This is a genomic window from Actinacidiphila sp. bgisy160 (assembly GCF_965342435.1).
Lineage (GTDB): Bacteria > Actinomycetota > Actinomycetes > Streptomycetales > Streptomycetaceae > Actinacidiphila.
Genome location: NZ_CBDRCM010000054.1, coordinates 1 through 53,332 on the forward strand (window position 1 = coordinate 1; position 53,332 = coordinate 53,332).

The 53,332-nt window shown below is 73.7% G+C and carries 49 protein-coding genes; 24 read left to right on the forward strand and 25 right to left on the reverse strand.

Annotation, left to right across the window (positions count from 1 at the left end; genetic code table 11):
- Together ACRWNP_RS30175 and ACRWNP_RS30180 are read right to left on the reverse strand one after the other, a co-directional pair.
- A partial coding sequence (locus ACRWNP_RS30175) for a LuxR C-terminal-related transcriptional regulator (RefSeq protein WP_431966918.1) occupies window positions 1-647 on the reverse strand: 647 nt, incomplete at its 3' end.
- Window positions 648-862: 215 nt separating this feature from the next.
- Complete coding sequence (locus tag ACRWNP_RS30180) at window positions 863-1,513, reverse strand: DUF3000 domain-containing protein (protein WP_431966920.1); 651 nt, start codon at window positions 1,511-1,513, stop codon at window positions 863-865.
- An 89-nt stretch (window positions 1,514-1,602) separates the two neighbouring features.
- On the opposite strand from ACRWNP_RS30180, the gene hemE reads away from it, so the two are divergent.
- Window positions 1,603-2,646, forward strand: a complete 1,044-nt coding sequence (hemE, locus tag ACRWNP_RS30185) for a uroporphyrinogen decarboxylase (protein WP_431966922.1) — start codon at window positions 1,603-1,605, stop codon at window positions 2,644-2,646.
- Window positions 2,647-2,693: 47 nt separating this feature from the next.
- Here the strand turns inward: hemE and ACRWNP_RS30190 are convergent, their stop codons facing one another.
- On the reverse strand, window positions 2,694-3,737 hold the full coding sequence (locus ACRWNP_RS30190; protein WP_431966924.1) for a DUF4349 domain-containing protein: 1,044 nt from the start codon (window positions 3,735-3,737) through the stop codon (window positions 2,694-2,696).
- 127 nt (window positions 3,738-3,864) lie between these two features.
- Here ACRWNP_RS30190 and hemG point away from each other — a divergent pair, with 127 nt between their 5' ends.
- Window positions 3,865-5,310, forward strand: a complete 1,446-nt coding sequence (gene hemG / locus ACRWNP_RS30195; RefSeq protein ID WP_431966926.1) for a protoporphyrinogen oxidase — start codon at window positions 3,865-3,867, stop codon at window positions 5,308-5,310.
- Between the two features lie 4 nt (window positions 5,311-5,314).
- Window positions 5,315-6,046: a hydrogen peroxide-dependent heme synthase gene (hemQ, locus tag ACRWNP_RS30200; protein ID WP_431966928.1), complete on the forward strand. Its 732-nt coding sequence runs from the start codon at window positions 5,315-5,317 to the stop codon at window positions 6,044-6,046.
- 21 nt (window positions 6,047-6,067) lie between these two features.
- On the opposite strand, the gene ACRWNP_RS30205 is transcribed toward hemQ, so the two are convergent.
- The 5 genes from ACRWNP_RS30205 to ACRWNP_RS30225 form a co-directional block, all read right to left on the reverse strand.
- Entirely contained in the window at window positions 6,068-6,817 is a 750-nt protein-coding gene (locus ACRWNP_RS30205; protein WP_431966930.1) for a TIGR04222 domain-containing membrane protein, read from the reverse strand.
- 73 nt (window positions 6,818-6,890) lie between these two features.
- Complete coding sequence (locus tag ACRWNP_RS30210; protein WP_431966932.1) at window positions 6,891-8,033, reverse strand: DUF1996 domain-containing protein; 1,143 nt, start codon at window positions 8,031-8,033, stop codon at window positions 6,891-6,893.
- Window positions 8,034-8,047: 14 nt separating this feature from the next.
- Window positions 8,048-8,785 (reverse strand): DUF4142 domain-containing protein, encoded by a 738-nt coding sequence (locus ACRWNP_RS30215; protein ID WP_431966934.1) that lies wholly within the window; start codon window positions 8,783-8,785, stop codon window positions 8,048-8,050.
- Window positions 8,786-8,947: 162 nt separating this feature from the next.
- Window positions 8,948-10,333 carry a DUF692 domain-containing protein gene (locus ACRWNP_RS30220; RefSeq protein WP_431966936.1) on the reverse strand — a complete coding sequence of 462 codons (1,386 nt, stop codon included), beginning with the start codon at window positions 10,331-10,333 and terminating at the stop codon, window positions 8,948-8,950.
- Window positions 10,334-10,426: 93 nt separating this feature from the next.
- Window positions 10,427-11,107 carry an aminoacyl-tRNA hydrolase gene (locus ACRWNP_RS30225; protein WP_431966938.1) on the reverse strand — a complete coding sequence of 227 codons (681 nt, stop codon included), beginning with the start codon at window positions 11,105-11,107 and terminating at the stop codon, window positions 10,427-10,429.
- Between the two features lie 68 nt (window positions 11,108-11,175).
- On the opposite strand from ACRWNP_RS30225, the gene ACRWNP_RS30230 reads away from it, so the two are divergent.
- Genes ACRWNP_RS30230 through ACRWNP_RS30240 form a run of 3 tightly spaced genes read left to right on the forward strand, consistent with a single transcriptional unit; the run spans window position 11,176 to window position 13,344 of the window.
- Window positions 11,176-11,850: an AIM24 family protein gene (locus ACRWNP_RS30230; RefSeq protein WP_431966940.1), complete on the forward strand. Its 675-nt coding sequence runs from the start codon at window positions 11,176-11,178 to the stop codon at window positions 11,848-11,850.
- A gap of 1 nt (window position 11,851) precedes the next feature.
- Complete coding sequence (locus ACRWNP_RS30235; RefSeq protein WP_431966942.1) at window positions 11,852-12,676, forward strand: ABC transporter ATP-binding protein; 825 nt, start codon at window positions 11,852-11,854, stop codon at window positions 12,674-12,676.
- Window positions 12,673-13,344 (forward strand): ABC transporter, encoded by a 672-nt coding sequence (locus tag ACRWNP_RS30240; RefSeq protein WP_431966944.1) that lies wholly within the window; start codon window positions 12,673-12,675, stop codon window positions 13,342-13,344. The genes ACRWNP_RS30235 and ACRWNP_RS30240 overlap by 4 nt, the downstream gene beginning before the upstream one ends.
- 26 nt (window positions 13,345-13,370) lie before the next feature.
- Here the strand turns inward: ACRWNP_RS30240 and ACRWNP_RS30245 are convergent, their stop codons facing one another.
- From ACRWNP_RS30245 to ACRWNP_RS30270, 6 genes are all read right to left on the reverse strand, one after another.
- The gene (locus ACRWNP_RS30245; protein ID WP_431966946.1) at window positions 13,371-13,994 is read right to left on the reverse strand and encodes a LysE family translocator; all 624 of its coding nucleotides are present in this window, start codon (window positions 13,992-13,994) and stop codon (window positions 13,371-13,373) included.
- Window positions 13,995-13,998: 4 nt separating this feature from the next.
- Window positions 13,999-16,083 (reverse strand): spermidine synthase, encoded by a 2,085-nt coding sequence (locus ACRWNP_RS30250; protein WP_431966948.1) that lies wholly within the window; start codon window positions 16,081-16,083, stop codon window positions 13,999-14,001.
- Between the two features lie 98 nt (window positions 16,084-16,181).
- Window positions 16,182-16,589, reverse strand: a complete 408-nt coding sequence (gene msrB, locus ACRWNP_RS30255; protein WP_431966950.1) for a peptide-methionine (R)-S-oxide reductase MsrB — start codon at window positions 16,587-16,589, stop codon at window positions 16,182-16,184.
- 14 nt (window positions 16,590-16,603) lie between these two features.
- Window positions 16,604-17,995 (reverse strand): UDP-N-acetylmuramate--L-alanine ligase, encoded by a 1,392-nt coding sequence (gene murC, locus ACRWNP_RS30260; RefSeq protein WP_431966952.1) that lies wholly within the window; start codon window positions 17,993-17,995, stop codon window positions 16,604-16,606.
- Window positions 17,996-18,073: 78 nt separating this feature from the next.
- The gene (locus tag ACRWNP_RS30265) at window positions 18,074-18,547 is read right to left on the reverse strand and encodes an indole-3-glycerol phosphate synthase (protein ID WP_431966954.1); all 474 of its coding nucleotides are present in this window, start codon (window positions 18,545-18,547) and stop codon (window positions 18,074-18,076) included.
- 195 nt (window positions 18,548-18,742) lie between these two features.
- A complete protein-coding gene (locus ACRWNP_RS30270) occupies window positions 18,743-19,501 on the reverse strand; it encodes a pyrimidine reductase family protein (protein ID WP_431966956.1) in 759 nt (252 codons plus the stop codon).
- An 87-nt stretch (window positions 19,502-19,588) separates the two neighbouring features.
- On the opposite strand from ACRWNP_RS30270, the gene zapE reads away from it, so the two are divergent.
- From zapE to ACRWNP_RS30285, 3 genes are all read left to right on the forward strand, one after another.
- Window positions 19,589-20,695 carry a cell division protein ZapE gene (zapE, locus tag ACRWNP_RS30275; protein WP_431966958.1) on the forward strand — a complete coding sequence of 369 codons (1,107 nt, stop codon included), beginning with the start codon at window positions 19,589-19,591 and terminating at the stop codon, window positions 20,693-20,695.
- Window positions 20,696-20,803: 108 nt separating this feature from the next.
- Entirely contained in the window at window positions 20,804-22,183 is a 1,380-nt protein-coding gene (locus tag ACRWNP_RS30280; protein ID WP_431966960.1) for an alkaline phosphatase PhoX, read from the forward strand.
- Between the two features lie 64 nt (window positions 22,184-22,247).
- Entirely contained in the window at window positions 22,248-23,126 is an 879-nt protein-coding gene (locus ACRWNP_RS30285) for a PPK2 family polyphosphate kinase (protein ID WP_431966962.1), read from the forward strand.
- A 16-nt stretch (window positions 23,127-23,142) separates the two neighbouring features.
- On the opposite strand, the gene ACRWNP_RS30290 is transcribed toward ACRWNP_RS30285, so the two are convergent.
- Genes ACRWNP_RS30290 through ACRWNP_RS30300 form a run of 3 tightly spaced genes read right to left on the reverse strand, consistent with a single transcriptional unit; the run spans window position 23,143 to window position 25,989 of the window.
- Window positions 23,143-23,280 (reverse strand): hypothetical protein, encoded by a 138-nt coding sequence (locus ACRWNP_RS30290; protein WP_431967014.1) that lies wholly within the window; start codon window positions 23,278-23,280, stop codon window positions 23,143-23,145.
- A 13-nt stretch (window positions 23,281-23,293) separates the two neighbouring features.
- On the reverse strand, window positions 23,294-25,051 hold the full coding sequence (gene treZ, locus ACRWNP_RS30295) for a malto-oligosyltrehalose trehalohydrolase (RefSeq protein ID WP_431966964.1): 1,758 nt from the start codon (window positions 25,049-25,051) through the stop codon (window positions 23,294-23,296).
- 29 nt (window positions 25,052-25,080) lie between these two features.
- Window positions 25,081-25,989, reverse strand: coding sequence for a GNAT family N-acetyltransferase (locus ACRWNP_RS30300; protein WP_431966966.1), 909 nt, complete (start codon window positions 25,987-25,989; stop codon window positions 25,081-25,083).
- 238 nt (window positions 25,990-26,227) lie between these two features.
- Here ACRWNP_RS30300 and ACRWNP_RS30305 point away from each other — a divergent pair, with 238 nt between their 5' ends.
- Window positions 26,228-26,782 (forward strand): FHA domain-containing protein, encoded by a 555-nt coding sequence (locus ACRWNP_RS30305; RefSeq protein WP_431966968.1) that lies wholly within the window; start codon window positions 26,228-26,230, stop codon window positions 26,780-26,782.
- 14 nt (window positions 26,783-26,796) lie between these two features.
- On the opposite strand, the gene ACRWNP_RS30310 is transcribed toward ACRWNP_RS30305, so the two are convergent.
- From ACRWNP_RS30310 to glgX, 3 genes are all read right to left on the reverse strand, one after another.
- Window positions 26,797-27,333: a hypothetical protein gene (locus tag ACRWNP_RS30310; protein ID WP_431966970.1), complete on the reverse strand. Its 537-nt coding sequence runs from the start codon at window positions 27,331-27,333 to the stop codon at window positions 26,797-26,799.
- A 200-nt stretch (window positions 27,334-27,533) separates the two neighbouring features.
- The gene (gene treY, locus ACRWNP_RS30315; RefSeq protein ID WP_431966972.1) at window positions 27,534-29,930 is read right to left on the reverse strand and encodes a malto-oligosyltrehalose synthase; all 2,397 of its coding nucleotides are present in this window, start codon (window positions 29,928-29,930) and stop codon (window positions 27,534-27,536) included.
- 51 nt (window positions 29,931-29,981) lie between these two features.
- Window positions 29,982-32,102, reverse strand: a complete 2,121-nt coding sequence (glgX, locus tag ACRWNP_RS30320; protein ID WP_431966974.1) for a glycogen debranching protein GlgX — start codon at window positions 32,100-32,102, stop codon at window positions 29,982-29,984.
- Between the two features lie 234 nt (window positions 32,103-32,336).
- Here glgX and ACRWNP_RS30325 point away from each other — a divergent pair, with 234 nt between their 5' ends.
- The 4 genes from ACRWNP_RS30325 (at window position 32,337) to ACRWNP_RS30340 (ending at window position 36,796) form a co-directional block, all read left to right on the forward strand.
- Window positions 32,337-33,176 (forward strand): Tat pathway signal sequence domain protein, encoded by an 840-nt coding sequence (locus ACRWNP_RS30325; protein WP_431966976.1) that lies wholly within the window; start codon window positions 32,337-32,339, stop codon window positions 33,174-33,176.
- A 19-nt stretch (window positions 33,177-33,195) separates the two neighbouring features.
- A complete protein-coding gene (locus ACRWNP_RS30330; RefSeq protein WP_431966978.1) occupies window positions 33,196-34,488 on the forward strand; it encodes a copper amine oxidase in 1,293 nt (430 codons plus the stop codon).
- Window positions 34,489-34,613: 125 nt separating this feature from the next.
- Window positions 34,614-35,861, forward strand: coding sequence for an SAV2148 family HEPN domain-containing protein (locus ACRWNP_RS30335; protein ID WP_431966980.1), 1,248 nt, complete (start codon window positions 34,614-34,616; stop codon window positions 35,859-35,861).
- A gap of 221 nt (window positions 35,862-36,082) precedes the next feature.
- Window positions 36,083-36,796 (forward strand): 3'-5' exonuclease, encoded by a 714-nt coding sequence (locus ACRWNP_RS30340; protein ID WP_431966982.1) that lies wholly within the window; start codon window positions 36,083-36,085, stop codon window positions 36,794-36,796.
- Here ACRWNP_RS30340 and ACRWNP_RS30345 read toward each other — a convergent pair.
- Window positions 36,777-38,414 carry a PQQ-binding-like beta-propeller repeat protein gene (locus tag ACRWNP_RS30345; RefSeq protein WP_431966984.1) on the reverse strand — a complete coding sequence of 546 codons (1,638 nt, stop codon included), beginning with the start codon at window positions 38,412-38,414 and terminating at the stop codon, window positions 36,777-36,779. The two genes, ACRWNP_RS30340 and ACRWNP_RS30345, sit on opposite strands and share 20 nt — an antisense overlap.
- A gap of 57 nt (window positions 38,415-38,471) precedes the next feature.
- On the reverse strand, window positions 38,472-39,332 hold the full coding sequence (locus tag ACRWNP_RS30350; RefSeq protein ID WP_431966986.1) for a phosphotransferase enzyme family protein: 861 nt from the start codon (window positions 39,330-39,332) through the stop codon (window positions 38,472-38,474).
- Between the two features lie 33 nt (window positions 39,333-39,365).
- On the opposite strand from ACRWNP_RS30350, the gene ACRWNP_RS30355 reads away from it, so the two are divergent.
- The 3 genes from ACRWNP_RS30355 (at window position 39,366) to ACRWNP_RS30365 (ending at window position 41,152) form a co-directional block, all read left to right on the forward strand.
- Entirely contained in the window at window positions 39,366-39,719 is a 354-nt protein-coding gene (locus tag ACRWNP_RS30355) for a hypothetical protein (protein ID WP_431966988.1), read from the forward strand.
- A 165-nt stretch (window positions 39,720-39,884) separates the two neighbouring features.
- Window positions 39,885-40,784 carry a hypothetical protein gene (locus tag ACRWNP_RS30360; RefSeq protein ID WP_431966990.1) on the forward strand — a complete coding sequence of 300 codons (900 nt, stop codon included), beginning with the start codon at window positions 39,885-39,887 and terminating at the stop codon, window positions 40,782-40,784.
- Window positions 40,785-40,852: 68 nt separating this feature from the next.
- Window positions 40,853-41,152, forward strand: coding sequence for a YciI family protein (locus ACRWNP_RS30365; RefSeq protein ID WP_431966992.1), 300 nt, complete (start codon window positions 40,853-40,855; stop codon window positions 41,150-41,152).
- A gap of 20 nt (window positions 41,153-41,172) precedes the next feature.
- Here the strand turns inward: ACRWNP_RS30365 and ACRWNP_RS30370 are convergent, their stop codons facing one another.
- The 3 genes from ACRWNP_RS30370 to ACRWNP_RS30380 all read right to left on the reverse strand — a co-directional run bounded on the left by ACRWNP_RS30370 (window position 41,173) and on the right by ACRWNP_RS30380 (window position 46,400).
- Window positions 41,173-41,808 carry a CHAT domain-containing protein gene (locus tag ACRWNP_RS30370; protein WP_431967010.1) on the reverse strand — a complete coding sequence of 212 codons (636 nt, stop codon included), beginning with the start codon at window positions 41,806-41,808 and terminating at the stop codon, window positions 41,173-41,175.
- Entirely contained in the window at window positions 41,696-44,839 is a 3,144-nt protein-coding gene (locus tag ACRWNP_RS30375; protein ID WP_431966994.1) for a hypothetical protein, read from the reverse strand. The genes ACRWNP_RS30370 and ACRWNP_RS30375 overlap by 113 nt, the downstream gene beginning before the upstream one ends.
- Before the next feature lie 484 nt (window positions 44,840-45,323).
- The gene (locus ACRWNP_RS30380) at window positions 45,324-46,400 is read right to left on the reverse strand and encodes a carboxylate-amine ligase (protein WP_431966996.1); all 1,077 of its coding nucleotides are present in this window, start codon (window positions 46,398-46,400) and stop codon (window positions 45,324-45,326) included.
- A gap of 714 nt (window positions 46,401-47,114) precedes the next feature.
- Here ACRWNP_RS30380 and ACRWNP_RS30385 point away from each other — a divergent pair.
- The 7 genes from ACRWNP_RS30385 (at window position 47,115) to ACRWNP_RS30415 (ending at window position 53,115) form a co-directional block, all read left to right on the forward strand.
- Window positions 47,115-48,227: an LLM class flavin-dependent oxidoreductase gene (locus ACRWNP_RS30385; RefSeq protein WP_431966998.1), complete on the forward strand. Its 1,113-nt coding sequence runs from the start codon at window positions 47,115-47,117 to the stop codon at window positions 48,225-48,227.
- Complete coding sequence (locus ACRWNP_RS30390; protein WP_431967000.1) at window positions 48,224-48,865, forward strand: FMN reductase; 642 nt, start codon at window positions 48,224-48,226, stop codon at window positions 48,863-48,865. Before ACRWNP_RS30385 ends, ACRWNP_RS30390 begins: the two co-directional genes overlap by 4 nt.
- On the forward strand, window positions 48,865-49,188 hold the full coding sequence (locus ACRWNP_RS30395; protein ID WP_431967012.1) for a GNAT family N-acetyltransferase: 324 nt from the start codon (window positions 48,865-48,867) through the stop codon (window positions 49,186-49,188). Before ACRWNP_RS30390 ends, ACRWNP_RS30395 begins: the two co-directional genes overlap by 1 nt.
- A 143-nt stretch (window positions 49,189-49,331) precedes the next feature.
- Window positions 49,332-50,321 carry a pirin family protein gene (locus ACRWNP_RS30400; protein ID WP_431967002.1) on the forward strand — a complete coding sequence of 330 codons (990 nt, stop codon included), beginning with the start codon at window positions 49,332-49,334 and terminating at the stop codon, window positions 50,319-50,321.
- Window positions 50,318-50,686, forward strand: coding sequence for a tetratricopeptide repeat protein (locus ACRWNP_RS30405; protein ID WP_431967004.1), 369 nt, complete (start codon window positions 50,318-50,320; stop codon window positions 50,684-50,686). The genes ACRWNP_RS30400 and ACRWNP_RS30405 overlap by 4 nt, the downstream gene beginning before the upstream one ends.
- A gap of 136 nt (window positions 50,687-50,822) precedes the next feature.
- Window positions 50,823-51,584 (forward strand): VC0807 family protein, encoded by a 762-nt coding sequence (locus ACRWNP_RS30410; protein WP_431967006.1) that lies wholly within the window; start codon window positions 50,823-50,825, stop codon window positions 51,582-51,584.
- A gap of 121 nt (window positions 51,585-51,705) precedes the next feature.
- Complete coding sequence (locus ACRWNP_RS30415; RefSeq protein WP_431967008.1) at window positions 51,706-53,115, forward strand: carboxylesterase family protein; 1,410 nt, start codon at window positions 51,706-51,708, stop codon at window positions 53,113-53,115.
- Window positions 53,116-53,332 lie beyond the last annotated feature (217 nt).

The window sequence follows — 53,332 nt, forward strand, 5'->3', positions numbered from 1 at the left end:
GTACGCAGCGCTACCGCGACCATGCCCGCGCGGTCACCGGTGCCGAGCTTGCGGGCGATCCGGGCCAGGTGGCTCTTCACGGTCAGCGCCGACAGCCCCATGGAGACGCCGATCGCCTTGTTCGACTGGCCCTCCGCGACCAGCCTGAGGACCTCCACCTCGCGGCCCGACAGTTCGCGGTAGCCGCCGCCGTGGCCCGGCGCGCCCGGTGGGCGGCGCTGCAGCCGCTGGCCTGCCGGGCCGAGGGGCACGGCGCCGGGGCGGCCGGGGATGCCGAGGTTGGTGCGGGTGCCGGTGACGACGTAGCCCTTCACACCGCCCGCGAGGGCGTTGCGCACGGCACCGATGTCATCGGCGGCCGACAGGGCCAGTCCGTTGGGCCAGCCCGCCGCCCGGGTCTCGGCGAGCAGGGTCAGCCCGGAACCGTCGGGGAGGTGGACGTCGGCGACACAGATGTCTCGGGGGGTGCCCACCCGGGGCCTGGCCTCGGCGATGGAGGACGCCTCGATCACATCGCGCACCCCGAGCGCCCACAAGTGGCGTGTGACGGTGGAACGTACGCGGGGATCGGCGACCACCACCATCGCCGTCGGCTTGTTGGGGCGGTAGGCGACCAGGCTTGTGGGGTGCTCGAGAAGAACCGACACCGGGCCTCCTGGGACATTGGCTGGAAGGGTCACAGGTTCCTTCGGCAGCAACTTCGCCCGGCTTTAGAGAATGATCACGACTTGTTTAGTAACAATTCCGGCAATTCGGACGCGCTGTCGACCAGTGTCGATCGAAGGTGTGAAGATCGCGGTCACCGGGTGTCAGACCTGGTTGACGGCGGTAAAGCGAATGGTCAACGCGGACGTGGCCGCCCTCAGCGTGCCTGCTGCGGACCGCGCCGCTTGGGCAGCGGCACCACCGAGGGGCCGCCGCCGGGCGGGGGGCACGAGGGCTCGCCGGGCGCGGGCGGCAGGCCCGCGCAGGCGCACATCAGGTCGCACCAGGCCGCCAGGTGGGTGGCCATGTCCGGTACGCCGCCGCTCACGGCGAGCGGCGTCCACGAGGCGCGGATCTCGATGCGGGTGGAGTCCTCCCGCCCGGCCAGCGCCCCGAAGTGGTGCGAGGAGCTGCGCGAGACCGTGCCGCCCGCCGCGGTGAAGGCCGCGCCGCGGCCCTCCAGGGCGCCGGTCAGCCACGACCAGCTCACCTCGGGCAGCAGCGGGTCCGCCGCGATCTCCGGCTCCAGCTCCGCCCGGACCAGGGTGACCAGCCGGAACGCGCCGTGCCAGCCCTCCTGTCCGTCGGCGTCGTAGAGCAGCACCAGGCGCCCGTCGCCGAGCTCCTCCTCCTCGACGACGACCGCCGCCTCCAGGGCGTACGCGTGCGGCGCCAGGCGCTTGGGCGGGGGCACCGGATCGAGCTCCACCTCGTGCCGTACCCGGGCGCGCAGCAGTGCGTCGACCGCGTGCTGGAACGGGAGGGGGGCGTCGTTCCCGTCAGAGAGGTGCCCATGAGCCGCTGCCATGCCCGGAAGCGTAGGCCGAAGGGGGCCCACAGTGAGGGAGGACGCCCGGTCGGGCGGGTCGCCCACTTGGCGCATGCGAAGATTCGGGGGTGAGTGCGCACCAGCAGACCGCTGCTTCCCCCTTCATCCTGGCGTGCCGGCGCCGGCCCGTGCCGCACACCCCCGTGTGGTTCATGCGTCAGGCCGGGCGCTCCCTTCCCGAGTACCTCAAGGTCCGGGAGGGCATCCCCATGCTCGAGTCGTGCATGCGGCCCGACCTCGTCACCGAGATCACGCTGCAGCCCGTGCGTCGGCACAAGGTCGACGCGGCGATCTACTTCAGCGACATCGTGGTGCCGCTCAAGGCCATCGGGCTCGACCTCGACATCAAGCCGGGCGTCGGCCCCGTCGTCGAGCAGCCCATCCGCACCCGCGAGGACCTGCGGCGCCTGCGGCCGCTCGACCCGGACGACGTCAAGTACGTCACCGAGGCGGTCGGCATGCTCACGGGTGAGCTCGGCGCGACGCCGCTGATCGGCTTCGCGGGCGCGCCCTTCACACTGGCGAGCTACCTCGTCGAGGGCGGCCCGTCGCGCCACCACGAGCGCACCAAGGCCATGATGTACGGCGAGCCCGAGCTGTGGGCGGAGCTCCTGGACCGCCTCGCGGACATCACCTCCACCTTCCTGAAGGTGCAGATCGAGGCCGGCGCCAGCGCGGTGCAGCTCTTCGACTCGTGGGTCGGCGCCCTCGCCCCCGAGGACTACCGGCGCTACGTGATGCCTGCCTCCGTCAAGGTCTTCCGGGCCGTCGCGGACTACGGCGTGCCCCGCATCCACTTCGGCGTCGGCACCGGCGAGCTGCTCGGGCTCATGAGCGAGGCCGGCGCGGACGTGGTCGGCGTCGACTGGCGGGTCCCGCTGGACGAGGCCGCCCGCCGGGTCGGCCCCGGCAAGGCGCTGCAGGGCAACCTGGACCCCGCGGTGCTCTTCGCCCCGCGCGCGGCGGTCGAGAAGAAGACCCGCGAGGTCCTGTACTCGGCCGGAGCCGCCCCCGGCCACATCTTCAACCTGGGCCACGGCGTCCTGCCGAGCACGGACCCCGACGCCCTGACCCGCCTCGTGGACTTCGTCCACACCGAGACGGCCCGGTGACACCGGTGACCCCGCGCCGCCCGGCGCGGGGTCACCGGTGTCCGCCGCTACTCCCGCGGCTGTGCCTCGCCGTCGCCCGCCCGGGCCGGCGCGGGCACGGGCACGGGCAGCGGCTCCGCGGGGCCGGCCATCGGGCGCCGGGCGGGCAGCACACGACGCAGCAGCCGGAAGCCCAGGTAGCCCAGGAGGGCCAGCACCGCGAACGGGGCCACCGCGGCGAGGGCGACGAGGACGGCCCGCAGGGTCACGTAGAAGGCGTGCCAGCCGCTGCCGAAGGCGTCACCCACAGAGGCCCAGAAGCCGTCGTCGTCCTTCTCCGGTGCCTGTTCGACGGCCGGCTCCTGCACCTCCAGAGTGATCGTCGCCATGCCGGTCCGCTCCTTCAGCGAGGCCTGCTGGGCCTCGAGCGACTCCAGGTCGGCCTGGCGGGAGCTGAGTTCGCTCTCCAGGGCGACGATGTCGCTGAGCTTGGTCGCCCGGTCCATCAGCTCCCGCACCCGCGCCACGCTCGCCCGCTGCGTCTTGAGCCGGCTCTCGACGTCCACGACCTGGCCGGTGACGTCCTGGGCGGCCACCTTGCGGTTGCGCAGCGTGCCCAGCTCCGACAGGTCCTTCAGCACGCGGTCGTAGCCGTCCGGCGGCACACGGAGCGTGATGGTGGAGTACTCGCGGCCGTCGTCGTCCAGGCTGGTGCTCTCGTTGCCGACGTAGCCGCCGGTCCCCTCCACGAGCGTGCGGGCCCTGGCCACGGCGCCGGAGACGTTCTTGGCCTCGACCGTCAGCGTCGCCGTGCGCACGATGTACGACTGCGCCAGGGTCGGGGTCCTGCCCGCCCCGGTGCCGGTGCCGGGACCGCTGCCGGAGCTCTTGCCGGTGGCGTTCTTCGCGTCGCCGTCCGCCGTCCGCGCGCCGGGCTGCCCGGCCACGTCGGGGGCCGCGGCGGCGCCTGCCTTGCTGCTGCCCGCCTCGCTGGAACTGCTGTCGCTGCTGCTGTCGGCGCCGCAGCCGGTGAGGGCGAGGGCGGCGGCCAGTGTCAGGGCGCCCAAGGCGGCCGCAAGAGGTCCGCGGGCGGCGGTGGTTGACGTGCTCACAGGGTATCCCCCCGGGTCCGTTGCGTCTGTTGCCGATTCGACGTGAGGGGCACGGGCCGGGTTTCGGGTCCGCGATCCCGAAGAGGTCACGGTTAGGGCTCGTTCCGGCGTCTGAGACAGTGGAGTCATGAGCAATACGCAGCCCCGGGCCGGGCATGTGGTGGTCGTGGGCGGCGGGGTCTCCGGACTCGCCGCGGCACATTTCCTGCTGGAGGGCGGGGCGGCACGGGTGACGGTGCTGGAGTCCTCCGGGCGCCTGGGCGGGAAGCTGTACGCGGACGAGATCGCGGGCGTCCCGGTCGACCTGGGCGCCGAGTCGATCCTGGCGCGCCGCCCCGAGGCGGTCGACCTGGCCCGCGCGGTCGGCCTCGGCGACGACCTGGAGGCGCCCGCCACGACCAGCGCGGGCCTGTGGACGCGTGGCCGGCTGCGCCCCATGCCCAAGGGCGGCGTCATGGGCGTCCCCGGCGACCTCGGCTCGCTCGCCGCCTCCGGCGTGCTGTCGGCGGCGGGGCTCGCGCGGCTGCCGCTCGACCACATCCTGCCCCGCACCAAGGTGGGCGAGGACGTGGCGGTGGGCACGTTCGTCGCCGCCCGGCTGGGCCACGAGGTCGTCGACCGGCTCGTCGACCCGCTGCTCGGCGGGGTGTACGCGGGCAACGCCTACGAGATCTCGCTGCGCGCCGCCATCCCGCAGCTCTACGAGGGTGCGCGCGGCGGCCGCTCCCTCATCGAGGCCGTCCGCGAGAGCCAGCGCAAGGCCACCACCGCGCGGCAGGACGGCCCGGTCTTCGCCGGCATCCGCGGAGGCGTCGGGCGGCTCCCGGTCGCCGTCGCCGAGGCCTGCCGCGCCGCCGGTGCCCGCATCGAGACCGACGCCCCGGTCCGTACGCTGCGCCGCACCCCCGGCGGCTGGGAGATCGCCTTCGACCACGACGGCACCCGCGAGACGCTGGCCGCCGACGCCCTCGTGCTCGCCGTGCCGGCGCCCGCCGCCGCCAGGCTGCTGGCCGCGGAGTCGCCGGGCGCCGCCGCGGAGCTGTCGGCGGTGGAGTACGCGAGCGTCGCCCTGGTCACCATGGCCTTCCGGCGCCGTGAGATCGCCCACACGCTGCCCGGCAGCGGCTTCCTCGTCCCCCCGGTGGACGGGCGCACCATCAAGGCGTCCACGTTCTCCAGCCAGAAGTGGCACTGGAGCGGCGCCGCCGACTCCGACGTGTACGTCCTGCGCACCTCGATCGGCCGGCACGGGCAGGAAGCCGACCTTGCCTGGGACGACACCGACCTCGTCCGCCTGTCCCGCGAGGACCTCGGCGAGGCCGTCGGGCTCACCGCGGCCCCCGTCGCGGCCCGGGTCACCCGCTGGGACGGCGGCCTGCCGCAGTACCCGGTCGGCCACCTGGCGCGGGTGACGCGGCTGCGCGAGCACGTCGCGAAGCTCCCCGGCCTCGAGGTGTGCGGCGCCCTCTACGAGGGCGTGGGCATCCCGGCCTGCGTCGCGAGCGCGCGCGGCGCGGCGACGCGGGTCCTCGGCACCCTGCGGCAGGCCGCGGAAACGGACGGAGGACAATAGCCTCATGACCGACTCACCTGCTTCCGCCGCCCCCGCCAAGGCCCCCAACGCCGGCAAGAAGGCCAAGGACCTCAACGAGGTCATCCGCTACACCCTCTGGTCGGTGTTCCGGCTGCGCGACGTCCTCCCCGACGACCGCACCCGCTACGCGGAGGAGGTGGAGGAGCTCTTCGAGCAGCTCGCCGAGAAGGACGTCATCGTCCGCGGCACGTACGACCTGTCCGGGCTGCGCGCCGACGCGGACGTCATGATCTGGTGGCACTCCGAGACCGCCGACGCCCTCCAGGACGCGTACAACCGCTTCCGCCGCACGGAGCTGGGCCGCCGGCTGGAGCCCGTGTGGTCGAACATGGCCCTGCACCGCCCGGCGGAGTTCAACAAGAGCCACATCCCCGCCTTCCTCGCCGACGAGACGGCCCGCGACTACGTCTCCGTCTACCCCTTCGTGCGCTCCTACGACTGGTACCTCCTTCCCGACGAGGACCGCCGCCGCATGCTTGCCGACCACGGGAAGATGGCGCGGGACTACCCGGACGTGCGGGCGAACACGGTGGCGTCGTTCTCACTGGGCGACTACGAGTGGATCCTGGCGTTCGAGTCCGACGAGCTGTACCGCATCGTGGACCTGATGCGTCATCTGCGGGCTTCCGAGGCGCGTATGCACGTCCGCGAGGAGGTGCCGTTCTACACCGGGCGTCGTAAGCCGGTGGCGGATCTGGTGGCCGGCCTGGCCTGAGTCCCGAGCCCACGCGACGCGTCAGCTCAGGGCCGCGCGGAGGGCGGGGTCCGGGAGGGCGGAGGGGCCCCGGACGGCGAGGGCGGTGAGGAGCTGCCGGCGGTCGTCGGGGGCCGGGCCGTGGGGGACGTCGACGGTGCGCAGCAGCTCACGGCCCGCGGGGGCGGCCCAGCGGGTGTAGGGGTGGATCTCGAAACGCGCGATGGCCAGGCAGCCGAGGGTGACCAGCAGGGGGAGCGCGAACCACGGCAGCAGGGGCCGGCCGGCGGGGCTGAGGGTCGTCGCGGCGACCAGCGTGACCAGGATGAGGACGGAGGCCGCCCGGACCTCGCGGAGACCGGTGGAGACCGACTCCCGGGCCGCCGGGGGTACCGCCAGCCCCGCGTCGGCGAGGCCTCGGGCCAGGGCGCGGACCTCGCCGGAGGTGGCGTGCGCCGCGCGTATCGCGGGGACGGGAGCCTGGCCCTCGGGGCCGGTGGCGGCGATCAGGGAGCGCTCGATGGCATCGCGGCCATCCGGGTCGACGACGGTCGCCCAGCCCGTCCTGGCGAGCAGCAGACGCCGGTCGCGCCCCATCGTGACCATCGCCAGCTCGGTGACCCGGCGCGGCCCGCCGGACAGGAAGGCCATCTCGTAGAGCCCGAGCGCGTGGTCGGCCGCCGCCGCGGCGGCCCCGTCCGGCAGATCGGCCGCGGCGACCGCCGCCCTGCACAGGCGTGCGCAGGAGGCGATCGCCGCGGCCCAGGCCACGAGGAGGAAGAGCATCCACATGGGGGAGTTGTAGCCGACCCCCGCGGGGTTCCGCCCGCGGTTCCCCGAATCGGGTGCCGCGCGGCCTGACGTGTCAGCCGCAGTTGCGGTTGGCGTTGATGCAGCTGACGACCTGGTTCATCAGGCGCGCCGGCATGAAGTTGGCGAAGTCCGCGTGGTCCGTGACCGGCTTGTGCAACTGCTCGGGGAAGCTGTCGAGCGCGAAGTCCGGGCCCTGCGGGACCTTGTAGGTGAGCCGCATCTTCAGCTGCGGTACGGCCTTGAAGCCGGCCTGGCACTGCCCCGCACCGTCGGGGAAGACGATGTGCGTGCGGTGGTTGGCGCTGTCGGTGTTGGTCCCGTCCCAGCAGTTCGGGAAGTTCAGCGTGCGGACCACCCGGCTGCCCTGCGGGCACAGCGGGTACTTGTCGGTGAGCTGGCGGTTCTCGAAGCCCGTGCAGCTCCACGACGCCTTGGCGTTGGCGACGCCGTTGGTGAAGGACTTGGCGTCTCCCATGATGATCCGCAGCGTGGAGGGCATCGCCACCACCTTGGACGTCGGGCTGCCGCGGAAGATCAGCTGCACCGAGGTCGCCTGCAGGATCGTGCCGGTGTTGCCGTCGGCGTCCGGCGCGTCGTTGGCGGAGCGGCTGCGCAGCACCGGCCAGAAGTACGTCGACTTGTCCCCGCGGGCGCAGGTGGTGCCGGCCGCGGCCAGGGACTCGTTGGTCGAGAAGCCGTCGGTGCTCAGGTTGCCGACGTAGTCGTGGACGTGGTGCGCTCCGTTGGCGACGCCGGGGGCCACGATGAAGTTGTCGGGGTTGTGGTGCTTGTTCTCGTTGCGGCCGCAGCGCGCCGTGAACGTGCCGCGCGAGGCGCCGCGCTGGTTCACCGCCCGCTGTACGTTGGGCTGGACGGAGCGGATGTCGGCGAAGTCCTCGGGGGCGGGGCCGTTGGTCTGCGTGCCGCCGCCTGCGGGCGCGGACGCGGAGGCCGAGGCGGACGCCGAGGGCGCCGCGGAACCGTTCTGGCCCCCGTTGTCGGCCTTGGTGCTGTTCCCCGGGCTGGGGCTCTGCCAGCCGCCCGAGTGGCCCGAGTTGGACCGCCAGTGGGCCGAGGCCGATCCGGTGACCAGGGCGAAGGTGCCGCCGGAGCCGAGCAGTGCCAGCACGGCTATCAGCACGAGTTGCTTGGTGCTCAACCTGCGCCGGTGGTTCATGTGTTGTCGTGTGGGCATGGGATCGCTCATTTCTACTGCGACGGCTGGGGGGATGATGCCGCTGGGGGAAGTGAGTACGTCGGGGACGGGGTGACGATGAAGGTCGGTTCTCCCGGGGCCGGCGAGACCGGTACCGCGGCGGCGGGGTTGGTGGGGCTGGCGGTCGTGTCCACGGCGACCTGGTCGAAGTTGACCAGCCCGGTCTTCTCCAGAACGGTGATGTGGTCGAGCACCGTCGCGTTCGCCTGGTCGGCCAGTTCCCGCACCAGCGAATTACGGGTCGTGGCGCGCACCTGGGCGATGACCGAGAACACCTGGCCGTGGGCGAGCCGCAGGGTATTGGCGAATTTCTGGTCGAAGTCCTGGCCGCTCGCCGCGGAGAAGGTGGCCAGGAATCCCATTTGCTGCGCTGTGGGCTGATTCGGCAGTGTGATGCCCAATTGGGGCGCGATCGTACGGCACGTGGCGTCGAGGCTCGTGTGCCCGTCGATCAGGTGCTGCCCCGCTCGCTTGACCGCAGGCGTCGTCCCCTTCTGCAGGGCCATCTGCCCGGCGGGGAACTCCCACAGTCCGGCCAGCCGGACCTTGGTGACGAAGGTGCGGTCCAGCTGGGTGAGCGGACCGTACTGCGTGGACACGGTCTGGGCGCCGGCCGCGGTCACGGCGGGGCTGTTCAGCCCGGACATGACGGGGTAGGCCAGTGCGGCCAGGGTGACCACGAGAGCCCCGACCACGAGGCTGAGTCCGGTGGCGTAACGGGTGGATCGCATGGGACCGCACGTTAGTGCGTTTGAAGCGCCCAAGGCGAGGAACCGTCACGGATTCGCGAATTCCGGGAATCGGGGCGCGGGCCTTGATAAGTTGTTGCCTTTTCGTGCCCGATAGGCCCCGCCGCCATTCCCGTCGCAGGTCGGGAGCCTCCTGGAAAAAGATTATGGCAGCTTTGAACGGAGCCTGCCCCGCATACGTATGAATACGTGTGAGGGCTGTCGAGGGGCCGGGAAAACCCTTCCGCGCAGCCGCGACCGCCGGGCCGGGAGCGGCGCCGGGCCCGAGCGTTCCCGCCACCACGAGGCCAACTGCCGAGTGACCGCCGGGTCGTCCGTACCGTCCGCATGCTTTGTACCGCCCAAACTGTCGAGGACGTACGCCGCGAAGTCCAGGGCGTCGCGGCGGTAACCGCCCGCGAGCGGCCGTGCGGCGGCGTAGCGCAGGAACGCCGGCCGGTACGCGGCCCCCAGGATCCGCGGCAGTTCCGGCGCCACCTTGGCGACGATCCCGGCGCGCTTGGCGGCCAGCGCGCGGCTCTGCACGCCGATCCGCGTCCGGTCGAAGCCCTCCGGCACCGGCGTCCCGGCCACGAGGGCGGACAGCAGCGCGGTCTGCCGCAGCGCCAGACACTGTCGCGCCGCCCCGGGCGCCGCGACCGCCCCGGAGGGCACGGCGGGCGCGTCCGGAGGAACGTCAGCGCTCCCGCCCGTGCCCGCGTCCACTACGCGGCGGATCGCGGCCAGTTCGCGGGCCAGCTCGTCGCCCTCGGGGAAGGCGTCGTCCCGTTCCAGCAGCACACCGGGCGGGCAGGCCCTCTCGTACAGCGCAGCGAGCACGTCCAGCACGGCCTCGGGGACGGGGTGCGCGTGGCTGTCGTGCCATACGCCTTCCTTCTCGACGCCGCCCGCCACATGGACGTAGGCGATCGCGTGCACCGGCAGCGCGTCGAGCGCCGCGAGGGGGTCCTCGCCGCGGTTGACATGGTTCGTGTGCAGGTTGGCGACGTCGATCAGCAGGCGTACCCCGGTCCGCTCGACGAGCTCGGCGAGGAAGGCCCCCTCACTCATCTCCTCGTCCGGCCAGGCCACCAGCGCCGCGATGTTCTCCAGCGCGAGCGGCACCGGCAGCGCGTCCTGCGCGATGCGCACGTTCTCGCACAGGACGTCCAGCGCGTCCCGGGTCCGCGGCACGGGCAGCAGGTGCCCCGCCTCCAGACGCGGCGAGCCCGTCGGCTCCCCGCCGCCGCGGACGAAGGCGATGTGCTCGGTGACCAGGGGCGCGCCCAGAGCCTCCGCGCGCTGCGCGAGCGCGGCCAGCCGGTCCGCGCCGGGCCGCTCGGCGCCCCCGAGGCCGAGCGAGACGCCGTGCGGGACGACCGTGACACCGCGCTCGCGCAGCCGCAGCAGGGAGTCGGGGAGATGGCCGGGGCAGACGTTCTCGGCGACCGCCTCGACCCAGTCGACGCGGCCGGCCCGCGCGAGTGCCTCGACCGCCGCCGCGATCTCCGGCCGCCAGCCGATGCCCGTGCCCAGATACGAGTGCTCCATGCGCCCCCCTTCCTCCTGCCGGGGTTCTCGCCCGGCGCGGGGCCGGTGAACCCTGCGGGGGCGGGTTTCAGAGCTTGATTTGAGCTTGGGGCCTCAGCGGCGCAGCGCCGGGTGGTCCGCCACGACGGTGCACGACCCCGGGGCGATCTCGGTGAACCCGGCGTCCCGCACCACGGGCAGCCCGGAGGCGGTGAGCGCGTCCCAGGCGGCCTCCTCCGCCGTGCGCACCGCCAGGGGGAAACCGGCGTCGCGCCACAGCGCGCGCTCGGCGGGGGACAGCGCGAGCCAGCCGAGCTGGGCGCCGTGCCCGGCCTGCGCCATGGCCTTGCCGGCCGACATCCGCACCCCCGGGTTGAGCCAGAGCACCGGTGTCCCGGTCTCCGGAGCGGCGGGCTGCTCCGGGTCCTCCAGCTCCGTCCCGGACACCTGCAGCCGGGCCAGGTCCTTGGGCCAGCCGTCCAGCGGCACCGGCGGGAAGACGCGGACCTCGGCGGCCTTGCCGGTGACGTTGATGCCGGGCAGCGCCTCGGCCCGCTGCCACTCGGCGCCGCGCGCCCGCCGTACGACCTTGCGGATGCGGGCGTCCTCCCAGCCCCGTACCGCCTCGGTCCACTCCCCGTCCAAGGCGGTGGCGCGCTCGTCGGAGCGCAGGTGGAGCACGGCGCGGGCGGCCGTCTCCAGCGCGTCGGTACGCGCCGGCGGGGCGGCCCGCTCGATGCGGACGACCAGGGGGAGGACGAACTGGGGTGCGGCGTCACGAGGATCGGTTGTCACCTCGACAGTCTGCCACCCGACCCGGGAAGAGCTTGTCGGAGCCGATCCCTCCGGGCCAGGATGCCGGGGTGCACAGTGACCTCTTCGCGACCGAGAACACGGCGCAGCCGGCCACCGAGCCCGGCATGACCCTCCAGAACGCAAAGTCGATCAAGTACGCGGTGAACGGCGAGTGCCTGGCCCGCCAGGGCTCGATGATCGCCTTCCGCGGCAACCTGCAGTTCGAGGTGAAGGGCCAGGGCGTCGGCACGTTCCTCAAGCGCGCCTTCACCGGTGAGGGCCTCCCGCTGATGTCGGTGCGAGGCCAGGGCGAGGCCTGGTTCGCGCACGAGGCCGCCAACTGCTTCGTCGTCGACCTCGACCCCGGCGACAGCCTCACCGTCAACGGCCGCAACGTGCTGGTCTTCGACTCGACCCTCTCCTACGAGATCAAGGTCGTGAAGGGTGCCGGCATGGTCGGCGGCGGCCTGTTCAACAGCGTCTTCAGCGGGCACGGCCGCCTCGGCGTCATGTGCGAGGGCAACCCGATCGTCATCCCGGTCATCCCGCACGCCCCGGTGTACGTCGACACCGACGCCGTCGTCGGCTGGAGCGCCCAGCTGCAGACCTCCCTGCACCGCTCGCAGAGCTTCGGCTCGATGCTGCGCGGCGGCTCGGGCGAGGCCGTGCAGCTGATGTTGCAGGGGGAGGGCTTCGTCATCGTCCGGCCGAGCGAGTCCCGGCCCCACCAGCCCGCCAGCTGACGTGCGGCTGGAAGCGGTCGGCCGCCGGTACGGGACGCGCGGGCCCTGGGTGCTGCGCAACGTCGACCTCGACGTGCCCGGGGGACAGGTGCTGCGCGTCGAGGGGGCGAACGGCAGCGGTAAGTCCACGGTCCTGCGGATCCTCGCGGGCATCGACCGCCCCACCACGGGCCGCGTCACCGGGCGCCCGCGCACCGCGTACGTGCCCGAGCGGTTCCCGCCGGCGCTGCCCTTCGACGCACACGGGTACCTCGTGCACCTCGGGCGGGTGCACGGCCTTCGGGGCCGCACCGCCGCCCGCAGGGCCGCGGAGTGGCTGGAGTGCCTCGGCATCGCCGGGTACGCCCGGACCCCGCTCGCCCAGCTGTCCAAGGGCACCTGCCAGAAGGTCGCGGTGGCCCAGGCACTGGTGGCCGACCCGGAACTCCTCGTCCTCGACGAGGCGTGGACCGGGCTCGACCGGGACGCGCGCACCGTCCTCGACGACGCCGTCCGGGCCCGGAGCGCCGCCGGCGGCAGCGTCGTCTTCGTCGACCACGACCCACGCCGGCTGGCCGGCGACACCACGGCGGCGCACCGCGTCGAGGACGCCCGGCTCGTGCCGGTGCCGCTGGACGCCGCCGCCGGGCCGCGCGTCGTCATCGAGGCCACGGGCGTTGGGGAGCCGCCGCCCGGCCTCGCGTACGAGCCCGCCGGGCCCGGCACGCTCCGGGTGACCGTCCCGGCCGCGGAGGCCGACGCCGTCCTGCGGCGGCTGCTCACCGCGACCCCGCCCTGGCACATCCGCGCGGTCCGCCCCGCGCAGCCGCCCACGGAGCCCTCATGACCGCGACCCTGCACTACCGGACCGCCCTGCTCCTGCGGTCTTTCCGCTGGCTGCCGCCGCTGCTGCTCTACGTGGCCGTCATGGGGATCGGCCTCGCCGGGGGACCGCGGCCGCTGCTGGACTGCCTGGGCTGGGCCGCCGCCGCGCTGCTCCCGGCGGCGGCCTGGCTGGTGCGGGTCAGCGTGACCGCCGAGCCGTCGGCCGGCCGCGCCTGCGTCGCGGCGGCCACCGGGCCGGGCCGGGCGCACACGGCGGGCGTCCTGGCGGCGCTGCTGTGCTCGGTCGTACTGGGCACCGCGGGCACCGCGGTGGTGCTCGGCATCGCCGACCCGCACACCACGGACCGTCTGAAGGCCATTCCGGTGTTCACGGCGGCGGTGGCCGGTCTCCTCGCCGCCCTGGTGACCGCCCTGCTCGGCACCGCCGTCGGCGCCCTCACCAACCCCCCGGTGCTGCTCCGCCCCGGATGGGCGGTGCCGGTCACGGCCCTCACCGCGGTTGTGGTCCTGGTCGCCGCCGGATCGCCCGCCAACGCGGCGGTCACCGGGCTCGTCACCGGCTCCCGTACCGGCGCGGTCCCGTTCCCGCTGCTGCCTTTGCTCCTGGCGGCGCTCGCGGCCGCGGGCGCCACCTGGCTCGCCGCGACGCTCAGCGCGCGCCGAGGGTGACGTGGCGATGGTGCAGGTGGGGGCGCTCAGCCCTCCAGGGCCATCCGGACGCCCAGTGCCACGAGTACGCCGCCGGACACCGCCTCCAGACGGCGGCGCACCGTGGCGCGGCTGAACACCGGCCTCAGGCGGTCGACGAACCAGACGTACGCCCCGTAATAGCCGACCTCGTAGACCGCCCACAAAGTCGCGAGGCCCACCATCGTGGGCAGCTGGGGCACGCCGGAGGGCACGAACTGCGGCAGGAACGACATCGCGAAGACCGCCGCCTTGGGATTGGCCAGGTTCATGCCGAGGCCGGCCCGGTAGGCCGCCCATGGGCTGACCGTCACCTCCTCACCCGCCGCGGCCCGCTCGGGGTCCGGGCCGCGGCGGGCGGCACGCAGCGCCTGGACGCCGAACCAGATCAGGACGGCCGCGCCGACGATCCGTACGACGTCGTAGGCGAGTCGGGAGGCCGCGATGAGCGCGGTGAGGCCGAAGGCGGCGCAAAGGCCCCATACGAACACACCGGTCTCGTTGCCGAGGACGGTCGCGAAGCCGGCGCGGCGGCTGCGCAGGGAGTGCCGGATGATCAGCACCGTGCTCGGCCCGGGGGCCGCGGCGATGAGGGTGCAGGCACCGAGGAAGGCCAACAGGACGCTCAGCATCCCGTCATGATGCTGCGGCGGGCCCCTCGCGCACCAGCCGGTTTCCGTGCGCCGTCGCGTCCTGCCGGCTCAGGACCGGCCGGCTCTGCCCCGAGTCGTCCGGGCCGCCGGTGCCGCCACGGTCGGACAGCCGCATCGCGACGCATGCCCCGGCGTACAGCACGGCCACCAGGACCAGCAGCGCGCGGTAGCCGGTGAGCAGCGCCAGGTACTCCAGGGTGCCGCCGGTCAGGGCGCCCAGGAGGTTGGCGCCGAAGGCGGCGGTCGGGTCCGGTGCCTGCGCGAGGCGGTCGGAGAAGATCAGGTTGGCGCAGAAGATCGGCGCGAAGGCGAGCGCGACGGCCGCCGCCAGCCGTGCGGCGAAGGGCAGCGACAGCACGGCCTGCGCCGGGACGAGCCAGCCGACGGCGAGCGTCACGAAGAGCAGGATCTGCAGCGCCGTCTGGTTGAGCCGGCGCATGCGGCGCCGCACCTCGACGGCCGCCAGCACCGCCAGCAGCACCCCGATGAAGACCAGCGCGTTCACCAGCCAGGTGGTGCCGAAGTACAGGGCGAAGCCGATGACGTTCTTCGTCTCCAGCAGCAGGAAGGCCGCGCCCATCAGGAACATGTCGGTGTAGCGCAGCGTCCCGCGCAGCCGCACCCCGGCCAGCCGTACCGAGATCACGGTGACCAGCAGGATCAGGCCGAGCGCGCCGAGGTAGAGGCTCGGCACGGTGCGGTTGAGGAGGTAGGGGAAGGGGTGGTCGTCGTCGGCGGGCGGGGGCACCGCCCCGCTCGCCCGCCAGACCGTCCCGCAGTTCTGGTCCGTCGGCGTCAGCCCGGCCACGAGCACCGCGGCGCGCTTGCCGTACTCCGTCATGCACGGCGCATGCCCGAAGACCTGGTCCAGGCTCCCGGCGAAGCGGTCGATCAGCCATTGCTGCCGGTAGTAGTTGTACATGGCGAACGCGCCGCCGGGCGCGAGGTGGTCACGGGCCGACTCGAAGGCCTGCTTGGTGAAGAGGTAGCTCTCCAGCCGCAGATTGCTGGCCCCCGACACCAGCGTCAGCGAGTCCGGCAGTGCCAGCACGATCAGGTCGTACGTGGTGTTCGTCCGCTCCAGGAAGGCCCGCCCGTCGTTGATGTGGACGTGCACCCGCGGGTTCTCGTACGGCTTCGCGGGGTGCAGCTTCGCCCCGATCTCCTGCAGCCGCGGGTCGATCTCGACGGCGTCCACGTACTGCGCCCCGTTGGCCAGCGCGACGGCGACGTCGTTGCCGTTGCCCGCGCCGATCACCAGCACCTTGCGGTGCGGATTGTCCGGGGTCTCCCGGTAGGCCTGCTCGTACGGCGAGCCCGGCTGCCGCAGCACCTGCAGCGGCGCGATGCTCTGGTGCGGCACGCCGTTGGCGGCGATCTTGTACGTCCGGGAGCTGGTGCCCGGCTCGGGGCGGGTCAGCTCGATCTTGTAGTACGGCGACCACGACACCCCCGCTGCCAGCGACTCGAAGAGCAGCGTCAGGACCATCGCCGTCAGTGGCAGCGCGTACCGCAGCGTGTTCCGCCGCCCGCCGAGGACCAGCAGCGCCGCCGCGGCGATCAGCCCCCACACCAGCGAGGGCGCGCGCAGCCACGACAGCCCCGCGAAGGCCACCGAGCCGGTCAGCGAGCCGATCAGGTCCCAGCGGTACGCCTCCAGCGACGGCAGCTGCCGGAACAGATCGGCGGTGATCTTGCCGATCGCCATCATCGCGGCCGCCACCAGCAGGAAGAGCACCGGCAGCGTCACCCACTGCGGCAGCCCGGTGGTCTTCACCGCCGTGAAGTAGATGATGTCGCCGCTGCTCTGCCGCACCTGGACCGGGAACTCCCGCACCAGCACGACGAGCACCGCAAGGGGCAGCGGCGCCCACCGCTTGAGCCACTGGCCTCGTTCCGCCCTGATGAGGAAGCCCAGCCCGATGCCCAGGAAGGAGCCGAGCAGGATGAAGTTGGAGAAGTAGCTCAGATGGACGACGTTCGCGCCCGCCCACCGGATCAGCGCCAGTTCGACGAAGAGCATGGTGGCGCTGGCCAGCAGCAACCTGGCCCGTACGTGGTGTTCCATGCCGGGCCACGTTGCCATCCGGCGGGCGGCGAGTCGACGGACGCGCCCCGCGTGGCGCGCGAGCCCCACGCGGGGGGCCTAGCCGTCGGATTTCGTGATCAGTCCCCCGCGGGGGCCAGCCGCAGCGAGATCGAGTTGATGCAGTAGCGCTGGTCCGTCGGGGTGTCGTAGCCCTCGCCCTCGAAGACGTGCCCCAGGTGCGAGCCGCAGCGCGCGCAGCGGACCTCGGTGCGGACCATGCCCATCGAGCGGTCCTCGATCAGCTCGACGGCCTTGCTGTCCTTCGGGTCGTAGAAGGACGGCCAGCCGCAGTGCGACTCGAACTTGGTGTCCGAGGTGAACAGCTCGGCGCCGCAGGCGCGGCACGAGTACACGCCCCGGGTCTTGGTGTCGGTGTACTCACCCGTGAAGGGACGCTCCGTGCCCGCCTTGCGCAGGACCGCGTACTCCTGCGGCGTCAGCTCCTGACGCCATTGCTCCTCGGACTTGTCGACTTCGTACGCCATGGTCCTCCCTCTCCTCAGTTCTCCAGGCGCGCCAGGATGCGCGGACCGAGATCGGTCACGTCTCCCGCGCCCATGGTGAGAACAAGGTCACCGGGTTTGGCCATTCCGGCGATGACCTCGGGGACCGCTTCCTTGTCGTGCTCCGCGGCGACGTCGGCGCCCTCGGCGGCGGCCGCGTCGATGATCAGGTCGCTGGTGATGCCGGGGACCGGGTCCTCACGGGCCGGGTAGATGTCCAGCACCACGGAGGCGTCGGCCAGCGCGAGGGCCTGGCCCATCTCGCGGCCCAGCTCCTGGGTGCGGCTGAACAGGTGCGGCTGGAAGACCACGAGGATGCGCCGGTCGCCCGCCGCCTCGCGCAGGGCCTGCAGGTCGGCGGTCATCTCGGTGGGGTGGTGCGCGTAGGAGTCGATGACCTGGACGCCCGCCGCCGTGCCCTTCAGCTGCAGCCGGCGCTTCACCCCGGTGTAGGTGCCGAGCGCCTTGGCCAGGCTGTCCGCCGGGACGCCCAGCGCGACGCCCGCGGCGAGGGCGGCGACCGCGTTGTGGGCGTAGTGCCGGCCGGGCACGGACACGGTGAAGGTGTGCTCCTCGCCGTCCAGGCGGACGGCGACCTCGCTGGACATCCCGTGCGGGACGACCCGCAGGATCCGTACGTCGGCCTCCTCGTCCTCGCCGACGCGCACGACGTTCAGCCCGCCGCGGCCCGCCACCCGGGCGGCCAGCTCCCGTGCACCGGCGTGCTCGCCGACGACCAGGGTGCCGCCGGGCACGATCTTGCCGACGAAGACCTCGAACGACTCGTGGATCTCGTCCATCGACGCGTAGTTCGCGTGGTGGTCGAGCTCCACGTTCAGCACGATCGCCACCTCGGGGACGTACTTCTGGAAGCTGCGGTCGCTCTCGTCCGCCTCCGCCACGAAGATCTCGCCGGTGCCGTGGTGGGCGTTGGAGCCGGGGGCGTCCAGATCGCCCCCGATGGCGTACGACGGGTCCAGGCCCAACGCGGACAGGCTCACCGCGAGCATGGAGGTGGTGGTCGTCTTGCCGTGTGTGCCGGCCACCGCGATCGGGCGCGAGTCCTCCATCAGCGCCGCCAGCGCGTCCGAGCGGTGCACCACCGGGATGCCGCGCTCACGTGCCGCGGCCAGTTCCGGGTTGTCGTCACGGATGGCGCTGGAGACGACCACGCAGGTCGCCTCCGGCGAGAGGTGGGCGGCGGCGTGGCCGATGCGGACCGTCGCGCCGAGGGCACGCAGCGCCTCCGCGGTCTCCGAGTCCTTCGCGTCGCTGCCCGCGACGTCCGCCCCGCGCTGGGTCAGGATCTTCGCGATGCCCGACATTCCGGCCCCGCCGATCCCGATGAAGTGCGGTCGGTCCATGCCGGGGGGAAGGGTGGGGCTCATGCGAGGTGCTCCCTGGAACTCACGGGGTCGGTTGTCGGCCTCCCCGATTCTTCCACCAGTCGGGGGCGCGGCGTCCGCTCAGTCCTCCGCGTTGTGTGCGAACAACTTCAGCACCGGTACGCCGACCTTGTGCCGGGCCCGGGACGTCCAGTCGCGGTGGAAGAACTCCTCCACCAGGTGCGGGGCGGTCAGCACGATCACCTCGTCGGCATGAGTCTGCTCGACCACCGACTTCATCAACTCGATGGGGTGTCGCTCGACCACCTCGCCCACCGCCTCGCAGCCTGCCTCGCGCAGTGCGGTCAGGCTGTGGTTCAGCGCGCGCTCCGCGGGCAGCAGGGCCTGGTCGCCCTCCGGGCGGTCGCGCTCGTGGACGGCCTTGTCCAGTTCACCCAGGGCGACGTCGTCGATGGCCCGCAGCAGCCGGTCCTGGTCGCCGCGGGGTTGCATGAGGACGACGAAGGAGACGGGCTCGTCACCGTGGAGCGTGGTGACCAGTTCCACGTCTGCGGGGACGAGCGGCTGCTCGATCATGAGTACGGTCGTGAACACGGACGCGTCCTTCTCTCTCGCGGGCCGTCGGGCCTGCCACGGAAACCATCCTGCCCCGTCCGGGCGCGGGGCACGCGGGGACATGCGTTCCCCGGCCGCGGCGGGCGGACATGCGGGGGTGGACAATCGGCACCATCCGGGTGAAACCGGTGGAGCGGGCGGTCCTGGTGGATTCCGGCCGCTCCGGGACGGGCCTCAGCCGCGCACGTAGCGGGTGAAGAGAAAGCCCTCCTCCTCCAGGATCGACACAGGGGTGAAGCGGACGGGGTCGGCGATGCTTGGGCCGTTCATGATCCGCATGGCGTCCCCGGCAGTCAGCAGCGGCGCGATCGTCAGGCACAGCTCGTCGATCACCCCGGCCGCGGCGAACTGGGCGAGCAGCCGCGGCCCGCCCTCGGTCAGCATCCGGCGCAGCCCGAGCGCGGCGAGTTCGCGCACCGCGCGCGCCGGGTCCACGCCCGTGCCCGTGCCGGCCCGGACGACCCGCGCCCCCGCCCGCTCGGCCGCCGCGACCCGGTCGGCCGGGGCGTCCTCGCCGGTCAGCAGGAGGGTGGGTACCAGCGGCTCGGTGAACAAGGGCAGCGAGAAGTCCAGGTCGAGCCGGGCGCTCACCACGGCGATCACGGCGGCCGGGCCCTGCCCCGCCGCGGCCCTGCGGTCCGCGAAGACCTCCCGGGCGCGGGCCGGGCGGTAGCCCTCCTGCCGCACCGTCTCCGCGCCGACGACCACGACGTCGGCCAGGGCCCGCAGCACTCCGAAGACCCGCATGTCGGCGTCCGAGGACAGCGGCTGGGAGCGCCCGTCGTGCCGGGCCGCGCCGTCCAGCGACGACACCATGTTCGCCCGCAGCCAGGGCGCCCCGCCGGCCGGCTCCGGGTACGCGTAGGCATCGGCCAGGGTCTCGGCGGTGTCCAGGGTCTCGGCGGTCGCGGGAGCGGGGAAGAGGCGGCGCATGGCTGCAGTCTTCCACGGCCCCTCACGCAGTGGGGTCGGCCACCCGGCGGCGAGGGGACCGCCGGCGAGGCACTAGGCTGGAGTGCTGTGTCCTCGTCCTTCGCCGCCGCGCGAGAAACCAGCCCGATACCCGGCGGGACGCCGCCCGCCTCGCTGAGCGGACGCGAACCGCACGTCCCGGCGGACCGGCTGGTGGCGGAGATGGTGCCGCCACCGCGCTTCGACTCCGTACGGTTCGAGAACTACCTCCCGGACCCGAAGCAGCCCAGCCAGGCCCAGGCCGTCGGCGCGCTGCGGGTTTTCGCGGAGGGGCTGGGCACCCCCGCCGACGGCGGGCGCAAGCGCTGGTTCCGGCGCCAGGCCGTACCGGCCGTACCGGCCGGCCCCGGCGGGGTCTACCTCGACGGGGGCTACGGCGTCGGCAAGACCCACCTGCTCGCCTCGCTGTGGCACGCCACGCCCGCGCCGCGCGAGCAGAAGGCCTTCGGGACCTTCGTGGAGCTGACCAACCTCGTCGGCGCCCTCGGCTTCCAGCAGGCCGTGCAGGTACTCAGCGGGCATCGGCTGGTCTGCATCGACGAGTTCGAGCTCGACGACCCCGGCGACACCGTGCTCGTCTCGACCCTGCTGGGCAAGCTGGCCGACGCGGGCGTGAAGCTGGCAGCGACCTCCAACACCCTGCCCGGCAAGCTCGGCGAGGGCCGGTTCGCCGCCGCCGACTTCATGCGCGAGATCCAGGGCCTGTCCGCCCGCTTCCGTTCGCTGCGCATCGACGGCGAGGACTACCGTCACCGCGGCCTCCCCGAGGCCCCGGCACCGTACGCCGACGACGAGGTCACCGCCGCCGCGGGCCGCACTCCCGGCGCCTTTCTGGACGACTTCGGTGCCCTCCTCGCCCACCTCGCCCGGGTCCACCCCAGCCGCTACGGGGCGCTCTGCGACGGCGTCGAGGCGGTCTTCCTGCGCGGCGTGCGTCCCGTGGAGGACCAGGCCACCGCGCTGCGCCTGGTCGTCCTGGCCGACCGGCTCTACGACCGCGAGGTCCCCGTGATGGCCTCCGGCGAGCCCTTCGACCGTATCTTCAGCGAGGAGATGCTCGCCGGCGGCTACCGCAAGAAGTACTTCCGGGCGATCTCCCGCCTCACCGCCCTCGCCCGCGACGCCAAGCGCCTCGCCACCCCGGACGGTTCCTGACCCGCGCTCCCGGCGGCGCCCGGGGCGGGGTGCCGTGTTCCCACCTGCCCGGAGCCGTGCTAGACACACTCGGGTCAATCGCCTGTCCGCCAGCAGGGAGAGTGACCCATGTCCGTGACCAGACGTCAGATCATCGCGACGACCGGAGCGTTGGGCGCCGGGATCGCCTTCGCCGGGAGCGTCGGAGAAGTGTTCGCCGGCACGGCGTTCGCCTCGGGGGCCGGTGGATACGGCCCCCTCGTACCCGATCCCGACGGCCTCCTCGACCTTCCCCGCGGGTTCCGCTACCGCGTGCTGTCCCGTCAGGGCGACCCACTGCGCTCCGGCGAGGGCCCCGTGCCGGGGAACTTCGACGGCATGGCCGCGTTCCCCGCCCGCCGCGGCGGCGGGGTCCACCTGGTCCGCAACCACGAGAACCGCGTCACCGCCACCGCTCCCGTCCCCCTGGTCGACGGGCTGGTCTACGACCCCGGGGCCAAGGGCGGCTGCACCGTCCTCGCGCTCGACCGGGGCGGCGCGGTCACCTCGGAACGGGTGGCCGTCGCGGGCACCGCCGTGAACTGCGCGGGCGGCCCGACCCCCTGGCGCACCTGGCTGACCTGCGAGGAGACCGAGGACAAGGCCGGTACCGGCGGCTACGCCAAGGACCACGGCTTCATCTTCGAGGTCGACCCCCACGACCCGCGGAGCACGGGCGCCGAGCCGCTCACGGCCATGGGCCGCTTCCAGCACGAGGCCATCGCCGTCGACCCCCGCGACGGGACGGTGTACGAGACGGAGGACGCCTTCCAGGCACCCTTCGGCATGTTCTACCGCTTCCACCCCCGCAAGCCCCTCGGCGGTCGCGGCTCCCTGCGGGCCGGCGGCACCCTGGAGGCCATGCGCGTACCGGGCGTGCCCGACCTGTCGGCGGTGCAGGAGACCGGGGCCTGCTTCGACGGGATCGAATGGGTGCGCGTGCCCGATCCCCTGGCGAAGGAGACCCCGCTGCGGCTGCAGGACTTCGGCCCCCGCGGGATCACGCACGCCCAGAAATTGGAGGGCTGCTACTGGGGCGGCACCAGCGTCTACTTCGTCTCCAGCTTCGCGCGTGCCGCCGAGGGCTCGGCGGCCACCCACTTCGGCCAGGTCTGGCGGTACGACCCGGCCAGGCGGCGGCTGACCCTCGTCGTGGTCTTCGGGCCCGCGACCGACGTGCGGTTGCCGGGTGAGTCCCCGGACAACATCGCCCTCGCCCCGCAGGGCGGCCTGATGGTCTGCGAGGACGGCGAGGGGGCCCAGCACGTCTTCGGCGTCACCCGGCGCGGCGAGGTCTACGCGATGGCCCGCGGGCGCCAGAACATCGGCACCGCCGACGCTCCCGAATGGGGCGAGTTCGCCGGAGTCACCTTCGCGCCGGACGGCCGGACCATGTACGTCAACTGCTACAACCCGGGCACCACCTTCGCCGTCACGGGCCCCTGGGGCCGCGCTGGCGGACACGGCTGATCCGTCGCACCATCGGATCAACCGCTCGGGCGTCCGGGGGGCCGTCGTCACGGAGGGAGGCGCGGTGACGAGGAACAGCCCGAAGGCCGGATCCGGCAGCACGCCCGGGCTGCGTGCGAAGCTGCGGGTCCCGTCGGGCGGCGGCCCCGTGCGGCTGCGCTCGTACGACCCGCGTGCCACGCCGGGCGGTCCGGCGGGGAAGGCCGAGGCGCTGGCGTGCGTGCCCTACGTACGGGACCGGATCACGGCGTTGCAGGAGCGGCTCTTCGCGCAGAGCACGGCGGGCGACCCGCGTTCCGTCCTCGTCGTACTCCAGGGCATGGACACCTCGGGCAAGGGCGGCTCGGTGCGGCACCTCGCGAGTCTGCTCGACCCCGCGGGCTGCCGCATCACCGCCTTCAAGGCCCCGACGGCCGAGGAGAAGGCCCACCACTTCCTGTGGCGCGTGGAGCGCGCCCTGCCCGGTCCCGGGCGGATAGGTGTCTTCGACCGCTCCCACTACGAGGACGTCCTCGTTCCGCGGGTCCGGGGCCGGGCGCCGCGCTGGGTGTGGCAGGAGCGCTGCGAGACGATCAACTCCTTCGAGGCCTCGCTGGCCGACGACGGCGTCAGCGTCGTCAAGGTCTTCCTGCACATCAGCCGCGACGAGCAGCGGACCCGCCTGCTGGCCCGGCTGGACAACCCCTGCAAGCACTGGAAGTTCGGCCCCGACGACCTGGAGGACCGGGCGCTGTGGCCCTCCTTCCAGGAGGCCTACGAGGACGTGCTCGGCAGCTGCTCCACCGAGACCGCGCCCTGGTACGTCGTCCCCGCCGACCGCAAGTGGTACCGGAACTGGGCCGTCGGCCGGCTGCTGATGGAGCACCTGGAACTGGTGGACCCGGTGTGCCCGCCCGCGTCCTTCGACGTCGAGGCCGCCCGCAGGCGACTGCTCGAGGACTGACCGCCCGCCGGGCGGCTCAGCCGCTGCAGGCGGTGCGCTGGGCCTCGTGCCAGGCGCAGACCGGGCAGAGGGTCGCACCCGGCTGCGAGTCGGGGTACTCGGTCGGGTCGCCGCAGTGGACGCAGATCGCGCGGGGCTCGTCGTCGGTCGTCACCCCGTCAGGGTAGTCAGCGCTCACGGAGTACCGCGACCGAGTGGCCGGGCAGGTGGAGGCAGCCGGTGTCGGTGGGTGGCGGGCAGGGACGCCAGGCGGCGACCGGGACGTAGCCCGGCGGGTCGGCGCGGCCCGGGTGGTGGAGGGGGATCAGCGTTTCCTCGGGGGAGAAGTTGACGGCGATCCGGAAGCGCCCGCGGTCCAGCCGCAGGGTGTGCCCGCCCACGGTGACGTGGACGGCGTCCAGGGCCGGGTCGGTCAGTTCGGGCTCGGCGTGGCGCAGCGCGATCAGCCGCCGGTACCAGGCCAGCAGTTCCGCGTGGGGCTCCCGGGCCGGTTCCGACCAGTCCAGGCAGGAGCGCAGCCGGGTCGCCGGGTCCTGGGGGTCGGGGATGTCCTCGGCCTTCCAGCCGTGTTCGGCGAACTCGCGGCGGCGGCCCCGGGTGATGGCGGCGGCGAGCTCGCGGTCGTCGTGGTCGGTGAAGAACTGCCAGGGCGTGCGGGCGCCCCACTCCTCGCCCATGAAGAGCATCGGCGTGTACGGGGAGGTGAGGACGAGCGCGGCGGCCGCGGCGAGCAGCCCCGGGGGGACGCCGGCGCCGAGCCGGTCGCCGGTGGCGCGGTTGCCGATCTGGTCGTGGGTCTGGGTGTAGGCGAGGAAGCGGTGGCCCGGGGTGGTCGTCAGGTCGACGGGGCGGCCGTGGGCGCGGCCCCGGAAGCCGGAGTGGGTGCCGTCGTGGAAGAAGACCCGGCGCAGTGCCTTGGCCACAGCGGTCAAGGGGGAGACGGCGAAGTCCGCGTAGTACGCGTGGGACTCGCCGGTGACGGCGGTGTGCAGGGCGTGGTGGAAGTCGTCGTTCCACTGGGCGTGCACACCCAGGCCGCCGGCCTCGCGCGGGTCGGTGGTGCGCGGGTCGTTGCGGTCGGACTCGGCGATCAGGAAGAGCGGGCGGCCGACGGAGGCAGCCAGCGCGTCGACGGCGGTGGACAGCTCCTCGAGCAGGTGCACCGCGCGGGTGTCGACGAGGGCGTGGACGGCGTCGAGCCGCAGCCCGTCGAGGCGGTAGTCGCGCAGCCAGGCCAGGGCGCTGCCGACGAGGAAGTCGCGCACCTCGTCGGAGCCGGGGGCGTCGAGGTTCACGGCGTCGCCCCACGGGGTGTGGTGGCGGTCGGTGAAGTACGGGCCGAAGGCGGGCAGGTGGTTGCCCGAGGGCCCGAGGTGGTTGTGGACGACGTCCAGCACCACCCCGAGCCCGTGGCCGTGCGCGGCGTCCACGAAGCGCTTGAGCCCGTCCGGGCCGCCGTAGGGCTCGTGGACCGCCCACAGCGACACGCCCTCGTACCCCCAGCCGTGCGTGCCGGGGAACGGGCAGACCGGCATCAGCTCGACGTGCGTGATCCCCAACCCGGCCAGGTGGGGCAGGTGCTCGATCGCCGCGTCGAAGGTGCCGACGGTGGTGAAGGTGCCGACGTGCAGCTCGTAGAGGATCGCGCCCGGCAGCGGGCGGCCCGCCCACTCGTGGGCCCAGGCGAACCGGTCGTGGTCGACGACCGCGCTCGGTCCCTCGGGCCCGTCGGGCTGGCGGCGGGAGCGGGGGTCGGGCCGTGGCGGGCCCTCGTCCAGCGCGAAGGAGTAGCGCGAACCGTGCCCGGCGGGCACGTCCGCGTACCACCAGCCGCGCCGTTCGGGGTCGCGCTCCATGTCGTGAGCCCGGCCGTCGACCCGTACCTCCACCTCACCGGCGTCCGGTGCCCACACGTCGAAGCGCATGGGCACCATGCTGCCCGGCGTCCGGGGGGTCACACCAGGTTGACGCGCTCCTGGCTCACCGGATATCCCGCCTTGGCGAAGTGCGCCGCCATCGGCGCATTGCCCTGGTCGGTCGCGGCGGCGATTTCCGTCGCGCCGTGTCCGACCAGGTCGTGCGTGCACTCCAGCAGCAGGTCGTACGCGTAGCCGTGCCCGCGCTGCTCCGGCAGGACACCGATGAAGCCGACGCAGAACGCACCCGGATTGCGTCCCGGCACCTGGATGCCGGCGAGCTGGCCCTGCGGGGTGTACGCCAGCCGCCACCACTCGCGCGGCGACTGGAGCCAGTTGAGGAACTCCAGCTCCTCGCGGGCGGCCGCGTCCGGGCCGTGCAGCCGGACCATACGGCGGGTGTGGGCGTCGAGACTGCCGGCCCCGATGCGCTTCAGCACGTCCAGGATCACCGCGTCGTCCGGCTCGGGCCGGTACTCCAGGCGTCCGGTGCGTTCGGGCAGCCCGCACTCGGGGGTCCAGGTGTAGCGGTAGCGCTCGACGAGCAGCTCCATTCCGGAGACGATCGCCGCGTCGATGCGGGCCTGGGCGGCCTCGCGGACCTCGGGCCGGTCCCGCCAGCCGGGCGGCAGCAGCAGTTCGTACTCGGCCTTCAGCGGTGCCGCCCGCAGCAGCCGCACGGCGGCGTCGGCGTCGGTGAAGTCGAACCAGTCCAGGGCCACGGGTGCGTCGTCCGTCGACGCGCCCCACCAGGCCGCGCGGGCGACCACGACGCCGTCGCGCAGGGCCACCCAGCTCCAGTCGGGGCGGTACTCGCCGCCCTCGTCGGTCAGGGCGAACGTGTGGCCCAGCAAGGACCGGCCCACCAGGCCGGCGTCCTCGGTGGCCAGGGAACGGAAGAGGTGCGATTCGCCCGCGACGAGCGGGCGGAAGACCAGATCGGTCATGAAGGTGAAGTCCTCACGGGAGAGCGGAGCGCTCCCGGTCAGACGGGGTACGCCCTGCGGACAACGGGGCGGGAGCGCGAAAGGGCGAACGTGTTCATGGCTTCCGCCTCCTTCCTCGGTCCAGGGCGTGCGCCCACCTTAGCCATCCCGTTTCTGCGGCGTCCACACAATTGACCCCGCCGCCCCACGTGCCGCACCTTCTGGACACCCCGGCCTCCCCGGCCCGACAATCACGCAGGTGAGCTACGAGTTCCCGACGCACCCGCCGCGTCCCACCGACGCCGAACGCGAGCGCGCCATCGAGGTACTTCGCGAGGGTGCCGTCGACGGACGACTGTCGCACGACACCTTCGTGCGCCGCATGGGACTCGCGCTCAAGGCCCGCCACTCCGAGGAGTTGGCCGCCCTCATCGCGGACCTGCCGCCCTCGCAGGGTCGTTGGGCCCGGCTGACCGGCTCGATCGTCCGCGCCGTCACCAAGACGTCGGCCTTCCGCGCCCGGATGCGGCAGGCCTGGGCCGTCCAGCAACTGCCGCCCCTGCTGCTTCCCGCTCCCGGTCCCTTCCCGGTGCGGATCGGCCGGGACCTGTCGTGCACCTTCCGGCTCAGCCACTCCTCGACGTCGCGTTTCCACGCCGAGCTGAGCCACGAGGGCGGGCTGTGGGTCCTGCGCGACCTGGGCTCGATGAACGGCACCTGGGTCAACGGCCACCGCGTCATGGGTGCCGCCGCCGTCCGCCCCGGTGACCAGGTCACCTTCGGCGCGATGAGCTTCCGCCTCACCACTGCCTGAGGCCGCGCCGGGGCTCAGGACCGGAACAGCGGTTCGTACGGCTGGTGGTCGTCGTCGTCCACGTACGGCAGGAAGCCCGGCGCCGTACGCGCCGCGGTCGCCCGCAGCCGGGCGACGACCTTCTCCACCGCAGGGAGCGTCAGCCCGAGGGCCGCCGCCAGCTCCGCGCGCTCCCGGTCCAGGTCCGGGTGGTCCTCGCGCACCTCGGCGGCCAGTTCCTCCAGGGGGAGTCCCGAGTTTACGTCGTGCCACCACATCGGGCAGGAGACGACCAGCTCCACCGCCTCCGGCAGGTCCGCGCCGATCAGCGCCGCCCGCCCCTCGGAGTCCGCGTAGACCACGGGCCGCTCGGCGTCTCCGGGCTCACCGCACAGGAAGAAGGTGCCGCCGGCGCCGTCGCCGGCTATGGGCCGCATCGTCAGGCCCGAGGGCAGGCGCACGTCCTCGACCGGGTCGCGGCGGGTGATGTCGAAGTCACCGGGCCAGGCGAGGCGCTGTGCCGCGACCGGGTCGTTCTCGATGCGGGCGAGAAGGGCTTCCGAGGCGTCCATGGCAGGACGCTAACAGCGGGGTCCGACAATCCGTCCCGCGTCGCTCAGGCGGTCCGGGACCGCGGCGCCGGCTCCCGGCCGCCCGCGAGGCGCAGGACCTGCCCGCGGCACGGCGGCGGCACCTCGTCGGCGGTCGCGAAGCGCGCCGCCCCCGCGCCGCCCGGGATCCTCGTATCGGATGTCGTCCGCCCGCCGGGAGCTCACTCGTCCACGTCGCGCACCAGCAGACCCACCGGCAGCCGGTCCAGCAGCTCCGCCAGCGGCACCACGGCCTGGAACGGGCGGCCCGTCAGCACCTCCGTCCAGACCCCCTCCGGCAGCACCAGTTCCGAGCCGCGCCATCCCCCCGCGTCCGCGAGCCGCCGGGACAGCCGGGTGACGACGGTGAGCGCCCGCCCGCCGCGGACGAAGGCCACGCAGTGCTCCCCGGCCGGGCCGCGCGCGTACAGGGGTTCGTACGAGGCCTCCGGGCCGGTGAACCACTGCGGGCGCGCCCGGCGCAGGCGCAGCGCGAACTCCGTCACCCGCCGCTTCTCGCTCACCTCGCCCCCGGCCGTGCCCGGATCGTACGGACGGCGGTTGGCGGGGTCGACGAGCAGCAGCTGCCGTTCCTCGTCGCCCTGGTAGAGGTCGGGCACGCCCGGCATGGTGAGGTGCGCCAGGTGGGCGCCGAGCGCATTGACGCGTTCGGGCCCGCGCAGGGCGCGGTCGACGCGCTCGGTGGCGAAGGCCGCCGGGCCGCCCACCAGTTCGCGGACGAAGCCGGTCATCTCCTGCTCGTACTCCGGCCGCTGGTCGGTCCACGAGGTGCGCAGGCCCGCCTCGCGCTCCGACTTGAGCATGGTGGCGGCCACGAGCCCGGCCGCGCCGGGGTCGCAGAAGACCACCGCGTACTGCCAGGCCTGGTACTCCACATGACGTTCCGGCAGCGGGATCCCGCGGTGCTCCAGATACGCCCGCAGGTCCGCCGAGACCGCGCCCAGCCATTCGGCCCACTCGCCGGGCAGCTCGCTCAGCGCGGCGAGCCGGGCGCGCACGTCGGCGCTGCGCTTGGTGTCATGGGTGGAGCGCACGGTCCCGGTGAGCGGCCAGTCGCGCCGCAGCCGCTCGCAGAAGGCGTGGAACTCCTCGGGCGAGGTGGCGGGGCGGTCCGGGTCCCGGCCGACCTCGTTGAGGCAGAGCAGCGGGTGGTAGCGGTAGAAGGCGGTGTCCTCGGCGGACTTGGCGCGCAGTGCCGAGGAGACCTGGGCGAAGCGCACCGTGAAGTCCGCCGCGGCCTCCCCGCCGCCCCGGTGGCGGCCCAGGGCCAGGTCGCGGACCGTCTCGGCCGCCGGGTGCCCGGTGGCGCCCGCCGCGGCTTCCAGCAGGGCGGTGTCCTCCGCGTCCGCGGGCTCGCCGGGGACGACGTACGGGCGGTAGCGCGGCAGCCGGACGAGCGTCGCCTCGATCGCCTCGCGCAGCACGGTGTGCTCCAGCCCGGTGGCCCGGACGGCGGAGCGGGTCAGCCGGTCCACCTCGGCGGCCAGGTCGTGCGTGACGATGCGTTCGGCGGCGGCCCGAACGGTCGGCTGCCACTCGCCGCCCGCTTCGGCGGGGGCGGCGGTGAAGGCGCGGTAGAAGCGGGTGATCTCCTCGACGCCCGCCGGGTCGGTGAAGAGCCCGTCGAGCCGGTCCAGGGCGTCGTAGCCGGTCGTGCCGGAGCAGGCCCAGCCGGCCGGCAGCCGTTCGTCGCCGGTGAGGATCTTCTCCACGACCGTCCAACGGCCGCCGGAGGCGTCCGCGAGCCGCCGCAGGTAGCCGGCGGGGTCGGCGAGGCCGTCCGGGTGGTCGATGCGCAGGCCGTCGGCGACGCCCTCGTCCAGCAGGCGCAGCAGGGTGGCGTGGGTGGCGGAGAAGACCTCGTCGTCCTCGACGCGGACCGCGATGAGGTCGGAGATGGTGAAGAACCGCCGGTAGTTCAGCTCGGTGCGGGCCTGCCGCCACCAGGCGAGCCGGTACCACTGGGCGTCGACCAGCGCGCGCAGCGGCAGCTCCTCGGTGCCCGCGCGCAGCGGGAAGGCGTGGTCGTGGTAGCGCAGCACCCGCTCCCCGGCGGCCCGGTCGCGCTCGACGCGCAGGTCGTGCAGCACCTCCTCCAGCGGGCCGCCCAGCACCGGCAGCAGCAGCCGGTCGCCCTGCGCCGCCCAGTCGACGTCGAACCAGCGCGCGTACGGGGACCCCGGCCCGTCCCGCAGCACCTCCCACAGCGGCCGGGCCAGGTGCTCGGGCGCCGGCACGGCCATGTGGTTGGGCACCACGTCCAGGACGAGCCCGAGGCCGTGCGCGCGGGCGGTGCGCGCCAGCGCCCGCAGCCCCTTCTCGCCGCCGAGCTCCTCGCGCACCCGGGTGTGGTCGACGACGTCGTAGCCGTGCGTGGACCCGGGCACGGCCTGCAGCACGGGGGAGAGGTGCAGGTGGGAGACGCCGAGCGTCGCCAGATGGGGGACCACGGCCTCGGCCGCGGCGAACGGGAAGTCGGGCTGGAGCTGCAGCCGGTAGGTGGCGATCGGCACGGAGGGGACGACAGCGGTCGGCGGGGTCGCGGCGCTTTCTGTCATGGAGGACTGACTACCCCGCCGACCGGTACGCCCATCACATCGGGCGGACGGTTACGCCGGGCGCTGCAGGACCACCATGCTCCGGTCGGCCAGCCGCAGCCGGTCGCCCTGGGTCACCTTGCGGCCCGAGCCGGGGGCCACCCCCTCCGGGCGCTGGGTGTCCACGACCACCTGCCACTCCTTGCCGTGGTTGACCGGGACCACGAAGTCCAGCGGCTCGTACCAGGCGTTGAACATCAGCAGGAAGGAGTCGTCGGCGATCCGCTCCCCGCGGTCGCCGGGCTCTGAGATGGCGCTGCCGTTGAGGAAGACCACCAGGGCGTTGGCCTGTGCCTCCTCCCAGTCGTCCTGGATCATCTCCTCACCCTCAGGGGTGAACCAGGCGATGTCCGAGAGCTCGTCGTGCGTCCCCTCGACCGGCCGGCCGTGGAAGAAGCGGCGGCGCCGGAAGACGGGGTGGTCGCGGCGGAGCCACACCATCTGGCGGGTGAAGTCGTGCAGCCGCTCGGTCTCCGCGTCGCCCTCCTTGGGCCACGGCACCCAGGCGAGCTCGTTGTCCTGGCAGTAGGCGTTGTTGTTGCCCCGCTGGGTGCGGCCGAACTCGTCGCCGTGGGCGAGCATGGGCACGCCCTGGGAGAGCATCAGGGTGGCGATGAAGTTGCGCATCTGGCGCTCGCGCAGGGCGAGCACCTCCTCGTCCTCGGTCTCACCCTCGGCGCCGCAGTTCCACGAGCGGTTGTGGCTCTCGCCGTCCCGGTTGTTCTCGCCGTTGGCCTCGTTGTGCTTGTCGTTGTACGACACCAGGTCGCGCAGGGTGAAGCCGTCGTGGCAGGTCACGAAGTTGATGGAGGCGAGCGGCCGGCGGCCGTCGTCCTGGTAGAGGTCGGAGGAGCCGGTCAGCCGGGAGCCGAACTCGGCCAGTGTGGCCGGTTCGCCGCGCCACAGGTCGCGCACCGTGTCGCGGAACTTGCCGTTCCACTCCGTCCACAGCGGCGGGAAGTTGCCCACCTGGTAGCCGCCCTCGCCGACGTCCCAGGGCTCGGCGATCAGTTTCACCTGGCTGACCACCGGGTCCTGCTGCACGAGGTCGAAGAACGAGGACAGCCGGTCCACCTCGTGGAACTGCCGGGCCAGGGTCGCGGCGAGGTCGAAGCGGAAGCCGTCGACGTGCATCTCGGTGACCCAGTAGCGCAGCGAGTCCATGATCATCTGCAGCACGTGGGGGCTGCGCATCAGCAGCGAGTTCCCCGTGCCGGTGGTGTCCGTGTAGTAGCGCGGGTCCTCGGCCAGCCGGTAGTACGAGGCGTTGTCGATGCCCCGGAAGCACAGCGTCGGCCCCAGGTGGCTGCCCTCGGCCGTGTGGTTGTACACCACGTCGAGGATCACCTCGATGCCCGCCCGGTGCAACTCGCGTACCGCCGTCTTGAACTCCAGCACCTGCTGGCCGCGGTCGCCCATCGAGGCGTAGGCGTTGTGCGGGGCGAAGAAGCCGATCGTGTTGTAGCCCCAGTAGTTGCGCATCCCCGCGTCCACCAGGCGGTGGTCGTGGACGAACTGGTGGACCGGCATCAGCTCCAGCGTCGTGACGCCCAGCTCCGTCAGGTGCGAGATCACCGCGGGGTGGGCGAGCGCCGCATAGGTGCCGCGGATCTCCTCCGGGAGTTCCGGGTGGAGCATCGTCAGGCCCCTGACGTGGGCCTCGTAGATGACCGTGCGGTGGTAGTCGATGCGGGGGCTGCGGTCCTCCGCCCAGTCGAAGTACGGGTTCACCACCACCGAGGTCATGGTGTGCGGCGCGGAGTCCAGGTCGTTGCGGGACTCGGGCTCCCCGAAGTGGTAGCCGTACACCGCCTCGTCCCAGTCGATCGTCCCGCTCATCGCCTTCGCGTACGGGTCCAGCAGCAGTTTCGCGGAGTTGCAGCGGTGGCCCCGGGTCGGCTCGTGGGGGCCGTGGACCCGGAAGCCGTAGCGCTGACCGGGCATGATGCCCGGGACGTACGCGTGACGGACGAATGCGTCCGCCTCGCGCAGCTCGACGGCGGTCTCCGAGCCGTCGTCGTGCAGCAGACACAGCTCGACGCGTTCCGCGGCCTCCGAGAAGACCGCGAAGTTGGTGCCGGCGCCGTCGTACGTGGCGCCGAGGGGATATGCCTGACCCGGCCAGACCTGCATGTCGTCGACTCTTCCACTTGTCCGCCGGGCGCCGGTAGGCCGCACCCCGGTCACGTCGGTGCCGAAAGGGCATCGTCACGCAAACAGGCCCCCCCGGGCATGGAATCGCCAAGATCTTCCCCGTTACGGGTGTCCCAATTCCCCTGCCTGCCGCAAGAATCCACCGTCCCGGGGCAACCTGTGCCGTCGAGGTCGCATCAGAACGGGTGACAGTACGACACAGGGGAGACCTACGTGACAGATCAGGGGGAAGGCCGTTCCTTACCGCGAAAGGGAGGGCTCGGGCGCGGATTCAGGCGCGCCCTGTGGGGCGGCGGCACAGCCGTCGTCGCCACCGCCGTGATGATCGGCATCACCTTGCCGCGTGACGCCTCCGGCGACGACCACTCCACGACGGGCGGCCCCGCCGCCGCGTCGGGAGCGCCGGGGCAGCAGGACGCGGACAGCGGTGAAATGACCGAGAACGACGCGCCCGAGGGCGCACGCCAGAGCGGTCGTGGGCCTCTGACCAAGGCCGAGGTCGACCGGGCGAAGTCCATGGCCCTGCGCCGCGACGCGCTGCGCAGCGCGCAGGACGTGGATGGAGGGCACGGCCCGGAGTACCTCGACACCGACCTCGCCGAACCGGCCGACGCCACGGGGGCGCCGACCGACCGGGACCGCCGGGTCGAGGTCCTCTTCTACGACTACGGGCACGACCGGCTGGTGAAGAAGACCGTCAACCTCACCTCCGGCACCGTCGAGCGCACCGACACCGCCACCGGCATGCAGCCACCGCCCTCGAACGACGAGACGCGGGAAGCGGCGGCACTGCTCATCCGGGACGCTCTCGGCAAGGGCCTCCGCGCCGACTTCACGGCCGCCACCAAGGGCCGCGCGCTCACCTCGCCCGACCAGCTGCGACTGCGCGGCATCTCGTTCAACACCGCCGAGCAGACCGCCCCGGCCGGTTTGGCCAAGTGCGGTCAGCACCGGTGCGTACGGCTGTTCACGCAGGTGAAGGACGGGCCGTGGATCGACACGACCCATCTCGTCGTCGACCTCAGCGACCGCACCGTCGGCCGGATCCACTAAGAGCGGAGACCCAGAAACCATGCGCACCAACCACGTGCGCCGGGCCCTCGGTACGGCCTCGGCGCTCCTCCTCCTGCCCGCGCTCCTCGCGGGCTCCACGGCCGGACGGGCCTATGCGGCCCCGCGGGCCGATACCACTGCCACGGCGGACTGCGGCACCGCCACCGCCCTGACCAAGACCCTGCCGAACGGCACCGGCTGGAGCATGTGCTGGCGCCTGAGCGGCACCAAGGGCCTGGTCCTGGAGAGGATCGCGTACCGTCCGAGGAACGAGCCGCGGCCGCTCAAGGTGCTGACCTCGGCCTCGCTCGCGCAGGTCAACGTCCCGTACGACTCCGGGCTGACCGAGTACAACGACCTGTCCGACATCGGCTTCGGCAACACCGCGATCGACATCGGCCGCGAGGAGTGCCCCGGCGGCACCGTCAGCCCGGTCTACGTCCCGCAGCAGGAACGCACCGTCAAGGCGCTGTGCACCACCACCGCGCCGCACGGCTACGCCTACCGCAGCGACGTCGACGACGACCACGGCACCGCCAAGAAGTACACCAAGCAGGGGAGCGATTTGGTCATCCTCTCCGTGTCCCAGCTCGGCTGGTACGAGTACATCACCCAGTGGAACTTCTCCGACGACGGCACCATCACCGCCAAGATGGGCGCCACCGGCGACCTGTCGCCCGGCGACTACAGCGGAGCGGGCACCGGCTGGCCCATCGGCAAGGGCGACCGCGACCACTCCACCAGCCACTACCACTCGGTCTTCTGGCGGCTGGACTTCGGCCTGGACGGCTCCCCACGGGCCAAGGTCGAGCAGTACGACACCAAGAAGGCCGGCCGGGGCCCCGGCTCCGCCGTCCTGAAGACCACCAGGACCCCGGTCACCAGGGAACTCGCCGCAAACTCCGCGCTGCGCCGCTGGTGGCGGGTGGTCTCCACGGCCGGGAAGAACGCCGACCGGCACCCGCGCTCCTGGGAACTGGTCCAGCAGCACTCCGACCGCTACGACGCCCACGCCTACACATCGAAGGACGTGTACGTCACCCAGTACCGGGCCTGCGAGCAACTGGCCAGCGGGAACAGCGACCCGGCGTGCGACGGCCGGGGCACCTCGGTGGACAAGTGGGCGAACGGCGAGACTCTCACGCACCCAGTGATGTGGGTCAACGTCGGCTTCCACCACATCCCGCGCGACGAGGACCAGACACCCATGCCGGTGCACTGGCAGGGGTTCCAGCTCGCGCCGCGCGACGTGACGGCCATGAGTCCGCTCACACCGGACGAGCTGTCGGGCCACAACGGCCAGGGAAACTGACCGTCCCGTCCCCGTCCGAGCCGGTGAGCATGTGGTGAAGTAGCGTCGTTACGGCTGCACCGCCTCCCGCCCCGCAGTACCCTTCCTTGATCGTGGACGGGGGCGGGAAGGCGGGTGCAGTCGTGATGTCGGGAGGTCTGGTGCTCCCCGGTGGTGGTGATCAGGGGGACCCGGGCGGCGGCATCGGCGAAGGAACCACCGGTACGGCCGCCCTCGCACTGCCGTTGGAGATCGGAGCGGAACTGGACTGGGGCGCCGACGAGTGGGCCGAGGTGCGTACCCGCGCCCGGCGCGCCGGACGGGCTTACGTGTGGCTCAACCTCGTCGAACAGCGCCTGCGCGCCGTCGTCAACGCCGTGCTGCGCCCGATCTACGAACCCGTGCACGGCGACGAGTGGGTGGTCGCGGCCGCGGGCCCGGCCGGTCACGAGTGGGTGCAGCGGGCCGCCGCCGTGCGCGAGGTCAGCCGCCGCAAGGGGTTCCTGCTCGACCCGGCCGACGACAACATCCTCAGTTTCCTGACGCTGCCGCAGCTGCGTGAGCTCGCCGTGCAGCACTGGCCGTGCTTCGAGCCCTATCTCGACGACCGCCGGGAGCTCGAACTCGCCCTGGACGAACTGGAGGTGGCACGGCACGTCGTCTCCCGCAACCGCGCCCTGTCCCGCACCGTCCTGGACCAGGCCGAGCGGGCCGCCGCCCGGCTGCTGGACATGCTCGGCTCCGGGCCCGGCTACCCCTCCGCCGAGCGGCTGCCCGTGGACGCCGTCGAGGAACTCGTCGCCGACCGCTACGCCGACGTCGTCGGCGTCTACCCGGACCGGGTGCGGCTGCAGCGGCAGCTGCCCGCCGAGGACCTGTTCGGGGGCGCGCGACGGCTCGACGCCGTCGGCATCGGCCTCAACCTGCTCGTGCAGAACTACTCGGGCAAGCGTCTGGTGCGGCTGGCGGAGTCCGGCTGCCGGGTGCGGCTGCTCTTCCTCAACCCGGCGAGCAGCGCCGTCCGCCGCCGCGAACGCGAACTCGGGCTCGGACGCGGCGAGCTCAGCCGCTCCGTCGAGATGAACATCATGCACATGCGGCGGGTGCGCGCCCGGCTGCGGGACACCGCCGCGTTCGAGATCCGGGTCTTCGACGAGACCCCGCGCTTCACCGCCTACCTCGTGGACGGCGACACCTCGGACGGCATCGCGGTCGTCCAGCCCTACCTGCGCAAGGCCCGTGGCATGGAGGCGCCGGTGCTCATCCTGCGCGGCGGGCCGCGGGAACTCGTGCAGACCAGGACCGACGAGGCCCCGGAGGCCGAGCACGGGCTGTTCGAGATCTACCGCGAGGAGTTCGAGGGCGTCTGGGCCGACTCCCGCCCCGTCTCCTGACGGCCCGGCGGACCGTCCGGCCGGGTCTCCCCCCACAGCCCGGCCGCAGCAGTGTCAGTGGCGCACGGGATGATGGGGCCGAACACGGGGGAACAGCGGGAAGGACGTACGCCAATGGGCATGGGACGACGCCGGGCACGGACGGTCGGCTCCGGACGGGGGAGGAGCGCGGGCAGCCGCCCGCGCGGCGCGGTGGGCGCCACGGGCACGGGGGCCGGGCGATGAGCTGGATCAGCGACGCGCTCGTCGCGTTCGACCTGGAGACCACCGGCACCGACGTCGAGACCGACCACATCGTCACCGCGGCCGTCGTACGGCTGGAGGCCGACGGGGCCGTCTCGCGGGAGCGGACCTGGCTGCTCGACCCGGGCGTGGCCATACCCGAGCAGGCGTCCGCGATCCACGGCATCTCGACCGCCCACGCCCGCGCCCATGGCGCCCCGGCCGGCCCGGCGGTCGAGGAGATCGCCGACACCGTCGCCGGGGTGCTGCGCTCGGGCACACCGCTGGTGGTGATGAACGCGCGCTACGACCTGTCGCTGCTGGACCGCGAGTGCCGCCGGCACGGCGTCGCGTCGGTCGGCGAACGCCTGGGCAGCGTGCCGTCGCCGGTCATCGACCCGCTGGTCATCGACAAGCACGTCGACAAGTACCGCAAGGGCAGGCGGGCCCTGCAGGCGCTGTGCGCCCACTACGGGGTGCAGTTGGAGGGCGCCCACGACGCGCGGGCCGACGCGGTGGCCGCGGCCCGCGTGGTGCGCCGCATGGGGGAGCGGCACGAGCCCGTCGGCCGGCTGCCGCTGGCGGACCTGCACGCCCTTCAGGTCCGGGCGGCGGCCGAGCAGTCGGCCTCCCTCCAGGCGTACCTGCGGCGCACCGCCGACCCGGCGGCCGTCGTCGAGCACGCCTGGCCGGTCATTCCCCGGCCGAGGTGACCGCGGGCCCCGCAGGCGAGGCCGGGGCGCAGTCGAGGATCCGCCCGTCCACGGTGCCGACCAGCAACCGGCCGGCGCCGGCCGCCGCGAGGGACAGGGGCACGACCACCTGTCCGCCGACGCGCAACCGGTGCCGCAGGCGCGGGCTGCCGGTCCGCGGGTCGAGCCCCACGACCTCCCCGGACCGGTGCGCGGCGTAGACGGTGTCCTCGTCGGCGTCCAGGGCCGTGACCGGCTCGTCGGCGGCGAACACCCACCGCGGCGCGCCGTCCGGGAGCCGGCGCCGCACCACGAAGGCGTTCCGCGCGTGCACTTCCTCGTGGTCACGGACCACGGCGGCGTGCACCAGGGCGGCGTCGCCGAGCTGGACGGCCGGGCCGGGGAAGAGGTGCGAGCCGCGCCCGCTCTCCCAGTCGAGGGCGAAGAGCCTGCGCAGTCCTGGCTCCGCGCCCGGTTCCCCGATCGTGAGCGCGCCGATCCACGCCCGGCTCCCGGGGCGGGTGTGGAGGTCCTGCACGAACAGCGGGTCCGCGCCGCGACGCAGGCGGAAGTCGCTCGCGGTCAGCGTGAAGCGCGTCAGCTCCGTGCCGTCGGGGGCCAGAAGACGGGTCTCGCCGCCCCGCTGGTCCGGCGAGCCCGCCCGGATGACCAGCCGGCCGTCGCGGCTCGCGGCGAACGTCACGGCGTGACCGGGATCGAAGGCCTCCAGGGAACGTCCGTCCGCCAGCGACAACCGCTCGACCAGGGTGCCGTGGCCCTGCCACCCCGACCCCGCCGGGCGCACCGTGTGCTGCACGTTGACCCAGGCCGAGGCCTCGTCGGCGCCGACGTGGATCTGCCGCGCCCCGTCCAGGTCCGGCACGGACCACTGCAGATCCCCCGACGGCAGCCAGCACTCCAGCCGCGCGCCCTCGACCGTGGCCAGCACCCGGCCGTCACCGAGCACCTCGACCGCCCGTACCTGGCGGCGCGGTGCCCACACCGTCCCCGGGATGCGGCGGCTGCGCTCCGTCAGCAGGTCGCGGGCGCGATCCCGGTCCGGCGGCCCCTCGTACCGTACCCGCGGGCCCGTCACCTCGCGCCGGCCGACGGACCGAGGGGGCACCGCCCGCCAGTCGTGGCGTTCCAGGACGGCCTCGAAGCCGTGGCTGAAGGCGTGTGCGGAGTCCTTGTCCTCGGGGGAGACCACCAGGCGCAGCCGCCGGGCGTCCAGCCACCGGACAAAGGTCACCTGGCGGCCGTCGTCGAGGAGCGGCCGCACCCGCCCCGACTCCAGGTCCATCAGCAGCAACTGCCCCTCGAAGTCCCAACTGCCGTCGTAGCGGCCCACACCCACGGCCGCCAGCGGGAGGAGCGGATGAAAGGCGACCGACATCACCGGCCACTGGCAGTCGTACACGTGCCGGCAGCGCAGGTCGTCCGCGTCGTAGACGCCGATGCGGTACCGCGGCCACCGATCGATGGGAGCCCGTCCCGGGTTCGGCCAGGCAATCCACCCCATGTCGCCGCCCACGACGAGGCATCCCAGCCGCTCGTCGACGGCGGCGACGCCCGGTTCACCGATCTCGGCGAAGGGACGGTCGCCGAGGACACGGCGGACGACCAACGATTCCGGCATGGACACCGCCCTGACTGGAGGAGCGCCCATCCTCCCAGCCCGGGCGGCGCGACGGGGTCAGAAGGGGTACCAGCGCACCGACGGATCGCCGTCCCGCAACGAGGCCACCCGCCGGCGGAACTCGGCGAGCGCCGCGGGGTCGCCCGGCGCGTGCTGCGCCACCCAGGCACAGCTCGCCGTCTCCCGTGCCCCGCGCAGCACCGCGCAGCCCTCCCACTCGCGCACGTCCCACCCGTAGGCGGCCGTGAAGGCGTCATAGGCGTCCGCGCCGAGGCCGTAGCGGTCCCGGCTGAGCGCCATGACGACCAGGTCGTGCTCGCGCAGATCGGCGGAGAAGGTCTCCAGGTCCACCATGACCGGACCGTCCGGGCCGACGTGCACGTTGCGCGGCAGCGCGTCACCGTGAATGGGCCCAGGGGTCAGACGCGGGGTCAGCGCGGCGGCCGCGACGGCGAATCCGTCCCGGCGCTCGCGCAGATACGCCGCGTCCGCGGGATCGATGGCCGTCCCGGCCAGCCGCAGCCAGCGCTCCACCCCGTCCAGCAGGTCACGGCGCGGCAGGGTGAAGTCCGGCTCGGGCAGGGCGTGCACGAGCCGCAGCAACGCGGCGAGGTCGGCGGGCTCCGCCGGCCGTACCGTGTCCGGCAGGCGCTCCCAGTACGTGACCGGATGCCCCTGCACCAGCCGGGCCTGTGGGGCCGCCGCCCGTACCGCCGGAACGCCGTGCGCGGCCAGCCAGGACGCCGTGCGCACCTCGCGGGCGGCCCGGTCCAGCAGTTCGGGACCGCGGCTCACCTTCGCGACGGTCACGCCGTCCGCGAGCTCGAACACCGCGTTCTCGCCGAGCGCGATCAGCTTCGCGCCGTCCTGTCCGTCCGCCGCGAGGACGGCCCGGGCGAGCTCTTCGGTGAACGCCATACGGCGATGATCGCAGATCAGTAGGCTGACCCGGTGACCGAGGAAGACGTCATGGCCTTCTGCGAGCTGCTGCCGCGGCTGCGGGGCGCCGCGAGCGACCCGGACGAGGCGGCCGAGCTCGAGGCCGTCACCGAGGCCGTACGGCAAGGCGCCGGCGACATGGCGGCGGTCGCCGACCTCGGTCTGCGGCTCGGCGTACGGGTCGTCGGCCCCCGCAAGGACGCCGGCGGCTACTCCCAGGTGCCCGGCATGACCGGCGGGGGCGGCGGCCTCCTGCGCCACCGCTGCCCGCGCGGCGTCTGCGCCCGCAGCGAGGACCCGACGGCGTCCGTCACCGCCCCGCGCTGCGCGATCTGGGACGCCGAACTGCGGCCCGTCTGGTACTAGCCCTGTCGTCCCGGTCCCCGCGGGTGAAGGAGGTTCGTCCGGTGCGCGCAGCCGCACAGCGCAGGAAGCAGCCGGCCCGGGTGGCCGGTGCGCGACGGCGGAGGGGCGGACGCGCCCACCGGACGGCGCGAGGGCACCGCGCCCCGGAAGGCAGGTCCTAGCGCGGTGGCGGGTCTGCTGGACGAGATCGGCGGGAAACTCGCCGAGCGCTGGGTCTCCCTGCTCGCGCTGCCCGGATCGCTCTTCCTCGGCACCGCCTGGGCCGCCCATGTGCTCGGCGGACGACGGCCGTTCGACGCCGGCCGCCTGCTGCGCGAGGTCGAGCGCTACGCGGACTGGACCGGCGCGCACGGCGGCGCCGCGCTCTTCCTGGTCCTGGTCGCCGCGCTGCTGCTCGCCGTCGTGCCGGGCCTCGCGGTGCAACTCCTGGCGCGCGCCGTCCAGGTGCTCTGGCTCGGGCCCTGGCCGGGCGGATCGGGGCAGCGGCTCGTGCGCAGGCGCCGGGCCCGCCGCGAACGCGCCGACGCGCAGGTCGCGGCCCACCTGCGGAACTACGAACGCGGTGGCGACGAGAGCGAACTGGCCGCCGCCCGCGCGGCCGAGGCGCGCCGTGACCGGATCGCGCCCCTGCCCCCGGCCCGTCCCACGCGCATGGGCGACCGGATGCACGCCCTGGAGCACCGCGTCGGCGCGTACTACGCGGTGCCCTTCACGGCGGTCTGGCCGCGCCTGTGGCTGGCGGCCACGGAGGCCGACCGCAGGGAGATCCGCACGGCGGCCGGTGCCTTCGAGGCGTCCACCCGGCTGTGCGGCTGGGGTCTGCTGTACGCGGCGCTGGCCTGCGCCACCGCGTGGTGGCCCGCGCTCGCCGCGGGCGCCGTGCTCGTGTTCGCCGCCTGCTGGCTCGGCCGCGAACGGCTCTTCGCCCTGGCCGACCTCGTCGACGCCGTCGTGGACCTGCGCCTGCGTTCCGTCGCCCGCGCGGTGGGGATCCCCGTCCCGTCGGGGCCTCTCGCCCCGGCGACCTGGCGGGAGCTCGACCTGGTGCTGCGCCGCCGCCGGTGACGCGGCCGGAGCGGACGCTGCCATGATGTGCCGGGCCGCCGGGCCCGCCGCCACGAGATCGGACGGGGATGCTGTACCTGCTGTTCCTGACGTACGCCGGACCGGAAGAGGACGCCGGGCCGTTCGTCGCCGCCCACGTGGCGTTCCTGGAACGCCACCACCGCGCCGGCACGTTCCTGCTCTCCGGGCAGACGGTGCCCTCGTCCGAGGGCGGGGTCATCCTCGCCCGCGGGACGGACCGCCGCACGGTCGAGCGGATCGCCGCGGAGGACCCCCTGGTGACCTCGGGGGTCGCCACGTACACCGTCACCACTGTCGACCCGGCCCGCATGCACCCGGTCCTGGCCGGGCTGCTCGGCGGCGCCTGACCCCCCGGTCGCGGTGGGGCTCAGCGGCCGATGTGGACGAAGGGCGCCCAGGCCGCGGGGGAGCGGGCGTAGCGGGTGCGCAGCACGCGGATGACGTGGTTGAGGGCGCGGCCCGCGTCCGCGGGGGCGACGGCGCCGGGTGTCCGGCCGCGGAGCGCGGCGTACAGGCGGGCGGCCAGGAGCGCCGAGACCGCGTCGTCGGCCTCCCAGAGGGCGCCGACGACCTGGGGGTAGCCCGCGGTCTGGAAGGCGGAGGCCAGGTGGACGGCCTCGTCGGGCAGTTGCCCGGTGTGCGCGGTATGGCAGGCGAGCAGCACCGCCAGCTCGGCGTAGAGCAGTTCCTGCCGGGAGACGTCCGCGGCGCTCAGCGGCCCGCCGTGCAGGAGCAGATGACTGGCGGGCGGGTCCTGCGGGTCGCTGACGCCATGGCAGGCGAAGTGCACCCAGCGCGCCGTGCGCAGGGCCGACAGGACGCGTTCCGGGGTGGCCGCCTCGCCCTCGACGGCGCGCACGCCGCCCAGCGCGTCCGCGATCGCGGCGATCTCACGCGCCGAGGCGCCCGCGGAGCCCGCCGTCCCGGTGGGCCGGCCGACGGCGAGCAGCCGTCCGCCGGTGCGGCCGGAGGAGATCCGCCGGGCGTGCAGCAGGGCCCGCAGGGTGGGGGTTGTAGGAGGAGGCCACCCGGTCGAGGACGGTGCGTCCGTCGCGCAGCTGGTGCTTGCGCTGCAGCCCGGCGGCGTGCAGCGGCAGGTACGCCAGCGGTCCCGAGGCAGACCACCACAGGCGGGGCGCGGCCGACGCGGGGGCGTCCTCGGGGAGCGGCCGGGTGAGGCCGAGGGCGTTCAGTACCGGCTCGGCCACGGTCCGCCACAGCCAGGCGAGGGTGTCCAGCACGAGTTCGCGGGCGTGGTCGTGCTCCTCGTCGGGGGCGGTCCGCGGCAGGCTCACGGCCGTGAGGAACTGCTGTGCCCGCAGCGCCAGCTGCCCCTCCGTCAGTTCGCGCAGCGGCACGCAGAAGATCCGCTCCCGCGTGACGACGACCGCGTCGCAGCGCAACCGGTCCACGTTGACCGCGACGACCGGTCCCTCCGCCGCCACGGCCCGCATCTCCCGTTCCGTGGGCGGTATCAGGAACCGCTCGAAGCCCACCTTGCCGCGGACGCGCATCAGCAGCGCCTCCCACTCGGCGGCCGCGACGTGCCGTTCCATGTAGTCGTCGCCCGCCTCGGCCCGCCGCAGGCGGCCCCCGAGCGCGGAGAACTCCCGGGCCAGCAGGGGATGCGCCGCGGCCAGCGCGGTCAGATCGGCGCGGGCCTCCAGATCCTGGCCCATCAGGACCGCCCGGCCCTGCTCCAGCAGGGCCAGCGCCTGCGCGGGCCGCCCGGCGGCGAGCGCCGCGGCGCAGCCGGTGCGTCCCAGGCTCGTACCGGTCAGGGGATCCGGCCGGCCGGCGGACGCCGGGTCGGCGCCGTCCGTCCGCAGGTGCGCCATGGGGTAGCGGCGGCCGAGCAGCGCCCCGTCGACCAAGGCCCGGCGGTCCCCTCGCGCCAGGGCGCGCGAGGCCATCGACGGCAGGGTCTCCAGGGCGCGTGCGGCCGCGTCGGCGGCCGCGGCCCAGTCGCGGCGCTCCAGCGCGTCGGTCATCGCGATGCGCGCCACCTCGAACCGCAGCGCCGGCATCTCGTCGGCGGGCTCCGCCGCCAAGGCGGCCTCGGCCGCCCGCGCCGCTTCCTGGTCCCCGCGGACGGTGGCGTCGGTGTAGTCCGCCCAGTGGCCGTACGACGTGACCATCCCGCCCAGCAGGTCCGTCAGGCCCGGGGCCCGCTCCACGCGCCGCGAGGCGTCGGCGATCCTGCGACGCGCCTCGGCGGCCAGGACGGGGTCCTGGGTGAGCCCGGCCAGGTTGGTGAGCGCGCTGGCGTACTCCACTTCCCCGGCGGCGCGTTCCGGCGCGTCCCCGGGCAGCAGGTCGAGCGCGGCTCGCAACTCCCGGCAGCAGGTGCGCAGTGCGCCGACGTCCATGGCGAGCACCGCCCGCGTGTGCTGCCACGGTGCCGAGGCGAGGACCAGGCGGGCGTGCTCCGCGGAGCCGTGCGGGAGTTCGGCCAGGACGCGGTCGCCGAGCGCGGCCGCCTCCTCGATGACGGCGGCGTCCTGGTCGGTCATGTAGCGCATCGCGATGACCGCCATCAACAGTCCGGCCGTCCGGGCCCGTTCGGTGCTGCCGGGCTCCGTCCGCCCCAGCGCCTCGCGCAACCGCCGCTCGGCGTCGGCGACGAAGGCCGGATCCATGCCCTGGGGCGTGCCGGGGCCCTTGGCCAGGGCGTCGACCAGGGGCCGCAGGTCGGGAGGGACGGGGAAGGCGGCCGTGAAGCGGGCGTACAGGTCGTCGCCCTCGCCGTTGCCTGCGCCCGGGCCCGGTTCCGGGCGGGGTTCCGAGCTCGGTTCCGGGCGGGGTACGGGACCGGGGTCGGCACGGAAGCCGTCGGGCGGCAGGGCCGTCCGCAACTGCACCGGCGGCAACGCGGGCGCGAACCGCACCATCATCGGCAGGAAGCGGGTCACCACCGAGCCGAGGGACCGCGGCAAGAGCCGCATCCTGGAGCGGAGTTCGCCCACGGCGGCGGCCTTCCCGGCGATGTGCGGCAGCAGCGGATGGCCCGGCGGCAGCCGCTCCAGGAGCGCGCGCAGCATGCGCTCGGCCTCGGCGGCGTCCGCTGCCTCCCAGGCGACGACCGCGCGGGCGGCCAGCAGCGAGGCCATGTTGACCTCGTAGGCCCCGTTGTCGTCCGGCAGCCCCTCGGCCCGGTATGCCTCCAGGTGCCCCATCGCCTCGTCGATCGTCGCGCGGGCCGGTGCCCAGGGCAGCGTGCACATCAGCGCGGCCGCCAGCGCGAAGTGGACGCTGCGCATCTCGTGCCGGTCCCGGAGCCCGCCCATGGCGCGCCCGCTCGCGGCGGCCACCGCCAGCCGCCCGCCCCGCACGGCGACGTCGACCGCCTCCCGGTCCTGGGGACGGGCCCGGATCCAGGCGATCCCGGCGAGCACCGCCGCCCTTCCCGCGTCCGGTGCGTCGACGTGCCCGGGGGTGACCGCGGCGAAGGCCTCCCGGGCGCGTGCCCACAGCGCCGGCAACTCGTCCGTGGCCCCGCACTCGTAACGGATCAGCGCGGAGTGCGCGAGCCGGGCGAGTAGCCCGGGGCGGCTCAGATCGTCCGGCGGGAGCGTCGCCAGCAGCTCCGCCACCCTGCCCTCCACGGGGTCCGCGGGCCGGAACGGCTGCTGGGCGGGGCCCGACGGGTAGACGGCCGCTACGGCCACGAGATCGTCGGGTGAGCGGTGCTGGGTCTGCGCCCCCAGGTGGTGGCGGACCTCGGGCGCGGTGCGGAAGTCACCGTGCATGCGCGCCAGGGTGCGGTCGGCCAACTGCAGGTGCAGGACGAGCCGGGCGCGCAGCGGATGCCCGCGGGGCGCCGTGTCCAGGCCCAGCACCATCAGCGCGAGCGCGGCGGCGGCCGGGGCCCGGCCGTCCTCGCCCTGCCAGGATTCCCGCAACAGGTTCCCGGCCGCCTCGAGCAGGCTCCCGGGCGTCGTTCCGGCGCCGTCGACGAGGCGGGCGGTGGCAGGTGGCTCCGCGAGCCCGAAGCGCGTCAGCATGCGGTCCACAGCCGCGCGCGCGTCCGTCATCAGCCGCTCCCGATCCCCGCTTCCGGCGTCGCGGCAGGATAGCGCGCCCCGCGTGACCGACCGCTCACTCCGCGGCACGACGGAGCATCCCGCGGGGCCGCGCCCACATTCACCCGGAGGAAAGGCCCGCCCGGCCCCGCAGATCGCCGGCACGTGGTGCCCGGCGGTGAAGCGGCGTGAGGCGCCCCGGCACTGCGGCCCCGGTACGCGAGCCCGCCTGGACGCGTTCCGCCGGCTACACCGGCCGGCGCCGTCCCTCTTCCAGGACGCGGAGGCCTTGGACGAGTCGATCGTCCAGGTCTTCATGCCCGTGCCTCGCCAGGTGTCCTTGAACGAGACCTTCAGCGTGCCGATGCTCACCGTGCGCGTGGCCGGCTTGCTGTTCTCCACCGCGGCGGCCGGCAGCGCGCCGGCCATCAGCGGAGCCGACGGCTCCGGTCAGCACGGCACGCAGAACCGGGCCTCGCCCCCGACTGCGGCGCCGTCACGCCGCGGTGCGGCGGACCGCGTCCCGGAGGACCGCGGCCGCGCCGCCGTGCGCGTAGACCTCGCGCTGCCGGCGGGCGCCGGAGCCCCGGGAGGTCAGGCGGTCCACGCCGGCACGCACGGTGTAGAGGTCGCCGGCGTCCTTCAGGGCGTCCTCGACGTGGGCGACGAGGGTCTCGACGACGTCGTGCGCGCCGGCCGGACGGAAGGTACGCGGATCGAGCAGGGCCCCGTCCAGCCCCGAGCGGCTGGCCCGCCAGGAGGCGAGCCGCAGCAGGGCCAGTTCGTCGTCGGGCGCGGGGCGCCCGTCGGCCCACTCGCGGGCGGCGGTCTCGACCAGGCCGCGCACCAGGGCGGCGAGCACCACCGTGTCCTGGTACTCCGGGCACACGTCGCAGACGCGCACCTCGACGGTGGGGAACTTCGCCGACAGCCGGGCGTCGAAGTAGAGCATGCCCTGGTCGATCAGGATCCCCGTGGCCAGCAGTCGCGACACCGCGGCGTGGTACCCCGCGGCGGAGCCGAAGCCGCGTGTCGGCCCGGCGGTGGGCCAGCGGCCGAAGACCTGGTAGCGATAGCTCGCGTACCCCGTGTCGGCGCCCTGCCAGAGCGGCGAATTGGAGCTGAGCGCCAGCAACGGCGGCAGCCAGGGCCGGATGCGGTCGACGACGGCCACGCCCTCCTCGTCCGACTCGACGCCCACGTGGACGTGGCAGCCGCACGTCAGGGTCTCCTGCGCGGTGAGGCCGAAGGCCTGGGCCATCCTGCGGTAGCGCCCCCTGGGGGTCAGCCGGGGCGGCACCGCCAGCGGGGAGGTCCCCAGCGCCGCCACCGTGACGCCTTCCGAGCGGGCCAGCCCCGCCGCCCGCTGTCGCCAGGCGCGCAGCTCCTCCCTGAGCTGGTCCAGGGTGACGCAGGGAGAGCTGTTCAGTTCGAGCTGTTGCTGTTGCAGCTCGGCCACCAGCTCCCGGGACCAGGGTCCGCCGTCCAGCACCGCGTCGGCCACCGCGCGCGGTTCCCCGGTTCGCGTGTCCACCAGGAGAAGCTCTTCTTCGACTCCCACGGTGCGTGCCACCCTGTTCCGATACCCGCTGAGCGCGCCGCTATCCGTCCGCGGTCCTCACCCGGCGGACAGCAGGAGGTCCAGGGCGCGCCGGCACAGGCCTTCGGCCTCCTCGCCCGCCCTGGACGTCACGCTGAGGAACAGCCGCCCGCCGAGCCCCACCACGATCACCAGCGGCGCCCCGGACAGGCTCGTGTGCGCGGCGCCGTGGACGGCGGCCAGTCGCAGCGGCCCGTACGTCTCGGGGAGGTCCAGGCGTGTCTGCTCACGGCCCCGTCGAACCGGGGGCCGCGCGACTCGCCGCGCCGCAGCAGGGCGGCGGCGCGGTGCGGCAGGAACGAGGTCAGCCGGAAGACACGTACGAGCGGCCGCACCTCCTCCGGGGGGAGCCGGGAGTGGATCGGCCCGCGCCTCGCGCGCGGCGGGCCCACAGGTCGTCGGTACCGCCGTCCACGGGGACGACGAAGCTCGCCGCGTACAGGCCCATGGCCTCCCCGGGCCAGTCGCGCCGCCCGTCCGCCTCGGCGCGAGTACGCGGGGTGCGGCGCGCCCCGTTCCGTCCCGTCCCGGGCGTCATGCCGGCGCGCGCGTCCGCCGCGGTCACCGCTCGGCGCCCGGCCCCGCAGGGTGACGCGCAGGGAGGAATAGCCCGGGTGGTCATCCCGTTGGCAGGGATGGTTGAATCATCAACAACATATCGTGAGACGACGGAGGAGGGTGAAGGCGGTGCAGTTCGGGATCTTCACCGTGGGTGACCTGACCATGGACCCCACGACCGGCAGGACGCCGACCGAGCACGAGCGGATCAAGGCCATGACGGCGATCGCGCTCAAGGCCGAGGAGGTGGGGCTGGACGTCTTCGCGACCGGCGAGCACCACAACCCGCCGTTCGTGCCCTCGTCCCCGACGACGATGCTCGGCTGGATAGCGGCCCGCACGGAGAGGCTGGTCCTGTCCACCTCGACCACGCTGATCACCACGAACGACCCGGTGAAGATCGCCGAGGACTTCGCGATGCTGCAGCACCTGGCGGGCGGACGTGTCGACCTGATGATGGGCCGCGGCAACACCGGGCCGGTGTACCCCTGGTTCGGGCAGGACATCCGCCAGGGCATCCCGCTGGCGGTCGAGAACTACGCTCTGCTGCACCGGCTGTGGCGCGAGGACGTCGTCGACTGGTCCGGTCGCTTCCGCGGCCCGCTGCAGGGCTTCACCTCCACGCCCCGGCCGCTGGACGACGTGCCGCCCTTCGTGTGGCACGGCTCCATCCGCTCGCCGGAGATCGCCGAGCAGGCCGCCTACTACGGTGACGGCTTCTTCCACAACAACATCTTCTGGCCGGCCGACCACACCAAGCGGATGGTCGAGCTGTACCGCACGCGCTACGCGCACTACGGCCACGGCACCCCCGAGCAGGCCATCGTCGGCCTCGGCGGCCAGGTGTTCATGCGGAGGAACTCGCAGGACGCCGTCCGCGAGTTCCGGCCGTACTTCGACAACGCGCCGGTGTACGGGCACGGCCCGTCGCTGGAGGACTTCACCGAGCAGACCCCGCTGACCGTCGGCTCGCCCCAGCAGGTCATCGAGAAGACGCTGGCCTTCCGCGAGTACGCGGGCGACTACCAGCGCCAGCTGTTCCTGATGGACCACGCGGGACTCCCGCTGAAGACCGTGCTGGAGCAGCTCGACATGCTCGGCGAGGAGGTCGTGCCGGTGCTGCGCGAGGAGTTCGCCAAGGGCCGCCCCGAGGACGTGCCGGAGGCCCCGACGCACGCCTCTCTGGTCGCCCGGCGTGACGCGCGGGCCCTGGAGGACAAGGAGAAGGAGGCCGTGAAGTGACCGTCGCACCCCTGAGGCTGGTGGTCGTATCGGCGGGCCTGAGCACGCCGTCGTCCACGCGGCTGCTCGGTGACCGGCTCGCGGAGGCCGTACGGCGGGCCGTCGCGGACGGCGGCCGTACGGTCGACGTGCGGGTGGTCGAACTGCGCGACCTGGCCGTGGACATCGCCAACAACATGGTCACCGGTTTCCCCGGCCGCGCCCTGGCGGAGGCCGTCGCGGCCGTGACGCGGGCGGACGGCCTGATCGCCGTGACGCCGGTCTTCTCTGCCTCGTACAGCGGGCTGTTCAAGTCGTTCTTCGACGTCATCGACAACGACGCGCTGTCCGGCAAGCCCGTCCTGATCGCCGCCACCGGCGGCACCGCCCGGCACTCGCTGGCGCTGGAGCACGCCCTGCGGCCGCTCTTCGCCTACCTGCGGGCCGTGGTCGTCCCGACCGCCGTGTACGCGGCGTCGGAGGACTGGGGCGGCAGCGGCGACGCGCTCACCGACACCCTGCCGACCCGCATCGCCCGCGCCGCGGGCGAACTGGCGGCGTTGCTGGTGACGCGGCCGTCGGCCCCCGTGGCCGCGGCGGATACGGTCGTTCCGTTCGAGCAGCAATTGGCCGCCCTGCGGCCCGAGTGGGAGAGATGATGGCACTGCGCGTCGCCGACAACCCCGGCAAGTCCCGTTTCGAGATCTTCGACGCGGCGGAGGAGGGCGGTGCCGAGGAGGTGGCCGGCTTCGCCGAGTACCACCTGTACCGGGACCAGATCGCGTTCATCCACACCGAGGTGGACCCCCGTTTCGGCGGTCGCGGCCTCGGCGGGGTCCTCGCCCGGGCCGCGCTGGACGCGGCCCGTGAGCGCGGACTCGCCGTGCTGCCCTTCTGCCCTTTCATCCGCGCCTGGATCGGCAAGCACCCCGAGTACGTGGAACTGGTGCCCGAGGGCGAGCGTCCGCGCTTCGGCTTCTGAGGTCCCCGGGCCCCGGGAGTCCCCGGGGCCTTCCGGGGAGCGGAGGGGCGGTCGGGCGGGCCGGAATGGATCCGGTTGGTTGAATGTTAAACCGGCTGTGCGGGGCCCGGACCGGGCCCGCCGGAACTGCCGAGGAGGGCGTCATGCCTGCTGTGACCGTGGAGAACACCCTGCTGCTGCCCCGTGTCACCGAGCCCGACCCGGTGACCGCCGAGCAGCGCCCCGTCCGCCGGGTGACCTCCGCCCCGCAGGGCTTCGAGGGCGAGGGCTTCCCGGTGTACCGCGCCTTCGCGGGCGTGCCGACGCGGGAGCTCGACCCCTTCATCCACATGGACCAGATGGGCGAGGTCGAGTACGCGCCCGGCGAGCCCAAGGGCACCGCGTGGCACCCGCACCGCGGCTTCGAGACCGTCACGTACATGATCGACGGCCGCATGGAGCACCAGGACTCGCACGGCGGCGGAGGCACGATCACCGACGGCGCCACGCAGTGGATGACGGCCGGAAGCGGCATCCTCCACATCGAGGCGCCGCCGGAGGAACTGGTCGTCTCCGGCGGGCTCTTCCACGGCGTCCAGCTGTGGGTGAACCTGCCGCGGGCGAACAAGTGGAACGCCCCCCGCTACCAGAGCATCGAGGGCCCCGAGTCCGCGCTGCTCTCCTCGCCCGACGGCGGCGCACTGGTCCGCGTCATCGCCGGCGAGGTCGCGGGACACGCGGGACCGGGGAGCACCTTCACCCCGATCACGCTGGTCCACGCCACGGTCAGCCCCGGCGCGCGGCTGGTCCTGCCCTGGCGGCCGGACTTCAACGCCCTGGCGTACGTACTGTCCGGGCGTGGCTCCGCCGGAGCCGAACGGCGCCCGCTGGACGCGCACCAGCTGGCCGTGTTCGGCAGCGGCGACACCCTGACCCTGGAGGCCACCGGCCACCCCGACAGCCGCACCCCCGCCCTTGACGTCCTGATCCTGGGCGGTCGCCCGATCCGCGAACCCGTCGCGCACTTCGGCCCGTTCGTCATGAACACCAAGGCCGAGGTCATGCAGGCCGTCGAGGACTTCGAGCGGGGCCGGTTCGGACTGGAGCCGGCCGGCCGCATGCCGCACACCGCACCCGGAGAGGAGCTCGCGTGAACACCGTCACCACCCACGAGTCCTACGCCTCCCACGAGGAGACCACGGCCGAGCGCTGGGCGCGCGCCGGGCTCTACTTCGAGGCCAAGGAGTACACCGAGGCGGCCCGGCTGCTCACGGCCGTGGTCGACGAGGTGCCCGAGCAGGTCGCCCCGCGGCTCCTGCTCGCCCGCGCCTACTACCACTCCGCCCAGCTCGGCCGCGCCGAGGAGCAGTTGCGTGCGGTCGTCGAGCGCGACCCGGTCGAGCACTACGCGCACCTGATGCTGGGGCGCACCCTTCAGCGGCAGGGCCGCGAGGCCGAGGCCGCCCCCTGGCTGCGGCTCGCCGCCGCCTTCGCGGGGGAGCTGTCCCCGGAGGACTGAGCCGGTGCCGGGCCCCGGAGCGGGGCCCGGCGGCACAGCGCCGCCGTCCTAAAAGCCTGGGCAAAGTGTCCGGCGGGGGCGGCGGCGTCGCACGTACCCTCCCCTCCGGCTTGGCAACAAATACGGGGGGAAAGCCTTGTCCGAACGTTCAGGCACGTCGTCCGCGCTCGGCTGGGCGCTCACCATCACCTTCAACATCGTCCTGCCCATCCTCACCTACGGCCGGCTCACCGACGCCGGCTGGAGCGAGTTCTCCGCCCTGCTCCTCTCCGGCGTCTGGCCGGTGCTCGACACCGCCATCACACTCGCCTGGCGCCGCAAGGTGGACGAGTTCGCCGTCATCACCCTCGTCTTCCTGGTGATCACCGTGGTCGTCACCGTCGTGGGCCCGCATTCCACGCGCCTGCTGCTGGTCAAGGACTCCGCCGTCACCGGCCTGTTCGGGGTGGTCTGCCTCGCCAGCCTGCTTGCGCCGCGGCCGCTGATGTTCTACTTCGGGCGCAAGTTCGGCACCGACGGCACCAAGGAGGACGCCGAGCGGTTCGACGGCCTCTGGCAGTACGAGGGCTTCCGCCACGTCATCCGCACCATGACCGTCGTCTGGGGGGTCGGCTACGTCCTGGAGGCCCTCACCAGGATCGGCCTTTCGTACAAGCTCTCGACCGCCACCATGGTGACGGTCAACTCGGTGATGGCGTACGCCGTCACCGGTGTCCTCATCGCCTGGACGATCCTCTACGGCCGGCGCGCCGCCGCCCGTGGCAAGGAGCGGGCGCGGTCGGCCGTGGAGGCGGAGGCGGCGGAGGCGGAGGCGCAGGCGGCGGAGAACGCCGAGGTGAAGAACGCCGAGGTGGCGGAGAACGCGGAGGCGACGCAGGACGCTCAGGCGGGGGGCTGACGGGAGCCGCCGCGTACGGCACGCGTTCGGCAGTCCGGGCGGCTTCGGGGTCCTGCCTTGCCGCCGCGCCGACCCGGCGCGTCGTGGCCGCCGGCCGGTCGTTGCCGGTAGACCGGCTGCCATGGACAGTGAGACCGAAGGACAGCGACCGCCGGTGGTGGTCACGGAGCGGGGCTGCGTGCGCGGGGTGACCGGGCAGGGGGGAGTGACGGCCTTCCGCGGGATCCCCTACGCGGCGTCGCCTGTGGGCGCGTTGCGGTTCGCCCCGCCCGCACCGCATCCCGGCTGGGACGGTGTGCGCGACGCGGCCCACGCCGGCCCCGACGTGCCGCAGGCGCCGTCCCGGCTGGCGGTCGTCATGGGGGCGCGCGAGCCGCACGGCGACGAGGACGGCTGCCTCACCCTCAACGTGTGGGCGCCGCAAGGGGCGCTCGACGTCGGCGCCGTTCCCCGGGCGGTGCTGGTGTGGTTCCATGGCGGCGGCTTCACCACCGGCTCGGGCGGCTGGGACTGGTACGACGGCACGCGGCTGGCCGCACTCGGCGGCATCGTCGTCGTCACCGCCAACTACCGCGTCGGTCCCCTGGGCTGGCTGTACCTGCCGGAAATCGGCGCGGACAACCTCGGCGGCCAGGACCAGGCCGCGGTGCTGCGCTGGGTGCGCGACAACATCACGTCCTTCGGCGGCGACCCGGCGCTGGTCACGGTGGGAGGTCAGTCGGCCGGCGCGTACAGCGCGCTCTGCCTCGCCGTCGACCCCGGGACACACGGGCTCGTCCGGCGGGTGATCGCCGAGAGCGGGCCGTGGGGACTGGAACCGCGGGAGCGCGCCGAGGCGGCCGAGGTCACCGCCGCCTATCTCCGGCTCCTGGGCGTCACACACCTGCCGCAACTGCGGGAGATCTCCGCGGAGCGCCTGGTGTCGGCGTACGGACGACTGGCGGCCGAGCGCGCCCGGCCCGATGACGTCGCCCCGCCGATGTACCCGGTGCTCGGCGGGTCCGGGCTGCCCCGCGCCCCGATGGCTGCGGTGGCCGCGGGCGGCCTGGACGGCACGGACGTCCTGCTGGGCAGCACACAGGACGAGATGACGGCCTTCCGTGCCGCCTCGCCGGCCGGCTTCCCCGATCCGGCGGCGGGGACCGAGCGGGTCTTCGGGGCCGGGGTCACCGAGATCGCGGCCCGCTGCGCGGAACGGGGCCGGCCCGCGTACGCCTACCGCTTCACGCGGCGCCCGTCCGGCGACGACGGAACCCTGGGCGCCACACACTGCGCGGAACTCCCCTTCCTCTTCGGCGATTTCGCGGCGTACGCCGACGCCCCGATGCTGGGCCCGGTGGACGACGCCGACCGCGCCCTCGCCCGGGCCTTCGGCGGGGCGCTCGCCGCGTTCGTGGCGACCGGCCGTCCGGAGGGCGGGGACGGCGGGGGCGGCGGGGGCGGCGGGGGCGGCGACGAGCGCGGGCCGTGGCGGCCGTACGAGCCGGGGGCGGCCGCGGAGGTGAGGAGGTTCGGGCCGCCGGTCCGTTAACTCTTCCGGGGGATCGCACAGATATTCGAACACGGGATACGCTGCGGGCATGTCGACTTCAGACGATGAGCGAGACCTGTTCTCCGATCCCGACCAGATGGCGCCGCTCAGGGTGCGCGGTCCGATCCCCGTCATCGATCCGTTCCGGACCCCCGGCTCCGCGGGCGTGGCCACGGCCCCGGCCACGCGCGCGGTGGACGGCCCGGGGGGGGGGGGG

Coding starts and splice junctions, on each gene's coding strand:
- ACRWNP_RS30180 (WP_431966920.1), bottom strand. CDS start 1,513: ATGGCAGCGGCTCATGGGCACCTCTCTGACGGGAACGACGCCCCCCTC.
- hemG (WP_431966926.1), top strand. CDS start 3,865: ATGAGCAATACGCAGCCCCGGGCCGGGCATGTGGTGGTCGTGGGCGGC.
- hemQ (WP_431966928.1), top strand. CDS start 5,315: ATGACCGACTCACCTGCTTCCGCCGCCCCCGCCAAGGCCCCCAACGCC.
- ACRWNP_RS30205 (WP_431966930.1), bottom strand. CDS start 6,817: ATGTGGATGCTCTTCCTCCTCGTGGCCTGGGCCGCGGCGATCGCCTCC.
- ACRWNP_RS30210 (WP_431966932.1), bottom strand. CDS start 8,033: ATGCCCACACGACAACACATGAACCACCGGCGCAGGTTGAGCACCAAG.
- ACRWNP_RS30215 (WP_431966934.1), bottom strand. CDS start 8,785: ATGCGATCCACCCGTTACGCCACCGGACTCAGCCTCGTGGTCGGGGCT.
- ACRWNP_RS30220 (WP_431966936.1), bottom strand. CDS start 10,333: ATGGAGCACTCGTATCTGGGCACGGGCATCGGCTGGCGGCCGGAGATC.
- ACRWNP_RS30240 (WP_431966944.1), top strand. CDS start 12,673: ATGACCGCGACCCTGCACTACCGGACCGCCCTGCTCCTGCGGTCTTTC.
- ACRWNP_RS30245 (WP_431966946.1), bottom strand. CDS start 13,994: ATGCTGAGCGTCCTGTTGGCCTTCCTCGGTGCCTGCACCCTCATCGCC.
- ACRWNP_RS30250 (WP_431966948.1), bottom strand. CDS start 16,083: ATGGAACACCACGTACGGGCCAGGTTGCTGCTGGCCAGCGCCACCATG.
- msrB (WP_431966950.1), bottom strand. CDS start 16,589: ATGGCGTACGAAGTCGACAAGTCCGAGGAGCAATGGCGTCAGGAGCTG.
- murC (WP_431966952.1), bottom strand. CDS start 17,995: ATGAGCCCCACCCTTCCCCCCGGCATGGACCGACCGCACTTCATCGGG.
- ACRWNP_RS30270 (WP_431966956.1), bottom strand. CDS start 19,501: ATGCGCCGCCTCTTCCCCGCTCCCGCGACCGCCGAGACCCTGGACACC.
- ACRWNP_RS30280 (WP_431966960.1), top strand. CDS start 20,804: ATGTCCGTGACCAGACGTCAGATCATCGCGACGACCGGAGCGTTGGGC.
- treZ (WP_431966964.1), bottom strand. CDS start 25,051: ATGCGCTTCGACGTGTGGGCACCGGACGCCGGTGAGGTGGAGGTACGG.
- ACRWNP_RS30300 (WP_431966966.1), bottom strand. CDS start 25,989: ATGACCGATCTGGTCTTCCGCCCGCTCGTCGCGGGCGAATCGCACCTC.
- ACRWNP_RS30310 (WP_431966970.1), bottom strand. CDS start 27,333: ATGGACGCCTCGGAAGCCCTTCTCGCCCGCATCGAGAACGACCCGGTC.
- treY (WP_431966972.1), bottom strand. CDS start 29,930: ATGACAGAAAGCGCCGCGACCCCGCCGACCGCTGTCGTCCCCTCCGTG.
- glgX (WP_431966974.1), bottom strand. CDS start 32,102: ATGCAGGTCTGGCCGGGTCAGGCATATCCCCTCGGCGCCACGTACGAC.
- ACRWNP_RS30330 (WP_431966978.1), top strand. CDS start 33,196: ATGCGCACCAACCACGTGCGCCGGGCCCTCGGTACGGCCTCGGCGCTC.
- ACRWNP_RS30335 (WP_431966980.1), top strand. CDS start 34,614: ATGTCGGGAGGTCTGGTGCTCCCCGGTGGTGGTGATCAGGGGGACCCG.
- ACRWNP_RS30340 (WP_431966982.1), top strand. CDS start 36,083: ATGAGCTGGATCAGCGACGCGCTCGTCGCGTTCGACCTGGAGACCACC.
- ACRWNP_RS30345 (WP_431966984.1), bottom strand. CDS start 38,414: ATGCCGGAATCGTTGGTCGTCCGCCGTGTCCTCGGCGACCGTCCCTTC.
- ACRWNP_RS30350 (WP_431966986.1), bottom strand. CDS start 39,332: ATGGCGTTCACCGAAGAGCTCGCCCGGGCCGTCCTCGCGGCGGACGGA.
- ACRWNP_RS30365 (WP_431966992.1), top strand. CDS start 40,853: ATGCTGTACCTGCTGTTCCTGACGTACGCCGGACCGGAAGAGGACGCC.
- ACRWNP_RS30375 (WP_431966994.1), bottom strand. CDS start 44,839: ATGACGGACGCGCGCGCGGCTGTGGACCGCATGCTGACGCGCTTCGGG.
- ACRWNP_RS30395 (WP_431967012.1), top strand. CDS start 48,865: ATGGCACTGCGCGTCGCCGACAACCCCGGCAAGTCCCGTTTCGAGATC.
- ACRWNP_RS30400 (WP_431967002.1), top strand. CDS start 49,332: ATGCCTGCTGTGACCGTGGAGAACACCCTGCTGCTGCCCCGTGTCACC.
- ACRWNP_RS30415 (WP_431967008.1), top strand. CDS start 51,706: ATGGACAGTGAGACCGAAGGACAGCGACCGCCGGTGGTGGTCACGGAG.